This is a genomic window from Mesorhizobium sp. 2RAF45, assembly GCF_052115225.1.
In the GTDB taxonomy this organism is placed as follows: domain Bacteria; phylum Pseudomonadota; class Alphaproteobacteria; order Rhizobiales; family Rhizobiaceae; genus Mesorhizobium; species Mesorhizobium jarvisii.
In genome coordinates, this window is record NZ_JBFRGG010000009.1 from 171,622 (window position 1) to 227,158 (window position 55,537).

The window sequence follows — 55,537 nt, forward strand, 5'->3', positions numbered from 1 at the left end:
CGCGGCCACAGGCTGCCTCCGGTCCTGCTTGCTTCGGTTCCTCGCGTCGTTCCGGCGGTGGTCGACGAGATCGCCTACCAGCCGCGCCGGGGTCTTGGGCAGCACGCGCTGGCCGACGCCATCCCTTTCACGCGCGCCGACGAAGCCCGCATCCGCCGTGGCGGAATCCAGATCGCGGCGCGGCAAGTGCCCGACCTGCCGCCACGTTTTCTTGTGTCGGCCAGCCGTTTCGCGCTGGAGGCCGGCGCCGAACCGGACGCCATTGCAAAGCTTGTCATCAGAAACCTGGCCCAGCGTCAGGCAAACCGACGGCCTACTGCGCAACCGTCCCCAGCCGCACTCGTTGCATGAGGTGAGAAGTCATGGTCGACGTATTTACAGCCGCCGCCAGCCCGGTCTCGAAATTTCGGTCTCCTGCCACGGTTGCCGTGGACAATCTGCTGCGCAAGACGCTTCGCGTCAGTGACCCGCGCGATCCCGACCAGATCGCCAACGCTCTCTTGAACTTCTATCCCGAGGAAGCAGACAGGGATCGACGCGAACAAGCCGGCCTGCCTTATTCGAGCGTGCCCGACCATGTGCCGCAAGCCCGCAACACGGGCCCGTCTTCCGTCGAGATGGCACAGGCGCAGGACGATCTCGAACGCGACCTGCAGACGCTTTCGACCTCCTCGCCGCTGAAGGACATCCGCATCGAGATGATCGGCTGGGGCCGCTCGATCCGGCAGCTCGCCAATGATGGGCTGGCTGCCGCCAGGCTCGCTCTCGATTCGGTCAATCACGACCGTGCCATGTCGGCGCGCCGCCAGCTCGGCGAGTATTCGCGCCTGGCGCGCTATGTCGGCACGCTCACCGACGGCAGCGCCATCCTGTTCAGGCGGTTTGCCCAGAGCTGCGATGTGCTGGCCGGGCTCATTCTTGTCGCCATCGGCGAGGGGCTGGCGTCCAACGGCATCACCCGCAGCACCTCGATCGTGCGTTCGGCCGCCGGAGAACTGCAGGCACGCCGCAACGCCGTCATCATGGCGCTGCGCAGCCTGACCGGTTCGGTCGAAAGCACGCTTGGCCAGGAAGACTGGCCGCGCGGCATCGAGGCCTACCGAAATCTGGTGCAGCAGCTGGAGGCCGGCGGCCAGGCTGATCTGCGCGCGCTGCTGGAAGAGAACGCACTGTCGCAAGCGATGGACGACCTTGTCGACCTCTCGACCGGAGCAAGCGTCGAAGGCTTGCGCGAGCTGTCGACCGCGTCGGCGATGCTGGTCCACCGCTTCCAGCGCCTGATCCAGTTCGGCCAGAGCATCCCGGTTCCGATCGACGTGCCGATCACTTCAGGCCCGCCGGAATCGCCGCCGCTGGTGGCATTCGTCTCCAGCCTGCAGCTGTTCGTCGACGCCTTCGTCTCGAAAGGCAGCTCGCGGCTGCTCTACGTGGCGCGCCCGCCGATCATCGTCTATGGCCTCTACGGCGCCGGCGGACCGGACCAGGGTGCCATCCGCCTGATGAACCTGACCATCGCGCGCGGTTTCCTGCTCGAGCAGGTCGACTGCTTTGCCGGCTGCGGCTGCGATGACGACGACATCTCCTGCCAGGTGCTGCTGGATTACCTGCTGTTCCTGCTCGACAGAGCGATCGACCTCTATGCGGTCGGCACGGATCCAGACGGCCTCGGCGAACAGGAAAGGCGGGCTACCGCCGTTGGCCTCGCCATCGGCGCGGCGCTGGACCTGACCGACCAGTTGAAGAATCCGGGCGTGCTTCTGTGTGAATTCAGCGACAAGCTGAAAAACAAGCTCGGTGTCATCCGTGATGAGTTGCTCGACCCATTCGGCGCTCCTGGGGCTTGGGACCCGGGCCTGAAGTCGCTGATGGTGCGTGAGCTGCGTATCGCCTACCAGGCTGAGGACCAGACGGAACGCCTGGTGCGTTCGCTGACGCCGCAATGCGACTTCAACGTCTTCAATTTCCGCAACAATCAGTCGCTGATCCGCTGGATGATCCGCGCGATCCTCCAGGATATGTTCGGCCTTGGCACCAATCTGCCGAGCCCGGTCCAGATGCCCTCGCCGATCGCCAGCTCGATGGCGAGCATGGGTCAGAACCGTCCCGACTACTGGTCGGCCTGAGCTGGCAGGAGAGGAGCACGACAATGGCTGCGAAGATTCCGTTTCCCTACCACCCGGCCAACAAGTTCCACGCCGGGGTCAAGGCCCGCTTCGAGATCGAGGCCGAGACACCGCAATCGATCGATAGGCTGACCGACACGGTCGTCACCAGCGGCGACGGGACCATGACCGCCATCGGCGACGTTGCCAGCGCAATCAGGGAGTTCCCCGATGGAAAACGGTCGAAGCAGATTTTCGACCGGCTGATAGCCGCGATCGAAACCATTGCGACTGGACTGCCCGATGGCGAAGCCATCGACAAGAAGCTCGGCGAGATCACCACGGCGATCAACAGGTTGGATGAAACGGTGCAGTCGCTTGGTCTGCGCGACAAGGACAATGTCACGGCGCTCTATGCCGCCGCTGTCGACACGTCGGGCGACATTGTCGGCCGGACGATCGCTGGGCGTTGGTTCAACCAGGCAAAATTCGCGTCGTTGCAGGACATCGTGGCATTCCAGAAGGGCAAGCCGCAGGAGAATCGCCGCAACGAGTTCGTCAAGCGCCTGCGCGATGCCAACACGTTCAGTGGCGGCCTGCCGTCGGTCGTCACCGATAGCGAACTGGTTCGCTTCTTCGACCTCGCGCCAGCCGTGATGAACGCGATCGCCGCCAGCCAGGACGCAGCGTCCGGCGGCCAACAGCCGCCAAGTGCCTGAGAACCCAAGTGCCTGAGATCCCAAGTGCTTGAGAAACCAAGTGCTTGAGAAACCAAGTGCCTGAGAACTATGAGCAGCCAATTCGAGCAAGATGAGGTCTGATTATGGCTAGTGAATCCAACCAGGTCATCCAGCGGCTGTTCCAGCGCTTCTTCAGGGACGAGCTGGCGGGTTTGTCGCCGGCTGACCGCGCCGCTTTCGAGAGCGAATTCGAGGGTCGTTACGGGGAACTACTTGATCGCTCGTCCAGTGCCAAGACCACCAGTTTCGCCGACCTGGTCGGCTTCGGCGACGGACCGATCAAGCCGTTCGATTCGCTGCAGATGCCGCTGCTGCGCAACGATTTCGACGAATCGATCATACCGCCGCAGCTTCAGGCATCGGCCGAGCTCTACTACATCTACCAGATGGACCGCATGAAGCTGTTCCAGGTGGTCGATGTGCTGCGCCGGCTGTTCCAGAACGGCCAGATCCGCATCCAGCGCGGCCCCGGCGCGCGCGGGCTCTACATCCTCGAGAAATGGCGCCCCATCCGCTACAAGCGCCGCGACCGGCTGATCGCCTATCGACGCGTCTTCAACTACGGTCGCGCCCCGGTGCCCGCCGGAGCCATCGTCAACCGCAGCTTCCACTTCCAGCTGGTCGCCTTCATGAATGCGATGTCGCAGTACTTCCAGGATCTGACCATCGGTCAGGTTATTCGCGGCAGCTCCACCATCAACGACCGGCCCTTCGCAGCGCTGGCCACGGTGCAGCGCGTCGGCACCGACCTGCGCTATCACCTCGACCGTTCGAGCTATGGCAACATCCTGGCCCTGACCCGTGAAACCGGACAGTACGTACAGCAGATCTTAGAGCTGTTCGACGCACCGGACATCAAGAAATCCTTCGACGCCAACACCAAATGGGACGTTATCGAAGCCGTCGCCAACCGTCATCTGGGCGGCGCTACCGAGATGTCGGAACGCGCCAAGATGGCCGATGCGGGGCGCAGGATCCTGCAATACATCGCCGAGAACGATTTCCGCACGACGATCACGCCGGAGGAGTTCGACGCGGACGCCAAGAAGATGGGCGCGCAGGCCGACGCATGGCTGGCGGCCTACCGGCTGACACGCGAAGGGCGGCGCTTCCCCGGCCTCGACGGCGATCGGGTGCACTGGTCATATGGGCTGAACCGCAACACCGCGTCGCGAATAGCCGCCTGAACCGTTCGCCGGGACTGAAGGGTGTCTGCGATGGATCACCAACTTGCTCTTGCGGGGCGTTTCGCGGCCAAGCCGCCGAACATCGTCATCGACGCCCCGCTGGCGCTGTCGCCGATGGGGCTGCTTGTGACGGTAACGCTTTCGCAATCAGCGCGGGTGTGGCTGCCGCGCGGCTTCTACACCTTGCTCGACAACGACGAATACTATCGGCGCCGGCCCGATCAGTTGGGAGGCGGCTGGCTCGCCCCCGGCACGCGCGATGCCATCCTCAGGGAATTGACCCTGGAGCTCGAACCGTGGCGCCGGGCGTGGCAGAACGGCCGCCTGTCATCGCGGGTGCACTGGATCGGCGACGCCCAGTATGAGAGCGCGCTGCCCGAGCGCGAGGAAACAGCCCTGTTACCGCGCTTTGAAGGCTGCTGCGCCGCACTTGAAACACGTCTTGGCGATGCGGCCGGCACCGCCGCTCCGCTCGACGAATGCGCGCGCGACGTGATCGCGCTCTCCGCCGCGCTTCAGCCCGATAGCACCTACATTATCACCATCGCCGGCAATGACGGCGCCAGGCCGCCATTGTGCGACTATCTCGAGCGGCTGGCATTCCCCGCCAAACGCCATCCTGGAGCAACCCCCGGATGGTCCGGCCCGGCGCTGTGGCCCGCCGCGGCTCCAATCGCCGCGAGCGGCCGCAATGCGGCGATCGTGCAGGTGGTCGCCCCGGTCATCCTGGCGCTGCCCGACGGATGGAGCGAGACCGACTGGGCGCTAGAAGATCCGGCCGACCACGATGACGGGACGCCGGACGATCCCTGGCGCAATGCCTGCGCGCTCTGGTACGATGTCGTGCCGGCGGAGGCCGCGGCATGAAACCGCCCCGCATCCACCCGGTGCATGGGCTGCGTACCAATGCGCGCGACCTGGTGATGATCAGCGTCGCCGGACAAGTGGCATCGCCGACCGAGAGGGGCACACCATGGCGCATCGGTTACGACGGCAGGCCGCGCTCGCTGCCGGGTACCGGCGGCATCGTGCTCAACCATCGCGTCGGCGACCCCTGTGTCGGGCTGGCCGGCGACCATGTCGAACCGGCGGTGTCGATCCGCAACGAAGCGCGCGCCGCCGGCGGCAACCCTGACGCCGCCAACCAGGCGCTGCAGAGCTATTCCTGCGTCGGCAACCACGCCATCGTCACGTCAGGACGCGCGGTCGGCGCACGCGGCGTGGTGACCGGCAAGCATGGCGGCGTCGACACCGTGCTGATCGACTTTCCGCTGCCGGCGATGCGGCAGATGGCGATCGGCGACCGCATCCAGGTCTGGGCCTACGGGCTTGGCCTGCGCCTGACCGACTATCCCGACGTCGCGATCTGGAACTGCTCGCCAAGGCTGCTGGCGCGCTGGCGCCCGGTCGAGCGCAACGGCAGGATCCACGTCAAGGTGACGCACCGCATCCCTGCCCGCGTCATGGGCTCGGGCCTCGGCCGCAACAATGTGCTGCGCGGCGACTACGACATCCAGATGTCCGATCCCGGCATGGTGCGGCGCTACAAGCTCGGATCTCTGCGCTTCGGCGACATTGTCGGCATCATGGATGCCGACAACCGCTATGGCCGGTCGCGGCTTGGAGGACATGTGTCGGTTGGCGTCATCGTGCACAGCGACTCCACAGTCGCGGGTCACGGCCCGGGCGTCGTCTCGCTGCTTTCGGCGCCGGCCTCTGTTCTCCAGCTGGAGCTCAGCCCGGACGCCAACATCGCGCGCTACCTGGACATTCGCCCACCCCGACCGGCACGGCCGTCCTTTCCCTTGCCGACCGTCGAGCAGAGGGAACGAACCGTGGCAAGGCTGCGCCGGCGGGCGACGGCATCGGACGCAAGCATGGTGGCCGGATCCGGCTAGATCCGAGCCCGAGCGGAAAAACGAGTTACGAGAAAGGGATCGGCATGTCATATCTCGACGAACAACTCGACGCGCTGGTCAACGAGGCCGCGCAAACAGTCGCTCACCGCTCGCCATGCGGCTGCGCGCGCTGTCGCCGGCAGCAGGGCTTTCGCGCCGTCGAGGTCAGGCGCCGGCATTTTCCGAGTTGCGGCTGCGGCAGTTGCGGAGACGTCGCTTCCTTCGACGAGACAGCCACACGGCGCGGGCGCACCCCGAGGCCGGCACGCGGCCAGACTTCGGTGCGGGCGCGCGGGTCACAACTGCCGGGCTGGCGCGGCTGGACGCCGCCGGTCTCGCTGGCGGCAATCGACGCGGCGCGCACCGCCGCGAGCCGGGGCGGATATGTCGATGCTCTGCTGCGGCCGTTCCTGGCACCGGGGCCGCAGGTCTATCGCATCACCCGCGCCGGCATCGACCGCGACCGGCCGCTCAGCATCGGCATGACCAAGGGCAACAATTCGATCGCGCAGAGAATTGTCGAACACTACCGGCAGCCGAGCCGGGCCGACCCCAGGGTAAACACCGCGATCCGCAATCTGCAGCCGGGCCAGATCCTGGTCCAGGCAGCCCGGCTCACCCGCCAGGCCATGCATCCAAGGCGGGCCAGGAACTACGAAGGCTGGCTGCAGGACCGGGAGCGCCCGCTGCTCTACAACCCCAACAGCACGACATTCGATGAAACGGCGCTGATGCGCAACAGTTGAACCAAGGGAGATTCCCATGCACGGGCAAGCCGCAACTCATGCAAGGTCGGTATGGGCCGACCTCGACGCCATCGTTCTTCAGGAGGTCAAGGCGCTGCGCGCCGCGTCGCCGCGCCCAGCTGAAATACCCTTCGGCTCCGACGAGGAATTCATGGATCGCGCGGCGGCCTATCTCGAAGGCCGTGGCGACGAGGCTCATCTTCTGATGGAGCGCCTGCGCGGCCTGCTTGGCCTCACTGCAAGTGCTGGCGCGGATCAGGCCGAGGCGTCGCAAGAGCCCGCGCATGAAGGTGGGATCGATGATGCAGCGCAACCGGGAGCCATGCCGGCGGATGCCGCCTCGCCGGGAGCCGAACACGAGCAAGAGACATGATGCTGTTCTCGACCGCGCCATTCGAACTCGACCGGCTAGCGGACGAAGCGGACTATGCGGTGGTTGGACCGACCGACGGGCGCGCCAGGGTCACCCACACCAACCGCTTTCCGCACAGCGCGGTCTGCCACATCGAGCGCGATTTCGGCGACGGCAGGTTGACCGGCTGTACCGCCTTCCTGATTTCGCCGACGCGGCTGTTGACCGCGGCGCACTGCATCACCAGCCCGATCCGTCAGCGGCTTGGCCTGCCCAATCTTGCCGTGCGCATTCGTGTCACGCCGGGTCGGGCCTCGCGTGACGCGCGGCCCTTCGGCTGGCAATGGGCCAAGCAATGGCACGTCAACCCGCCTTACCGCCGCCGTCCGTCAGGCCTGCACGATGTTGGATTGATCGAACTCGAGCGGCCGTTTTCGCCATCGCCCGGACACTTCCAGCTCTGGTCGCCGAACCGTCAGGACCTCGAGCGGCTTCGCACCACGCGTCTGCTGCACATTTCGGGTTATCCGGCCGACAAGCCGGACGGCACGCAATGGGAGCATTCCGAGCGCCTGGACCGGATCACCGAACGGCAGCTTTTCTACAGTGTCGATACCTGTCCGGGGCACAGCGGCGCTCCAGTATCGATCCATCGCCAGCAGGCCGGCGTACCCGTGGTGATCGCGGTTCACACCGCCGGTCCACGTCCACATTCGGGTGGGGCCTGGGGATGCCGGCCCGGCGTGCCGCTTGCCCCAGCGGGCCTGTTCAACCGGGGCGTCAGGCTGACCCCCGATCTCTTGCGTTCGATCCGCGCCGGATTCAGGCGCTGAACTGGGAAAATTGACGACCCAACGATAATTTTTGGAATGCTAATATTTCGAAAAGTGCTATAGTCCAGACTATCTATGCAGCATTCATACTGGTCGCGCCGGGGTTCGGCGGCGTGGCAGTTTTGTTGGGACGCCAGGGGCTTGTGATTGTACTGAGTTTCCTGCCAACTGGGGCGTTCGGCCATGATTGCACGTGCCGAGAACTTGCAGAGACTTTCCGACTTCGCTGATGAGATTTCCGCGTCACGAAAAGAGTGCGACCCGGAAACGGATACTTCGAGCTTTGTCGTGAACGGCCATTCGCTGGTCGCCATCCGTTACGCGGACGATCGCGGTGATCCAAACAATCATGCAGATCAGCGCCGGCCAGTAGGACGCATCGTCTGCGCCGGCACGCAATACCTGATCTATGACGCCGTCTGCATGCCGGGCGCCACCGCCGATCTTCCGCTCTCGGCCGCCGAGATATTGACCCGGCGTGAGCTGCAGATAGCCCTGCTGATCAGTGACGGAAAAGTCGACAAGGAGATCGCAAGGCAGCTCGGCATCAGCGGCTACACCGTACGCGAGCATATCCGGCGGATTTTCGCGAAGCTGAATATCGGTCGCCGCTCTGCGATTGCATCCTGCGTGCTCGCGGGTCGGGCGGACTTTCGCCAAGACGCGCGATAGGGTCAGTCGAACGGCTTTTCGAGGGATCCCCGCCGTCCTCGTCGAGATCCGGCAGGATTTGCTGGCGAGCCGGGCCGGCATCGAGGAGTGGGCGAACCGGCTGGCGACGGCGCTGCCCGCGCATGAGACCGAGACGGTTTCGTGAGGACCAGCGCCTGACGCGGTGGCAGTCCATGTGAACTGAGCCGCTGAAGAGCCAGACCCATGGCCATGCGAAAGCCCACGCCTGTGGCGGAGACGCGGGCTTTTCGTCACTGCCATGCGGGCGGCTCAGGCGGCCTGCTGGCTTTGTTTCGGCCGCAAATTCTGGTTCATGCGGAACAGGTTCAGCGGGTCATAGCGCTGCTTGATCTCCAGAAGCCGCTGGTAATTGCCGCCATAGGCCGCTTCCACCCGGTCGACCTCGTCCTCAGGCATGAAGTTCACATAGGCCGTGCCGGCAGCATAGGGCTTGGCCGCCTCATAGAGGCCGCGCGCCCAGCCGATGCAGGCCCTGTCCATTGCCGGTTCGCGCCAGCGGGCATGAACATTCATGACGAAGTGCGAGCTGCGTTGCGGAAACGCCGTCGCGTTCTGCGCCACACGGCCCGCCGCACCGCCGACATGGCCGATGAATATCTCGCATTCCGGGCCAGGAAGCTCACGTATCGCTTCGGTGACGACCTCAACTGCCCTGTCGGAGAGCTCGGTGAAGTCGTGGCTCTTCCAGTAGTTACGGGCGCCGGGGGCGAGCAATGGGTCGAATGCCTGCTGCCAGCCGGCAAACGGGTTGGGGCCAACGACATCGGCAATCGGCGAGCCGATGGCGCGAAGCTTCTTCGTCGCCTTTTCACCCGCCTGGAGATCACCGCAATAGCACATGGCCAGCACCAGAACATCCTTGCCATGCCACTCCGCCGGCAGGAAGGGCAGTGGCGGCGCTTGCCGCATGACCACCCAGCAGGTCAGTTCGTCGGGCGCTGTTTCGAGCGCGTTGCGATACTCCTCCAGCACCTTCTCGGCATCGGCGAAAGGATGCACGACAAGCCCCGACAGAACCTGGGGACCCATCTGGTGGAGCTGAAACTCGAATGCCGTGACAATGCCGAAATTGCCGCCGCCGCCACGCAGTGCCCAGAACAGGTCGGGATTTTCCGTCTGGCTGGCGCGCAGCAACTTGCCGTCGGCGGTGACGACATCGGCGGAGACCAGATTGTCGATGGTCAGGCCGAATTTGCGGGTGATCCAGCCAAAGCCACCGCCCAGGGTCAAGCCCGATATGCCGGTGGTCGAATTGATGCCTGTCGGCACCGCCAGCCCGAAGGCCTGCGTTTCGCGGTCGACATCGGCGAGCGTGGCGCCGGGTCCAACCCATGCCCGCCGTGCGGCGGGATCGACCCGCACCGACTTCATCGGCGACAGATCGATCATCAGGCCGCCATCGCAGACGGCGCTGCCGGCAATGTTATGGCCGCCGCCGCGCACGGAGACGAGAAGCCTGTTTTCCCTGGCGAAATTCACGGCACGAATGACGTCGGAGGCGCCGACGCAACACACGATCAGCCCGGGCCGCCGGTCGACCGTGGCATTCCAGATGGTGCGGGCTTCGTCGTAGGCAGCGTCCCCCTGCTGAAGCAGTGTGCCGCGCAATTGTGCCGAAAGCGCTTCGATGGCTGCAGCGTCGACTGTCGTCTTGCCGCGGTCAAGCGTGGTGAGGCTCATGGTGTTCATGGTTTCCTCCCGATTTGCTTATGAGCCGATCTCCTTCAAACGCCTTCAATTCTGCTCTTATATTAGGCATCGCGCAAGTTATGAGCCAGACGGTGGGCCGCCGAATGACGCGCATCAACGGACGAAAATTCTGGCGTGCATGTCACACTGGCAGATGCTGCTTCGTCATGTGGTCGGCACCAACAGAAGGAAGCCCACCATGACTGCAAAAATCGACCTCTTCGCCGCTGCCCCTTCGCTGATGAAGAACTGGCAACGCTCTTCGATCGAGCTCTCCGCCGCCGCCAGTCTCGAGCACAGCCTCACCGAACTGGTGAAGCTGCGTGCCTCGCAGATCAATGGCTGCGCCAACTGCATCAATCTTCACGCCACCGAGGCGCGTGAGAACGGGGAAACCGAGCAGCGCATTTACCTTTTGCCGGCCTGGCGCGAGGCGCCCTGCTACAGCGACCGCGAACGCGCGGCACTTGGCTGGACCGAGGCCTTGACCCGACTCTCGGAAGGTACCAGCCATGCAAGCGCCTATGACGAGTTGAAGGTGCATTTCACGGAGGAGGAGCAGATCAAGCTCACCTTGACGATCAACATCATCAACGCCTGGAACCGTATCGCTGTCGGTTTCGGCCTCTATGCCGACCCGGCTGCCGTGAAGGCCGCCCGGGTGGCCGCGGCGTGATGGCGAGCTCAGCGCCTGTCGACGCCGCTGCGGGGCTGCGCCCCAAGCTCATGCGCGTCGCCTACCGCATGCTGGGTTCGGTGTCGGACGCCGAGGACGTCGTGCAGGAGGCCTTCATCCGCTGGATGAAGGCCGACCGCGCCGCGGTGCGCGAGCCCGAGGCATTCCTGCGCCGCACGGTGACGCGGCTGTGTCTCGACCAGCTCAAATCCGCGCGACGCAAACGCGAGACCTATGTCGGCCCCTGGCTTCCCGATCCCGTTGTGGAAGAGGACGAGGTGGAGGACGTCACCTTGCCGCTGATGCTGGTGCTGGAGCGCCTGTCTCCGCTCGAGCGTGCGGCCTTCCTGCTGCACGATGTGTTCGGGCTTGGGTTCGACGAGGTCGCGGCCGCCATCGAGCGCGACCCGGCGGCCTGCCGCCAGCTCGCGGCCCGGGCACGTGGCCATGTCCGCGAGGCGCGGCCCCGCTTCACGGTGGAAAGGCAACGCGGCCTAGCGCTTGCGAGGCCTTCTTCAAGGCCTCGCGCAGCGGCGACATGAAGGCGCTTGGCGCCATGCTCGCGACCGATGTCATCGCCCATGCCGACGGTGGCGGCAAGCGTCCGGCGGCCACCCAGCCGGCCCTGGGCTTCGATGCCGTCATGAGACAGTATGAACAGGTCGCGGCCTGGTTGCGCACGCATGGCTCGAAGCTTGTCCGCGTCGGTTTCATCAACGGGTTGCCGGGGTTCGTCACCCTGGAAGCCGATGGCGAATTCCAGACCACCGCACTCGACATCGAAGACGGCAAGATCGCGGCCATCTATGTCGTGCGCAATCCCGACAAGCTCAGACATCTCCACTAGGCGCCGCTCAGGCCAGCCCGAACTGCTCCACGGCGCGCATGATGCCACGCAACTCGGCGAGACCCTTCAGCCGGCCGATCAGCGAGTAGCCGGGATTGATCTTCTTCTTGCCGATGTCGTCGGCAAGAAGGTGGCCGTGGTCCGGCCGCATCGGGATGCGCCAGTCGGCACGGCCCTCCTTGCGGCGGCGCGCCTCCTCCTGCATCAGAGCGAGGATGACATGCGCCATGTCGGTGCCGCCCTCGAGATGCTCGGCTTCATAGAACGAGCCGTCCTCCTCGATGGTGATGTTGCGCAGATGGACGAAGTGGATGCGGTCGGCGAATTCCTTGACCATGGCGACAATGTCGTTGTCGGCGCGCGTGCCGTAGGAGCCAGTGCAGAAGGTCAGCCCATTGGCCGGGCTGTCGACGGCGTTGAGGATGGAGCGCGCATCCTGCGCGGTGGAAACGACGCGCGGCAGGCCATAGAGCGAAAAGGGCGGGTCGTCGGGATGGATGCACATGCGCACCCCCTCCTCTTCCGCGACCGGAATGATCTCGCGCAGAAACCAGGCGAGGTTGTCGCGCAACTCCTTCGGCCCGATTCCGTCATACTCCGCCAGAGCCTCGCGGAAACTGTCGCGGTCATATTTGCGCTCGGTTGCCGGCAGGCCGGCGATGAGGTTGCGCTCGATCTGATCGACCTGCTCCGACGTCAACGCCTTCAGCCGCTTCTCGGCTTCGGCGATCCGCGCCGGCGTATAGCTGGCGGCGCCGTTCTTGCGCTGCAGCACGAAAAGATCATAGGCGGCAAAATCGACGGCGTCGAAACGCAAGGCATAGCCGGTCGTCGGCAGGCGATACATCAGGTCGGTGCGCGTCCAGTCCACCACCGGCATGAAATTGTAGCAGATTGTTTCGATGCCGGCCTTGGCGAGCGTGCGGATGCTGTCGCGATAGTAGCCGGCGTAGCGCTCGCGTTCCGGCGCGCCGATCTTGAAGGAATTGTGGACCGGGATGCTTTCGACCACCGACCATGTCAGGCCTGCGGCCTCGATGATCCGTTTGCGCTCGAGCACATCGGCTTCGGGCCAGGCTCTGCCGTCGTAGATGTGGTGAAGCGCCGAAACCACGCCGGTGGCGCCAGCCTGTCTGACATGATCGAGTGTCACCGGATCATCCGGACCATACCAGCGCCAGCACTGTTCCATTGCAACTTTCCTTTTTGCGAGAGACCGGCAACCTATTGTTTGACACCGATGAGTGTCAAACTCAGAACCACGTCTTGATAGCGCATGAAGGAGCTCCCGCGATGAAGGATTTCGACGGCAAGGTGGCATTGGTAACGGGGACGACCGGCATCGCGCTCGCTACCGCAAGGCGGCTGGCGCAGGGCGGTGCGGCGATCATCGCCTGCGGCATCGATCGGGCCGCCAATACCGCCCTGCAGGAAAGCCTTGCCAAGGCCAGAGCGGACGCGCTGGTGCAAACAGTCGACGTGTCCGTTTCCGACCAGGTGCGTGACGCGGTCGCGGCCGGCGTCAAACGATTCGGCGGCATCGACGTCATCGTCAATTCCGCCGCGGTCCATCCGTACGGAACCGCGACGACGACCGATTGGGAAACCTGGAACCGGGCGATGACGGTCAATGTCGGCTCGATCTACCTGACCGCACATTTCGGCATTCCGGAAATGATCAAGCGCGGCGGCGGCGCCATCGTCAACGTCGCTTCGGTGCAGGGCTTCGCCTGCCAGCAGAATGTCGCCGCCTATGCCACGACCAAGGGCGCCATCCATACGCTGACACGCTCACTGGCGCTCGACTACGCGGCAGCAGGCATAAGGGTGAATTCGGTCAGCCCGGGCTCGATCCGCACGCCCATCCTGGAGAAGGCCGCGCGTGGCGACCACGGCAGCGACGCCGATGTCGAGGAAGCCTACAAGCGCTTCGGCGCGGCTCATCCGCTTGGCCGCATCGGCGAGCCGGAGGAAGTGGCGGAGTTGATCGCTTTCCTGTGCTCGTCCAAGGCCGGCTTCTGCACCGGCGCCGACTACAAGATCGACGGCGGCCTGACCGCCGGCATCGGAGTGAAGTAGAGCCTCGGCGATCGGCTTGGCTTCGCCGGAGCGATGTTCAGGGGATCTGTGACCGCAGCGTCCGCAGGGTGATCGAGTAGCGATGCTCGGCAAGCGGCGGAATGCTGTGTTCCCACTCCGTGCGCGAAGGTCCCGTCATGAGATAGGCCGATCTTGGCTCGACGACGATGGTCCGACGCTCCCACCGGTCACCGCTCTTTCGCCGAAGCCGGAAGCTGCAGGGCGCCAGCAGCGAGATGCCGGCGACATCCTCGAAATGCGGCTTGTCGCGATGCCAGCCGATACCGGCGCCAGGCCGGTATTCATTGATCAGCACCTGCGCGAAAGCCTCGACGGGCCGGCGCGCAAGGGCCGCGACCCTCTCGCGCACAGGCAGCAGGAAGTCGGGGATCGGCAGCGCCTCGACGACTTCGCGCCGGTCATAATCGTAGCTCATGCCAAACCCGACGACACGCCGGTTTGCCAGATGGCCATGGAAATCGAACGCCTGGAACGGCAGTCCCTCGAGATGCCGGGCAAGCTCTGTCTCTTCCTGCGGCGTGATCAATCCCGGCTGGTAGGCAAAACCTTCGGGCAGATCCTGTGCGGCACCAAAGAGATCATGCTGGAATGCCGGAGTGCGACCGGTGGCTTTCGATTTGAGTGACGACATCTCGCCTAGATGGTGAGGGCCGAGCCGCAGAGCAATATCGGGTCGCTCTTGGGTGCGCGACAGATAGTGCTGTGGCGAAAGGCAGGGAACCGGACCATTTCTGGCGGATTTATCTGGCTGAGCAGTCAGGTTGCCAACATGCCGTCGACCGCGATCCGGAGCACACAATACGATCCCGCGACCAGAATCCTCTCCGTCTGGTTCGTGCCGAGCGGCCATCGCTACGACTATGCGGACGTTGCCCCGGCAACCTATGCCGCTTTCAGGAAGGCTGCCTCGAAAGGCCGCTTCTTCAATGAATTCATCAGGGATCACTACAGCTACCGCCGCGTGGCATGACGCTGGCGGCAAGATCGTCTTTTGCGCAAACCTTTTCGTCCGACGCGCGTTGTTCTTCCTCGAAGCCGAGGAGACAGACATGCAGAGCAAGACAGCCAGCGAAGCCGCCAAGCAGCGTCGCATCCAGCGTGGCATCGATGCCAGGGACAAATCGAAAGGCAACGGCAAGGGCCAGCACGCCATGCAGGCCGGCGCCCGAAAATATCCGGAGCCACCCTTTCCCGAGCAACATCATCCCAAGCCGGGGGATGAATGGGCGATCGACCCGGCGCCGCTCTACGACGCGCCCTTCTATCTCGGATCGAAAAAACTCGAAGACAAAGTCGCTCTCATCACCGGCGGCGATTCCGGCATCGGCCGTTCGGTGGCGGTTCTGTTCGCGCGCGAGGGCGCTGACATTGCGATTGTCTATCTGGCCGAGGACAGGGATGCCAAGGCGACAAAATCCGCCGTCGAAGCGGAAGGACGGCGCTGTATCCTGGTGAAGGCAGACGTCAGCGAACGCGACCAATGCCGCAACGCGGTGGCGCAAACGGTCAAGGCATTCGGGCGCATCGACGTGCTGGTCAACAATGCGGCATTCCAGATTCATTCAAGCGAGTTCGCCGAACTGACCGAAGAGCATTTCGACACGACGCTGAAGACCAACCTCTACGGCTATTTCCATATGGCACAGGAAGCCGTGCCGCATATGAAGCCGGGCTCGGCCATCATCAACACCGGTTCGGTCACCGGCATAGACGGGTCGAAGGCGCTGGTCGACTACTCCATGACCAAGGGAGGCATCCATGCCTTCACCCGCGCCCTCTCCGGCAATCTTCTCGGCAAGGGCATCCGGGTGAACGCGGTTGCACCGGGTCCGGTATGGACCCCGCTCAACCCTTCGGACAAGGAAGCCGGTGACGTTTCGAAGTTCGGCGCGGATACACCGATGAAGCGGCCGGCGCAGCCGGAAGAACTCGCACCGGCCTATGTGTTTCTCGCCTCGCCGCATTGCTCGAGCTACATCACCGGCGAGATATTGCCCGTGGTCGGCGGCTACTGAGGTCAGTGCAATGTATTTCATCGCATTGGCGACGGACTACGACGGCACGCTGGCGCATGACGGGATCGTCTCGAAGAAGACTCTTGCCGCGCTGGAGCGATTCAAGAAAAGCGGCCGCAAGCTCATTCTTGTGACCGGGCGCGAGCTGCCTGACCTCAAGCGCGTCTTTCCCGAGATCGGCCTGTTCGACAAGGTCGTCGCCGAGAACGGAGCGCTGATCTACACGCCGGCCAGTGAGGAAGAGCGGGTCATCTCACCATCGCCGGAAGCCGAATTCGTCTCCAGACTGAAGAAGCAGGGCGTCAAGCCGCTGTCGGTCGGCCGGTCGATCGTCGCGACCTGGGAGCCGCATCAGGCCACGGTGCTCGAAACCATCAAGAAGATGGGGCTCGAACTCGAAATCATCTTCAACAAGGGCGCGGTGATGATCCTGCCGAGCGGCATCAACAAGGCCACCGGGCTGGCCGCGGCGCTGCAGGATCTCCGGCTGTCGCCACACAATGTGGTCGGTGTCGGCGACGCCGAGAACGACCATGCCTTCTTGAAGGCCTGCGGCTGCAGCGTCGCCGTCGACAATGCGATTCCCGCGGTCAAGACCACAGCGGATATGGTCACGCGTGGCGCACGCGGGAAAGGCGTGGAGGAGCTCATCGACAGGCTAATCAAACGCGATCACGACATCCTGCCCAGGCGGCATGACGGCATCGTGCTGGGCTCCGCCGGCGGCGACGATATCTATCTGTCGCCAACCGACACGGTCCTCATCGCCGGCAGCTCCGGCATTGGCAAGTCCACCCTGGCCACCGCGCTGACGGAAGGCTTCGTCGAGAGCGGGTTTCAATTCTGCATCTTCGATCCCGAAGGCGATTATGACGGCCTCGAAGGCGCCGTGCGTCTGGGCGACGGCTCAAGCGCGCCGACCAAGGCGCAAGTGCTGGACCTCATCGAGAAAGCCGACAGCAATGTCGTCATCAATGGATTGGCGCTGCGCGTCAATGAACGCCCAGATTTCTTTGCTGACCTCCTGCCTGGCCTCGGCAGTTTTCGACGTCGAACGGCCAGGCCACACTGGCTCGTCATCGACGAAGCGCACCATCTTCTGCCCAAACGACGCGATGACACGCGCACGATCCTGTCCCTGGAATTGCCGGGCACAGTGCTGATCACAGTGCATCCCGAAGCGATCTCGACCGACGCGTTGCGCCTGGTGACCGCCATCATCGCCCTTGGCCCCAAGGCGAAGGATGTCGTCAAGGCCTACTGCAGCGAGACCGGCATCGACCCGCCCAAGGACATGGCCCCGCCCAAGGGCGAGCGCGTGCTGTTCTGGCGACCGCAGAAACGCAAGAAGATCGCCGTGGTCAAGGTCATCGAGCCGCGTCAATCCCTTAAGCGGCACAGCCGCAAATATGCCGAGGGGCAACTCGACGAGGCGGGCAGTTTCTATTTCCACGGCCCCGACGATGCGATGAACCTCAGGGCCCATAATCTGATGATTTTCGCTCAGATCGCCGAGGGCATCGACGACAGGACCTGGGAGTTCCACCTGCGTGCCGGCGACTATTCCAAATGGTTCCGCAACCAGATCAGGGACAAGGATCTGGCGCGCGAAACCGCCGAGGCGGAGAACGATAAAAAGCTCTCCGCCGAGGAGAGCCGCAAGCATGTGCTGGAAGCAGTGCGCCGCCGCTACACGGCTCCCGCCACGGCACCGGAAGACTAGCGCGCAACGTGTCGCTCCGCCTGTCCATGAGCCTTTCAGGCATCGGTTGGAACTCACCCGGCGGCTTCACGTTCAGACCCTGTTCAACAGGAGATACGGCCATGCCACGAGGCGACAAATCGAAATACACCGACAAGCAGGAACGAAAAGCCGACCACATTGCGGAAGGCTATGAGAAGCGCGGCGTCTCCGAGAAGGAGGCCGAACGCCGCGCCTGGGCGACCGTCAACAAGGATGATGGCGGCGGCAAGAAAGAAGGCGGCTCCGGGCGCGGCAAGCACACCGGCCACCCGGCGGCACACAAGGGCGGCAAAAGCGGCGGCAAGGCGTCAGCCGCACGCCCAGCTGCAAGTCGGTCGGAATCGGCGAGGAAGGCTGCGGCAACGCGCAAGCGGAATGCCGAGCACCATGCCCATTGACGTCGACAAACACCCTTTGGTCTGTCCTGAAAGACCAACATGATGAGGGCACAGGCATGAAATCGCGGCTCGTCAGCGAGGCCGGTGGACAGCGAACATTTGTCGTGGTGCTCCACCCCGGCGAAGAAGCATTCGCCGCGCTGACCGCCTTCGCGATCGACCAAGGAGTCGACAGTGCTTCCCTGACAGCGATCGGCGCCTTTGAAAGAGCGATCGTGGGCTGGTTCGACCCCAATGCGAAGACCTACCGCAAAATCCCGATCGACGAACAATGCGAAGTTCCGAGCGCCATCGGCGATGTGGCGCTGGGCGATGACGGCAAGCCCAGCCTCCACGTTCATACGGTGTTGGGATTGAGCGACGGCACGACCCGGCGTGGACACCTGCTTCAGGCCATGGTGCGACCGACGCTGGAAGTGACTCTGGTGGAGGCGCCCGGCCATCTGCGCCGTAGCAGGCGTCCGGAATTGGGCGTTGCGTTGATCGATCTGGACGGTTGATTTCGAGCCCGACTGCGGAGTTCAGCCTGCCCCTGTCATGCCTTCTTGTCCAACTCCGTCGGTGCCTTGTCCGGCGGCGGCTCCCAGCCAAAGACACTGCGGCCGCCAAGCAGGTGCGACTGGTCGAATTCGCCGGCAACGATTTCCTTCAGGCTGGGGCCGGTGACATATCGTTCGACCTGCCGCGACTGATCGTCGAGCCGCTTCAACGCGCCGATTTCCTCCTCGCGGCCAAGCCTGGCTTTCTGCACAGCCGACTTCAGCACGCCGATCGTCTCATCATAGACCTTGAGCGGAACGGGGAACGGGTGCCTGTCCTTGCCGCCATGGGCGATTGAAAACCGGCCCGGATCCGAAAACCGGCACGGCGCGCCATGCACCACTTCGGCGACCAGCGCCAGCGCGCGCACCGTGCGCGCGCCCACGCCAGGAACCAGAAGAAGTTCGGAGAAATCCGCCGTGCCGCGTTCGGCGGCGGCGGCCATGTTTCCATGCAGGCGGCGCATGACGATGTCGCTTTCGCGCACATCATGGTGAGCCGGCATGATCAGATGCGGCAGCATCGGCTGTTCGGGAGCCGCCGCTGTGCCGGCATCCAGGGCAGCGAATTCGCGCAGGATGCGGTCCGGGCCGAGATCCTGGAGCAGGTCCAGCTGTCCCTGGCGCGAGGCCTCGGCACGATGGTCGGTCAGGTTGACGATCTCGCCCTGGTTGGCGCCCTCGATGGCGGCGTGCGGCTGATCGACGAAACTCTTCAAACCTTCGGACAGCCAATGGTAGCGGCGCGCCACCTTGCTGTCGCCGTTCATGCCTTGCTGCACCACCACCCAGTCGCCGTCATCGGTGACGATGAAGCCGTGCAGATAGAGGTCGAACCCATCCTGGACGGCGGCACTGTCCACCTTGGCGACAAGCCGGCTGACGCTTGCCAGGCGGGTTCCGTCGAAGCCGATGCGCTCGCCGATGGCGGCCAACTCATGCGGGGTTTTGCGCGAGTGGGCGCCACGGCCCCCGCAGACATGAATGCCGAGTTCGCCCGACAGCGGCGTCAGACCGCGCTTCAAGGCGCCGACGACGCTGGTCGTGATGCCGGACGAGTGCCAGTCCATGCCCATGACGGCACCGAAGGACTGGAACCAGAAGGGATGCGCAAGACGCCGCAGCAGCTCGTTGCGACCATAATGATGGATGATCGCCTCGCACATCACGGCGCCAAGGCGCGTCATGCGGTCGCCGAGCCACTTCGGCACGCGTCCGCCGTGAAGTGGAAGATCAGCACTGCCCGATCGTTGCGCCAATTCCGTTGCCTGTTCCGATCTCTGTCTTGTCTCGACAGATAGGTATCCGAGCCCGCGCGAAGAAGCACCTGATGCTTCGGCCTCCTCGACGCCTGGTGACATTCAAGTCCAGTTCGAAAGAACCGTCTCCATCTCGACCGTCTCGACCTGCTGCGCGAAACGTTGGTGATAGACGGTGAGCAGGGCGTCATGCGTTGCATCGGAAGAACTGCACAGCGCGTCCGTGACGAGAACGACACGGTAGCCGAAATCGATGGCGCCGAGCACTGTGGCCAGTACGCACACGTCGGTTTCACCGCCGGTGATGACCAGCGTATCGATCTCGTGTTCCATCAGAAAGGCTCGCAGACGGCCTTCAAACCAGGGCGAATAAATATGCTTGTCGATGACCGCCGCCGGCGGACAGCAAGCAGCCAATGACGGCAACAGCTCGACCATTTCCGGGCCGATATTGTCGATCGCCATCGAAGACCAGCGCTCATAGTAGCGCTTCCATGCCCCGACACCCTGCCCCGCCCTCTGCGCGGGAAGGAAGCGCGTGAAGACCGTCTGTTCTGCCCGTCTTTCAACGAGCCTCTCAATCTGAGGGAGGACACGCGTGATCCAGGGCGTCGCCCACGGCGACGGTTCCGCGAACAGCCGCTGCATATCCACGCAGACATGCATGCAGCCGCGACCCAACGGCCCATATGCCAGGCCCGGCACCGACATCACAGAATATCCGGCTGGTGGTGTCTTCTCATGGACTTCTCCCATTGCTGCCCAGGACACGGGAACGCCATAAGCCAGGACTCGTTCCTGGTGGACCGGCGGCAACCAACGCGATTGGTCGACGCGTTCAGCCTGTGGATCGCCGCTCAGCCCGACCTACGATGCATCGCCCAACCAAGGTAGCGATGCATGTCGGCACGTTCGACGATCCGGCCTCGTTACAGCCCCACTACAATTATGGATCAAGCCAGCGGCTTACCTGGGTTTGCTGCGGAATAGACCTGCCGCACCACGACACTGAAGAACGACGGTTGAGCCTACCTCACCACGCGTTTCTCGAGCTTGCGGGCCAAAGTGCGCCGATGCAGGCCGAGCCGGCGCGCGGTTTCGGAGATGTTGAAGCCGGTCTCGACGAGCGTCTCGTGGATACGCTCCCATTCGAGGTTCTTGATCGAGGTGGGACGGCTGCTCAGCGAGACCGAAACATCGCCCTCGGCCCGGCCGAAGGCGGCTTCGATGTCATCGGTGTTGGCGGGCTTGGCCAGGTAATGACATGCGCCAAGCTTGATCGCCTCGACCGCCGTGGCGATGCTGGCAAAGCCGGTCAGCACGACGATCCTCATCGACGTGTCGCGGGCGCTGAGCAGCTTGACGCATTCCAGCCCGGAGCCGCCGGCGCCAAGCTTGAGATCGACGACGGCGTAGGCCGGAACCGCCGTTTCAAGGGCGCCGACCAGCTCTTCCCTGCCGTGGCAAACCACGACGTCGTAGTCGCGCTTTTCGAAGGAGCGCTTCAGCGTCTTCGCGAAGGTGGTGTCGTCCTCGACGATAAACAGGGATCGATCAGGCCTCATGATCATCTCCATCAGTCAGCGCGGCGAGCGGCAGCGAAAGCGTAACACAGGCCCCCTGCTCCATATTGCGCGCCGAAAAGTCGCCTCCCAGCTTTCGGACCACGTTGACGACGAGGAAAAGGCCAAGGCCGCCGCCGGGTCGTCCCTTGCTCGACATATAGGGCTGGCCGAGCGCGGCCAGAATACCCTCGTCAAAGCCCGGCCCGCAGTCCTGCACCGAAATCATCAGTTTCTCGCCCTGCCGCCCGGCGGCGACCCCGACCCAATCCTGCGATGCCTCCAGAGCATTGTCGAACACATTGAAGATGACCTGCTTCAGCGCCGTGTCGGAGACGATCTGCTCGTCAGGTTCGAAATCGTTCTTGTACTCCAGATTGAGCGGCTGGCGGCTGACCCGCCACTCCTGGACCAGATCGTCGAGGAAATGGCGGATGCTGGTGCGGATCGTGCCCTCGCCCCGTGCCTGCCCCGACGACATCAGGATGCCCGAGACGATGCTTTTGCAGCGTTCGATCTGCGCCTGCATTTCGGCGACGTCCCCGGCCAATTCGCGGTTGCGGGTGACGCTGCGGATCTGGCGCCAGTCGGAGAGGATGACGGAGATGGTCGACAGCGGCGTGCCCAGTTCATGCGCGGCTCCGGAGGCGAGCAAGCCCATGCGCACGATGTGGTCCTCCTCGGCCGAGTGCTGGCGAAGATCGGCGAGATAGGCGTCGCGCTCACGAAGATTGCGGTTGATGCGCGTCATGAAGATGACGATCAGGCCGGCCGCCAGCACGAAGCAGATGAACATGCCCCTGATATGCAGGGCCAACAGGTCGCTGCCGCCGTGATGCGGAATCGCGATCGGCTGGAACTGGAAGGTGAGGAAGACGAAGCACGCGGAAGCGGCGGCCACCAGGCTCCAGGTGGACCAGGGTGTCAAAAGCGCGGCGCCAAGCGTGATCTGCAAGAGATAAAGCGACACGAACGGGTTCGAGGCACCGCCGCTGAGGTAAAGCTGCGTCGTCAGTGCCGCCATGTCGAAGATGAGCGCGACGAGCAGCTGCGCGTTGCTGATCGGCCGCTGGCCGCGCAAAGCGAGCAGGCTGAAGATGTTCAGCCCGACCAGGAAAACCACCACCCCGGCCATCTCCCCCAGCGGCAGCGGGATGTCGAACCAGTATTGCGTCACCAGGATGGTGAGCACCTGACCCGCCACCGCCAGCCAGCGCAGCTGGATAAGCAGGAGCAGGTTCTTCCTGTTCGCCGCGTCGGGATCGGGGGCCACGCCGTTCTTGCCCGCAAGCGATGCGGCCGCGAATGATTTGTCGTTGCGAAGCGTTTGCGTCGGGGCGCTCATCGTGCCGGTCCTCGCCGCCAGCGGGCGCCGATCATCGGCGCGGCCAGGGCCGCAGCGAGCATCGCAGCGAGCGTGAACCAGGTCAAAGCATAGACGAGGTGGCTGTTGCGGAAAGTCACGACCGTCAGGCCGCCGCGCGGCCAGCCGCCGGATGCTTCCGCATCGACGAAATAAGGGGCGACGTCGTTCGTAAGGCCGCGCGCGGCTGCGATGGCGACGACGTCGCGCGAATACCAGCGATTGCCGGCCGCATCGTTGCTGCGCAGGAAGCCGCCGCCCGGCTCGCTCATGCGCAACAGGCCGCCGATGACGGTCGACGAACCAAGGCCGCCGCTCTCTTGTTCGAACTCGGCCTTGCGCTCCTGGGGGATGAAGCCGCGGTTGACCAGCACGACGAAGCCACGGTCGGTCCGCATCGGCGTCAGCACCCAATAGCCGCCGCCAAGCTCCGTCACCGCCTGCACGAGCGTGTTCTTGCCGTCCAGAAACCGTCCGGCCAATCGCACATGGCTATACTCGTCGCCGGCCGCGGTCATGCCACCCCATGTCGCCGGACCCGGCGCATCGACAACCGGCGCATGGATGCGCTGGTCGACGCGGGCGATCAGGTCGAGCTTCCAGACCCGCCTTTCCAGCTGCCAAATGCCGAGCCCAAGGAACACCGCCACGCCGACGAGCCCGAGCAATGCGAGAAGAAGCCGCGACGCGGACGACCTCCCGGCATCCCTTCCTGGCGCGGCGGGCAAGCTGATGCTGGCCTGTCCGATCCTTACTTCGGCAGTGGTCCTCCCCGCGCCCAGCGCCGGGCTCATGGCATCTCGCGCATGTCGTGAAGCCCCGGCATCATGTTGGCGTTGAGGTGATACATCACCCAGAGCGAGCCGGTCAGCACGATGACGACCAGGATCAGCGTGAAGATCAGCGCCAGCATCGACCATCCGCCTTCCGAGGCGGTGTTCATGTGCAGGAAGAAAACCATGTGCACGACGATCTGCACCACCGCGAAAGCCATGATGACGATGGCCGTGGCCTGCTTGTTGTCGATGGCGCCGCTCATGACCAGCCAGAACGGAATGGCGGTCAGGATCACCGACAGGACGAAGCCGATCAGATAGCCTTTGAACGATCCGTGCGCGGCGCCGCCATGGGCGTGGCCGTGACCCTCGGCATGATCATGAGCGCTCATCGCAACATTCCCATCAGATAGACGAAGGTGAAGACGCCGATCCAGACGACGTCGAGGAAATGCCAGAACATCGAGAGGCACATCAGTCGGCGGCGGTTGGCCTCGGTGAGGCCGAACCGGGCGACCTGCGTCATCAGCGTCACCAGCCAGACGGTGCCGAAGGTGACGTGCAGCCCGTGCGTTCCGACCAGCGTGAAGAAGGACGACAGGAAGGCGCTACGCTGCGGCGTGGCGCCTTCATGGATCATGTGGGCGAATTCGTAGAGCTCGATCGACAGGAAGGCCAGGCCGAACAGGCCGGTCACGGCAAGCCACGCTTGCGTCGCCGCGACGCGGCCTTTGTCCATGGTCAGCATGGCAAAGCCATAGGTGATCGAGGACAAGAGCAGCATGGTGGTGTTGACCGCCACCAGATCAAGATCGAACAGGTCCTTCGGCGCGGGTCCCGCCGCGTAATTGCCGCCGAGCACGCCATAGGCCGCGAACAGCATGGCGAAGATCAGGCAGTCGCTCATCAGATAGAGCCAGAAGCCGAGCATGGTGCTGCTGCCTTCGGCATGCGCATGCTCTTCTTCCAGGTGGAAGACCGGTCCGGTGCCGGCCGTGGTTACACTCGAAGCCATGCTCAAACCCTAGCCCTGGGCGGCGAGGAGCGTCGTCCTCGCCTCCTCCGTCTGCGTGACCTCGGCAGCCGGAATGTGGAAATCGCGGTGATAGTTGAAGGTGTGGCCGATCGCGGTAGCGATCAGGCAGACGAAGCTCAGCGCCGCCAGCCACCAGATGTACCAGATCAGGCCGAAGCCGAGCGCGACGCTGAAGGCGGCCAGGACGACGCCGGTGCCGGTATTGCTGGGCATATGGATCGGCTTGAAGCCGGAGAGCGGCCTGGCGTAGCCGGCCTTCTTCATGTCCCACCAGGCATCGTTGTCGCGCACCACGGGCGTGAAGGCGAAGTTGTAGGCGGGCGGCGGCGAAGAGGTCGACCATTCGAGCGTGCGGCCGTCCCAGGGATCGCCGGTCGGATCGGTCAAGGCCTCGCGCTTGCGGATGGAGACGAAGATCTGGATCAGGAAGGCAGCGATGCCGGCAGCGATCAGCACCGCGCCGAAGGCGGCGATGACGAACCAGATCTGCAGCGAGGGATCGTCGAAGACACGCATGCGGCGCGTCACGCCCATCAGGCCGAGTATGTAGAGCGGCATGAAGGCGAACCAGAAGCCGACCACCCAGCACCAGAACGACACCTTGCCCCAGAACGGATCGAGCTTGAAGCCGAAGGCCTTGGGCCACCAGTAGGCGATGCCGGCGAACAGGCCGAACAGCACGCCGCCGATGATGACATTGTGGAAATGCGCGATCAGGAACAGGCTGTTGTGCAGCACGAAATCCGCCGGCGGCACGGCAAGCAGCACGCCGGTCATACCGCCGACGACGAAGGTGAGCATGAAGGCCATCGTCCACATCATCGGCAGTTCGAAGCGGATGCGGCCGCGATACATGGTGAACAGCCAGTTGAATATCTTCGCTCCCGTCGGAATCGAGATGATCATCGTGGTGATGCCGAAGAAGGAATTGACGCTGGCGCCGGAGCCCATGGTGAAGAAATGGTGCAGCCAGACCAGGTAGGATAGGATGGTGATGACCACCGTGGCGTAGACCATCGAGGTGTAGCCGAACAGGCGCTTGCCGGAGAAGGTGGAAGTGACCTCGGAAAAGACGCCGAACAGCGGCAGGATAAGAATGTAGACTTCCGGGTGACCCCATATCCAGATGAGGTTCACATACATCATCGGGTTGCCGCCGAAGTCGTTGGTGAAGAAGTTGGTGCCGACATACCGGTCGAGCGCCAGCAGCGAGAGCACGGCCGTCAGCACTGGGAAGGACGCCACGATCAGTACGTTGGTGCAGAGCGACGTCCAGGTGAAGACAGGCATGCGCATCATGGTCATGCCGGGGGCGCGCATCTTGATGATCGTGCAGATCAGGTTGATGCCCGACAGCGTGGTGCCGACGCCCGCCACCTGCAGCGCCCAGATGTAATAATCGACGCCGACGTCAGGACTGTAGCCGATGCCGGAGAGCGGCGGATAGGCGAGCCAGCCGGTGCGGGCGAATTCGCCGACGAACAGCGAGGCCATGACCAGGATGGCGCCGCCGACCGTCATCCAGAAGCTGAAATTGTTGAGGAACGGGAAGGAGACATCGCGCGCGCCGATCTGCAGCGGCACGACGAAGTTCATCAGCCCGGTGACGAAGGGCATCGCCACGAAGAAGATCATGATCACGCCGTGCGCGGTGAAGATCTGGTCGTAGTGATGCGAATTGAGGTAGCCCTCGGAGCCATTGAAGGCGATGGCCTGCTGCAGGCGCATCATGATGGCGTCGGAGAAGCCGCGCAGCAGCATGACGAGACCGAGCACCATGTACATGATGCCGATCTTCTTGTGGTCGACGCTGGTGAACCACTCGCGCCACAGGTAGCCCCACAGCTTGAAATAGGTGATGACGCCGAAAAGGGCGATGCCACCGAGCGCCACCGCGACGAAGGTGGCGACGACGATCGGCTCATGCAGCGGCAGCGAGTCTAAGGTGAGACGGCCGAAAATGAATTTGGTCAGCGTATCGGGCATCGGCTGTCTCTCACAATTCGCGCCGCAGCAGGCCGAGCGACGGCGTATCCGCCTCGGCGCGACGGCTCTCGGTCCCGGGCCTCAGCAGCCCTGCCCCGCGCAGCGGGGAAAGATTCCTGGCCGGCCAATCCTTCGGCGTGACATCGCTGGCCGCGCGCGCCGCGGCAGCCGCTTCCTCCGCCGTGCAGATGCTGGCGACATAGGACGGATCGTTGCCGAACACCGCGCCGCGCCGGGCGAGCTTGTCGTATTGCAGCGGCAGCGTGTTGCGCACTCCCGCGAGGCCGAGGCCACCTTTGGCGTCGATCGACATCATCTCGTTCATGCACATCTTGCCGCGCTCGACGCACAGATTGAGGATGGCGCCAAAAAGGCCGGGATCGACGGAGGCATAGTGGCGGACCGGCTCGTTCTCGCTCGGCTTTTCAAGGTCGAGATAGTTATCGCGGCTGAGCGTTGCCGGCGCGGTTCTGGCCTGCGCCACCCACTGGTCGAAAGCCTGGTCGGACAGGCCGTGGAACGCAAAGCGCATCCCCGAAAAGCCGGCGCCGCTGTAGTTGGACGAGAAGCCGCTGTAGGTGCCAGGCCGGTTGATGACGGCGTGCAGCTTGGTTTCCATCGCCGGCATGGCGTAGATCTGCCCGGCAAGGGCTGGAATGTAGAAGGAATTCATCACCGCCGACGAGGTGATGCGGAAGTCGATCGGCTGGTTGACCGGCGCCGCCAGCTCGTTGACGGAGGCGATGCCGTAATCCGGATAGATGAAGAGCCATTTCCAGTCGAGCGCCACGACCTCGACCCGGAGCGGCTTGTGCGCTTCAGTGACCGGCTGGCCGGGTTCGATCCGGTCGATCCGGCGGTACGGATCGAGCAGATGCGTGCCGAGCCAGGTCAGCGCGCCGAGGCAGATGATGATGAGCAGGGGCGCCGCCCAGATCACCAGTTCCAGCTTCGTCGAATGATCCCAGTCCGGCGCGTAGGTCGCCGCTGTGTTGGATTGCCGATAGGCCCAGGCGAAGAAAACCGTCAGCGCCATGACCGGGATGATGATGACCAGCATCAGCAAGGTCGAGACCACGAGCAGGTCGCGCTGCTGGGCCGCGACATCGCCGGCGGGCGCCAGAACGACCAGATCGCAGCCGCTCAACAGCCCGGCCAGGGGGAACAGAAGCAAGGCTCCAAATCGTTTCATCAAGCGCTGCCCTCGAAGGATCGCCGCAACCGTTCATGTTGCAGTGCGGTATCGATCCAAGGGCTACTGCTCGCGGCGCTGTGGTAACATTGGACAATTTGTCCAATGCCCATCAGGCATGGCTTTGGCGCAGTGTGCAGTGCACAATAGACCCCCCCCCGGGGGAATCCCCGGAATTGGGTTCCGGACAATTCATTCCACGCGGTGGCGACGGATAAGATGGCTCAGACTTCGACTGCCGAAACAAACAGCGAGTTGATCGGCTCGCATCATGGCCAGGTCAGCGCGGGCGATATCGCGGTCGGCGTGATCGTGGGCAGGACGTCGGAATTCTTCGACTTCTTCGTCTATGCGATCGCCTCCGTCATCGTGTTTCCCAAACTGGTGTTTCCGACGCACGATCCGCTCGTCGGCACGCTCTATTCCTTCTGCATCTTCGCGCTGGCCTTCGTCGCGCGCCCGTTCGGCTCCGTGCTGTTCATGGCGATCGACCGCGCCTATGGCCGCGGCGCGAAACTGACGATCGCGCTGTTCCTGCTCGGCACGTCGACCGTTGCCATCGCATTTCTGCCGGCCTATGGCGACATCGGTGCGGTCGCGGTGTGGCTTTTGGCGCTTGCCCGCATCGGCCAGGGGCTGGCACTCGGCGGAACATGGGACGGACTGCCATCGCTGCTGGCGCTGAACGCGCCGCAGAACCGGCGCGGCTTCTATGCCATGATCCCGCAACTGGGCGCGCCGATCGGCCTCATCGTGGCAAGCTCCCTCTTCGCCTTCTTCGTCGCCAATCTGTCGGCCGACGACTTCTTCTCCTGGGGCTGGCGCTATCCCTTCTTCGTCGCCTTCGCCATCAATGTCGTGGCCCTGTTCGCCCGGCTGCGCATCGTCGTCACGCCTGAATTCTCGAAATTGTACGAGAGCGGCGACCTGCAGCCGACGCGCATCAGAGACACGATCCGGGCCGAGGGCCACAACGTCGTTATCGGCGCCTTCGCGCCGCTGGCGAGTTTCGCCCTGTTCCACATGGTGACGGTGTTTCCGCTTTCCTGGGTGTTCCTGTTCACCAATGAGGGGCCGGCACGCTTCCTGATGATCGAGGCGGTGAGCGCGCTGTTCGGCATTGCGGCCATCGTCGCATCGGGGCCATTGGCCGATCGCGTCGGGCGCCGTGCGCTGCTCGGCGGTTCGGCGATCGCCATCGCGACCTTCAGCGGCTTTGCCCCACAGCTTCTGGATGGCGGCGCCGTCGGCGAGGCGCTGTTCATGGTGCTGGGCTTCATCCTGCTGGGGCTGAGCTTCGGGCAATCGTCGGGCGTCGTCGCCTCGCGCTTTTCCCGGCAGTATCGCTATACCGGCTCGGCGATCACCTCGGATCTGGCGTGGATGTTCGGTGCCGGCTTCGCGCCGCTCGCCGCCCTGCTGCTGGCCGGCAATTTCGGCCTCATCGCCGCCGGCGCCTATCTGCTGTCGGGCGCCGCCTGCACGTTGCTTGCCCTGTGGATCGACGGGCGCCGTCCGGCCGCGGACCGTCAGCCCGACTAGATGTTTGATCCCGGTTTTTGATGGTGCATCCTTATCTTCCGAATCAAAGGATGCGCTATGGGCCAAGTTCTGCATGGGAGCGCCACAACGACAGAGGCGGTCCGTCGAGCGATACAGCATAGTCAAGAGAGCCTGAGGACCCTGGCCAAGCGCTACGGGATCAACCAGAAGACGGTTGCGAAGTGAAAGAGGCGAGCTTCGGTCGCCGATCTACCGACTGGTCCGAAGGAACCGAGATCGACGGTGCTCTCGATTGAGGAGGAGGCGGTCATTGTCGCTTTCCGCCGCTACACGCTGCTGCCGCTCGACGACTGTCTATATGCGCTTCAGGCGACCATCCCGCACCTGACGCGGTCTTCATTGCATCGCTGCCTGCAACGCCATGGCATCGGTCGGCTTGCGGATGTCGAGGGCGACAAACCGGCGAAGAGGAAATTCAAGAGCTACCCGATCGGCTACTTCCACATCGACATTGCCGAGGTCAGGACCGAGCAGGGCAAGCTGCACATGTTCGTCGCTATCGACCGTACCTCGAAGTTCGCCTTCGTCGAGTTGCACGAGAAGGCCCCCACAGCCATCTCTAAAGACTTCCTGCTCCGGCTGATCGCGGCCGTTCCCTACAAGATCCACACTGTGCTTACGAAAAATGGCATCCAGTTCACCACTCCCGGTGCCGGTGGCTCGGCCGTGCCGCTGATCAAGGAGGCAATCGCTAATGGCGAGATCTTCCGCGCTCACGCCTTCGAATACGCCTGCGCCAGGAATGACATAAAGCACCGCACGACCAAGGCCAGGCATCCGTGGACCAATGGCGAGGTCGAGAGAATGAACCGGACTATCAAGGACGCCACCGTCAAGCGCTTCTATTACGAGAGCCACGACCAACTCCGCATCCATCTCGCCGACTTCGTCGCAGCCTACAACTTTGCCCGTAGGCTCAAGACCCTCAAAGGTCTCACACCCTACGAGTTCATCTGCAAGGCGTGGGTCTCACAACCGGAAAGGTTCAAACTCAATCCGCTCCAGCAAATGCCGGGACCACCCGGCTGGCCTTCGGCCATTCAGTCAGAGCGAGTCGTAAACGGCGTCGATCAACATCTTGCGGCGTGGGTCCATGTCGTCAAAACCCAGCATGCGGTTGGTGACATAGCCGAAACCGACGCCGGCACCGGGATCGGCAAAGCCGATGGCGCCGCCCCAGCCGGTGTGGCCGAACGTTTGCGGCGATGCACGGCCGGCATAGACCGGATCTTCCATCTGATAACCGGCGGCGAAGGCAGTGGGGGCGGCGAAGCTTTCATCCATGCCGCGAACACGCTGACGCGCCGCCGCTTCGATTGCCGCGCGGCCGATCAGTGGATGGCCCTCCCAGACGCCACCGGCTGCCATCATGCCGTAAATACGCGCCAATGCGTGCGCCGTCGACTGGCCATTGCCGCCCGGCACCTCGGCGGCGCGCCAGACGCGGTCGTTGGGGGCCAATGCACGGGGCGCCGGATTGTCGCCTGCGTGGGGAAATGGCGAGGCGCGGACAAATTCGACCCAGTCCGAAGCCCTCGGGCCTTCGATCATCTCGGCGACCCTGGATTCCTCGCGGTCCGGCAGACCGACATGAAAATCGGCACCGAGCGGGCCTGCTATCTCTTGCGCGATGAAGCGGCCGATGCTTCGCCCGTCGACGCGTCGCAAAACTTCGCCAGCAAGGTGGCCATAGGTAAGCGCGTGATAGATGCAGCGGCTGCCGGGCTCCCATAGGGGCGGCATGGCGGCGAGCGCGTCGACAAAGGGCGTCCACGCGAACATGCCCGCTTCGTCCATCGGCACGGCAAGACCATTCAGCCCGGCCTGGTGCGACATCACCTGGTCAAGCGTGATGCGCTCCTTGCCGCCGGCCGCGAATTCCGGCCAGTAGCGGGCAATGGGTGCGGCATAGTCCAGTCTGCCGCGCTCCACCAACATTGCGATCGCCAGCGCGACGACGCCCTTGGTGGAGGACCAGACATTGATCAGCGTGTCCTGCCGCCACGGACGGGTTCGTGCGGCATCCGCATGACCGCCCCACAGGTCAACAACGGTCTTGCCGTGGACCACGACGGATACGCCTCCGCCATGTTCCAGCCCTTGGGCGAAACACTCGGCGAATGCCGCGCGCACGGCGCCAAAGCGCGGATCGCAGATACCATCCATGTTCATGCGTGAACTCTCACCAGGCTGATATGACGGGAATGCCGCCGTTGACCATTCTGGCTCGGCGGGAACCCGCCAGTCCAGCGAATTGCCGACACTCAAGATCGTCGCCCACATGATGCGACCCGAAAATCATGGCAACCAGGGCAATCGACGGGCCGGCTCAGGCCTACTGCTTCACCGAGGTGGAGGTGCCCCAGGTATCCGACAGCACGTAGCCTTGAGGGTATGGATCCGTCGGATCGAGATAGTAGCTGTGCTCGCCGGTGATCCAGGCCCGGCCGGTGATCTCCGGAACGATCGCCTTGCGCCCGGCGATTTCCGCCAGCTCCACGATCCTGCCGGTGAAGCGCGAGCCGATGATCGATTCATGGATCAGCACGTCGCCAACGCCCATCAAGCCGCGCGCCTGCAGCACGGCCATGCGGGCCGATGTGCCCGTTCCGGTAGGGCTGCGGTCGGAGCGGCCCGGCGAGACGATGCAGGTGTTGCGCGTGACATTGCCCGGCCCCTGGAACGGCATGGCGAACTGGACGATCGACACGCCGCGCACATGATCGAATTGCGGATGGACGACATCGAGCTGCTCGCGCGCGGCCCGCCTTATCTTCTCGCCGGCCACCGCCAGTTCGCGCGCCTCGTCGGGCGCGACCGAGAAGCCAAGCGCCTTGGCATCGACGATGGCGTAGAACATGCCGCCATAGGCGATGTCGACGGTGAGCGTTCCGAGCCCTTCAACCTCGATGTTGGCATCCAGGCGGTCAACAAAGGCCGGCGCGTTGCGCAAGGTGATCGAGACGCATTTGCCGTCGCGGCATTGGGCGCGCACCTCGATGACGCCACCCGGCATGTCGAGCTTGAAGCGCGTCTCGGGCTCCTGCATCGGCACCATGCCGGTCTCCAGCAGCACCGTGGCGACGCAGATCGTGTTGGAACCGGACATCGGCGGATATTCCGTCGGCTCCATGATGATGGCGCCGGCGGCGCAATCCTCGCGCGTCGATGGAACGAGCAGGTTGACGTGGCGCGCGACGCTGCCGCGCGGCTCGCAGATCAGCATGCGCCTGATATGGTCGTGATCGCGCTCCATCGTGATCATCTTGTCCATCATCGTGCGGCCAGCCGGCGGCAGAACACCGCCGATGATGACGTCGCCGACTTCACCTTCGGCATGGCAGCCGACGACACGAATGCTGGTTTTGCTGCGCATTGCTGTTCCTGCGTTTGTCCCTGCCGGCCACGACTATTTTGCTTGGCAAGCCGTGCCGCTTCGGGACAAACTGATCAATCCGCGTGCAAGCCTCAAGGAGAATCCGAAATGACCTCTAATGTTTTTTCCGGCTGCATGCCGGCGTTGATGACCCCGTGCACGCAGGACCGCCAGCCCGACTTCGACGCGCTGGTGCGCAAGGGACGCGAGCTGATCGCGGCCGGCATGTCGGCCGTCGTCTATTGCGGCTCGATGGGAGACTGGCCGCTCCTGACCGACGAGCAGCGCATGGAAGGCGTCGAGCGCCTGGTGAAGGCCGGCGTGCCGGTGATCGTCGGCACCGGCGCGGTCAACACCGCCAAGGCCGTGGCGCACGCGGCGCACGCCCAGAAGGTCGGCGCCCGGGGCCTGATGGTGATCCCGCGTGTTTTGTCGCGCGGGCCTTCGGTGACGGCGCAGCGCCATCACTTCAAGGCAATTCTTGCCGCCGCGCCTGATCTGCCGGCGGTCATCTACAACAGCCCCTATTACGGCTTTGCCACACGTGCGGACCTGTTCTTCGCCCTTCGCGCCGAACATCCGAACCTCGTCGGCTTCAAGGAGTTCGGCGGCCCGTCGGATCTGCGCTACGCGGCGGAAAATATCACCAGCCGCGACGATGAGGTCGCGCTGATGATCGGCGTCGACACCGCCGTCTTCCACGGTTTCGTCAATTGCGGCGCGTCCGGCGCCATCACCGGCATCGGCAACGTCCTGCCGAAGGAGGTGCTGCACCTTGTGGGCTTGAGCCAGGCGGCGGCCAAGGGCGACGCCGAGGCCCGCCAGCGCGCGCTGGAACTGGACGCCGCGCTCGCCGTGCTGTCCTCCTTCGACGAAGGCCCCGACCTGGTGCTCTATTTCAAGCACATGATGGTGCTGAAGGGTAATCCCGAGTACCTGCTGCACTTCAATGAGACGGATGCCCTCACCGACAGCCAGCGCGGCTATGCCGAGGCGCAGCTCAAATTGTTCGACAGCTGGTATGCCCAGTGGTCGAGGCAACCCGGCGTGATCGCAAGGTCCGCAGCCTGACCCGGCAAGCGCGACAGGCGGCCATAATGCGGCTGCCGGTTGCACTGCAGTGCTGAGCAGCGGGTATGTGATCTAGTGCCTGACCATCCCGGCGTCGACATTCAGCGTCTGGCCGGTGATCCAGCGCGCATCGTCGGAGGCCAGGAACGAAACCACGTCGGCGATATGTTCCGGCTGCCCCTTGCCCTTCATCGCCTGCAGCATTTCGACAAAGCCGAACGCCTCGTTGTGCGGGCTCGCCTTGACGCCGTCGCTCTCGATCAGGCCAGGCGTCACCGCGTTCGCCGTGATGTTGTATTTGCCGAGTTCGGTGGCGAGCGCCCGGGTGAAGCCGATGACGCCGCCCTTGGCCGCGACATAGGCCGCCATGTTCGGCGTGCCGGCAAAGAAGGTGTTGGAGGCGATGCTGATCACCCGCCCGGCCTTGCCAGCCGCGCGCATCTGGTCCGTACCCGCGCGGGTGACGATGAAGGTCCCTGTCAGATTGACGTCGATGATCTTGCGCCAATGGTCGAGATCGACGTCGTCCCAGGCGACGAACGGCACGATGCTGGCATTGTTGACCAGGATATCGACGCCTCCGGTCAGTGCCTGGATTTCGGCGAAGAGTGCCTTGACCGAGGCCGGATCGGAAATGTCGGCGGCGATCGCCCTCGCCTTCCCGCCGATCGACACGGCGGCAGCCTTGGCGCCTTCGGCGTTGATGTCGCTGAGGATGACGGTTGCCCCGTCGGCGGCAAGCCGCGCGGCGATCGCCTTGCCAATACCCTGTGCGGCGCCGGTAACCAGGGCCGTCTTTCCCGCAAGCCGTTCAGTCATGAAAATGCTCCCTCAATCCGTATCTGTTGATGTCTGTTCAGGCGTCGGCGTCGATAACAGCCAGCGCCGCCTCGATGCCTTTGCCGATCGCGAGTTTCTGGCCAGCCGCGTTCACGGCGCCGCCAAGTGCCGTCAGCGCCGCGATCGCATAGATCGGCTGCGCCGTCGGCCCCATATGGCCGATCCGCGTCAGCTTCCCCAATGTCTCGCCGCGGCCCGACGAAAACACCACGCCGTAGCGGGCGCGCGCGGCCTGGCGAAGCGCCGTCTCGTCGACACCATCGGGGGTGCGGACGGCGGTGGTGGTCGGCGACGCGATGCTGTCGCTGGCCGCCCAGATCGATAGGCCCATCGCGGTGACGCCCGCGCGCATGGCCTTGGCGGTGAGCGCGTGGCGCGCCCATACAGCCTCAGGCCCCTCATTGAGATAGAGGTCGAGCGCGACGTCGAGCCCGTTGATCTCCGAGACCGACGGCGTGAACGGAAACGGCTTGTCCCTCGACCAGGCATTTTCCCAGTCGACAATGCTCAGCATCGATGCGCGCGGCGCCAGGGGATTGGCCTTCATCTTGGCCCAGGCCCGCTCGCTGACGCCCATCATTGTGAGGCCGGGAGGGGCACCCAGGCATTTGTTGGGGCCGGTGACATAGATATCGGCCTTGCAATCCTCGGGATGCGTCTTCATGCCGCCAAAGGACGAGACCGCGTCGACGATGAGATAGCCGCCATGTGCCGAAACCAGCGCGCCGATGGCGTCGATCGGGTTGATGGTGCCCGACGGCGTGTCGTGATGACAGACCGACACGATGGTGATCTCCGGATGCGCCTTGAGCATGTCGGCGACCGCCTGCGGATCGATAGCCTCATTGTAGGGCACTTCAATCTCGAGCAGATGCGGCGAGTACCGCTTCGCCCAGTAGCCAAAGCCCTTGCCGTAGACGCCCGAGGCAAGATTGAGCACGACATCGTCGGGCGCGATCAGCGACGCCGCCGCCGCTTCGAGGCCGAGCACCGGTTCGCCATGCAGGATGACCGGCTTGTTCGACAGCCGCATCGCCTTCTGCGCCTTGTCGACCACACCCTCGTAGAAGAGCTGGAACGCAGGATCGTAGTCGTAGAGCACCGTGCGGCCGAGGCCGCGCAGCACTTCTGGATAGGCGTTTACCGGACCCGCGGTCAGGGTGATGACCGGATCGGCATGATCGGAATAGCGCATGGTGTTGTCTCCGGATTGGCGGCGGTCAGCCGTAGAATTGCGTGCCGGTCCTGTAGGTCTTGAAGTTTTCCATGTCGTGCGAGTACATCAGCTCGGCGCCATGGTCCTCGGCGAGCTTCTTCACCTTGCGCATCGAATTGACGCCTGCCACCGGGTCGATGTGGAAGGCAGCCTGGCACAGCGTCTCCAGGCTCTTCTGGGTGTAGGCGGCGTCGATGGTGAACATGATCGGCTTGCGCTTGGGGAACTCGACCAGCAGGCTGTAGTGGCCGATCGAATGGCCGGGCGTCGAGATCAGCTTGACGCCCTTGGCGAGATCGACGTCGCCGTCGATACCCTCGAAGGTCGAGTTGGCGCGCGTCGTGCCTTCCAGCAGTTGCGCCGTCGCGCCTCGCGCTTCGGCGGCCTCCGCCGAGAAGCTCAGGTCCGAATAGCCGAGATGTTCGAAAGGCTGCGGATTGCAGGCCTGCGGCACCTCCGTGCGATGGCAGATCTTCTTGGCATGCGGAAAATACTTGTTGCCGCCGCAATGGTCGAAATGGAAATGCGAGTTGACGACGACGTCGATATCCTTCGGCTCGAGGCCGAGCAGCGCAAGCGCGCCGGGGATGGTCTGGTGCTTTTCCTGGATCGGCTTCTCGAAGGGCAGCACCTTCATGACGTGATCGTAGTCGTAGCCGGTGTCGATCAGGAACCGGCCCTCGGCATGCTCGATCAGGATCGAATAGACGGGGAAGCGCACTTCGCCGCCAGGGCCTCGGTTCCAGAACACGTGGTAGCCGTCGAGAACGAGCGAGCCGCCGTCGAGCAGGTAGACTTTGGTATCCGACATTCTTGCCTCCTGTTTGGCGCGGGTCCCTTCCGCGCATCTGATTGTGGTCAGCGCGCGCCGCGCTCGTATGGAATGCCTAGTGCCGCCGGCAGGCTGGCACGCCGGCCAAACAGCACCAGCATGATCATCACCGCCAGGAACGGCAGCATCTGGATGACGTCGGTCGGTATGTTGATGCCCGCCACCTGCATAGCCGTTGTCAGCGACAGGCAGACGCCGAACAGCAGGGCGCCGAACAGCACCCAGACCGGCCGGCCGCCCGCCAGCATGGCCAGCACGATGCCGAGAAAGCCGGCGCCATTGGTGATGAACGGAATGAACAGGCCCGCACCGACATTGGCGAGATAGGCGCCGCCGAGCCCGGCCAGCGCACCGGTCGTCAGCACCGCGATGGTCCGGGTCCTGATGACGTCGATGCCGGCGACGTCGAGTGCTGCCGGCTTGTCCCCCGCTGCCTGCAGATTGAGGCCGAGCTGCGTGCGCCGATAGAGGTAGCCCATGCCGAAAACCAGCGCGACCGCCAGATAGACGATCAGATGATGTTTGAAGAAGGCGGGTCCGATGACAGGAATATCCGACAGCAGCGGAATGATGGTGGCGTCCGCCGCCGGCAGGCGGGGATAGCTGCGCGAGAACTGGAAATGATGAAGCAGCGCCGTCAGACCTTCGAGACCGAGCGTCAACGCGATGCCGATGACGATCTGGTTCAGCCCGATGCGCACGCACAGCAGCGCCATGATCATCGCCACGGCGACACCGCCGGCGGCACCGGTAAGGAACCCCAGCCACAGCGACCCGGAATAGAAGGCGCCGACAAAGCCGAGATAGGCTCCGGCCAGCATCATGCCTTCGATGCCGATGTTGAGCACGCCGGCTTTTTCCGACATCTGCTCGCCGAGGCCGGCCAGCAGCAGCGGGATGGCGGCGGTGACGGCGCCGAACAGCAGCGCGCTGAGAAAGACTTCGCTGAAGAGCCCGGTCATGCCCTAAGCCTTTCTCGACTGGTTGTAGCGATGGTCGACATATTCGGCGAGCGCGAGCACGATCAGCACGATGGAGACCAGCACCAGCGTGAAATGGTTGGGCACGCCAAGCCGCCGCGCCGCGCTTTCGCCGCCGATCGACAGCACCGAAAGCAGGAACACGAAACCGATAGCGGCAAAGCCGTTCATGCGGGCGAGGAACACGGCTGGAATGACGGCAAGCCCGTAAGCGGGATTCCAGTCGGCGCGGACATTGCCCTGGACGCCGATGATGTCGACAGCGCCGGCAAGGCCGGCCAGCCCGGCCGAAATGGCGAAGACGGTGACGGTCAGGCCAGACACTCCGAGCCCCGCGTGGACCGCGGCGCGCGGATTGGCGCCGACGATCCGCAATTTCAGCCCGAACGCCGTGCGCGTCATCACCAGATGCACGATGATGATTGCCGCCAGGCCGAGCAGCAGGCCGCTGGTGATGGTCGTTTCGAACAGGCGCGGCAGCCTGTCTTCCACCGGCAACGTACGCGTCTGCGGCACGGTCGTGCTGGGGTCGCGAAACATGAGCTTGACCAGCACATTTGCGAGCGAGGTGCCCAGGAACGTCATCATCAGCGTGGTGATGATCTCGTTGACGCCCTGATAGGCACGCAGCAGAGCTGGGATCAGCGACCAGATCATCGCCACCGCCATGGCGATGAGGAACGAAAAGGTCAGCGCCAGCCAGGATGGCATGATCTGAACGAGTACGGGCGCGCTGGCCGCCGCCGTCACCGCGCCAAGCAGGAACTGGCCGTCGCCACCGAGATTCCACATGCCCGCGCGAAAGGCGACGATGAGGCCGGCGGCAAGAAACAGCAGCGGCGCCATCCGCGTCAGCGTCTGCTGGATACCGAGCGGGGAGAACAGTCCTTTCTCCAGCACGAAACCGTAATAGGCGAGCGGGTCGACGCGGACGGCAAGCAGGATGAAGCCGGCTATGATGAGGGCGATGAGGATCGGGCCGAGCGTCATCAGCAGCCGATGCAGGATGTCGCGGCGCGTCGCCGTCCCGCTCGTGGCATCGAGCGCGGTGGCACTGGCCGTGGGGGCGGTGTCGATGCTCATGCGGCAAGTCCGATCATCAGGCGGCCGATCCTGGTGCGGGCATCGTCGGTGTTCTCGACCGTGCCGACGAGCGCTCCGTTGGCGATGACGGCGACACGGTCGCACATAGCAAGCAACTCCTCGAGGTCGGTGGAAATGAGCAGCACGGCAAGGCCGCGGGCCGCCGTATCGCGGATGCGCTGGCGCGATGCCAAAGTATTGGCGAGATCGAGTCCATAGGTCGGCTTGTTGAAGATCACCACCTTGGCGCCCTCTGCCAGTTCGCGTGCCAGAAGCACTTTCTGGATGTTGCCGCCCGACAGCCGGGCGACCGGCGTCTTCAGGCTTGGCGTGCGCACGTCGTATTCGCGCACGAGCTGGGCGGCGCGCTCGTCGATCTCGCCACGCTGCTCGACGCCGTGGCGCCAGAACGGGGCAGCGCCGACCTGCTTGAGGAAAAAGTTGATCGAGACCGGGAAGGTGCCGACAGTGCCTTCGCCGAGCCGGTCGTCGGTCAGGTAGCGCAGACCGCGCCGGCGGCGTTCGCCGACGCTCAGCGCCTCGATGGCGACGCCCTCCAGCCGCACCGAACCGCCTGTCGCGGCGCGCTGGCCGGCCAGCGCTTCGGCAAGCTGCTTCTGACCGTTGCCGTCGATGCCGGCGATGCCGAGGATCTCGCCCGGGCGGATGTCGAAGGAGATCGACGACAGGCCGGGCGCATTGTCCGTCGGCGCGACCGCCAGATCCGCGACCTGGAGCAGCGGCGCCGCTTCGGCCTGGACTGTACGGACCGGACGCTCGACGGCTTCCGGATCGTCCTTCTGCTTGCCGAACATCAATTCCACGATCTCCGAGATGATCGCCTGCTCGCCCAGCGCGCGAAACCGCTCGGGTGGGATCTCGCCGACCTTGCGGCCGAGCTTCAGCACCGAGATGCGGTCGCCGAAGGCCGCCGCCTCCTTGAGCTTGTGGGTGATGAAGACGATGGCCAGACCCTGCTCGACAAGGCGGCGCATCAGTGCGCCCAGTTCGTCGATGCCTTTCGGCGTCAGCATGGAGGTGGACTCGTCCAGGATCAGCAGCCGGCTGTTGCGCACCATGGCGCGCAGGATTTCGACCTGCTGCTGCTCGCCGAGCGAAAGCTCCGACACCTTGGCATGCAGCTTCACCGTGATGCCGAGACTGCGGGTGATCTCGGCGACGCGCGCCTCAAGCTCCTCGGTCCTGGGGCGTTGCCACCAGGGTCCGCCAAGCAACAGGTTTTCCGCCACCGTCAGCGTCGGCACCAGCATCATGTGCTGGAAGACAGTGCCGATGCCCAGCGCCAGCGCATGGCGCGGCGAGGTGATCGGCGTTGGCTTGCCGTCGACCAATATGCGCCCTTCGTCCGGCTGCTGCAGGCCAGACAGCATGCCGATCAAGGTGGATTTTCCCGCGCCGTTCTCGCCGAGCAGCACATGCACCTCGCCGGGACGGATCGACAGGTCGACGCTGTCATTGGCGACAATGCCGGGAAACCGCTTGGTCACGCCCTCAAGCGCGACGATGTCGCGGCCGGCAACGGACGATGAAAAAGAACCGCTCATGAAAGCCTGCACCAAGAAAATGGTAATCGGCCGGAGAGGCGAACGGATCACCCCTCCGGCAGCTAACCCGTGATCGCCTTACTGGGCGACGCTGGTCATCAGCGCCCTTACGGCGGCCGCGTCATAGACCGGATCGACCTTGATCTTGCCGGAAATGACGTCTTCGCGCAGCGTCTGGATTTCCGCCCAGACATTGTCCGGAATGGCGGCGGTTTTCAGCAGCTTCACCGAGTCGTCCTTGAGGCCGATCGTATAGTGCTTGGTGCCGAACGTGTCGGCCTTGATGTCGGCGATCATCGCCGCATAGACCGGCTCGATGTTCCACACCACCGACGACAGCAGGAAGCCCTTGTCGATCGGCGATTTGTCACCGATGACGTCGATGAAATAGACCTTGCCGCCATCTGCTGCCTTGGTCGTCTCGACCGCCTGCAGCATGCCGAAGCTCGAACCGTTGCCCTGGCCGAAGATGATGTCGGCGCCCGACGCGATCACGCTTTCGGTGACCCGCTTGCCGCCGGCCGCATCGCTGTAGGCGGCCGGTCCGATCACCGCATAGGTGATCTTGACGTCCGGGTTTTCCGCCTTCACGCCTTGCGCGAACGCCGCCGACTGCGAATTCCATGATGGCGGTTCGCCCGAGACGACGATGCCGACCGACTTGGAGCGCGACATCTTGGCGGCGAGACGGCCGGCGAGATAGGCGCCCTGGTGGCCACTCAGCGTGTAGTCGGCGACGAGGCCCTTCTCCAGGCCGTTCGGCGTGTCGACGATCGCCACCGGAACCTTCAACTCCTTGGCGATTTCAGGCGCCGAGGTGTTGTAGCCGCTGGCGTGGGCGATCAGCAGGCTGGCACCGTCTGACGCAAGTTCCCGCAGGGTCGGACGAACGTCGCCATAGCCGAGGCCCTGGGCCACGACCACTTCGATGCCGGCGGCCTTGCCAGCCGCCTTGGCGGCGTCGATGCCTTGCTGGTTCCAGCCGTAATCAGTGCCTTCTTCGGGTGTCAGGATGGCGATCGACTTGACTTCGCCAGCAATCGCGCCACCCATCAAGATACCTATCAGTATAACTGCACTTACGCTGCTTTTAAGAATCTTTAACATGTTACCCTCTCTGTTGATTTGCCAATCAATATTCTTATTGTTATTGCGCAGAAGCGAGGTAGACTGCCTGATAAAGTTTACCCTTGGAGTTCAGGCAAAGTGAAGATTCGTTATGTTCTCCCTGTCGCGCTGGCGTTCACATCCTTCGCCAACGCGGTCGAGTTGCACCATGTCATCGTCCGCAAGGGCACCGACGGGCTCGACATGGTGCCGTTGACGATTTCGAATGCGAGCAAGGAAGGGCTGTCCTGCAATGCCGACTTCGCCCACTGGTATTCGGCAGGGATCGCGACGGTCGAGCCGGGCAAGAGCGCCCGCGTCGAGCTCTGGTTCGACGCCAAGACCGGCACGTTCACGATCCTCAACGACAAGCGCGAGAACCTGCCGGTCGAGCGGCTGTGGTGCGGCCTGTCGGGCCGCGCATATGCCACACGGGTGCAGATCACGCTTGACCGCAACGACGCGGCCAAGGGAGCGCGCGCCGTGTCCTGCGGCGTGGAGCGGGACACGCTGGCGTGCCGGTAGGCGCTCATCGATCCGTTGGCCCGCGACATAGCGCGGCCTACTCCTTGGCCAGGAATTTGTCGGTGAAGACGTCGTCCGCCGACAGGGCCGCCTTGAGCACGCCCTGATCGGTGAGCGTCTTCAACGTTTCCTCCCACTGCGTCTTCGTCATCCAGCCGAGGCCGTGTTCCTTGGTGTCCGGGCTGGTGAAGGTCGACGCGATGTCGGCGTTGATCTGCGCCAGAAGCACGTCTTTCTTGTCGGCGTAGCCGGGTGCGGCCTTGGCGGTGATCTCGGCTGCCTCTTCGGGGTGTGCCACGACATAGTCGAAGGCCTCCCTGTACGCCTTGACGAAGCGGGCGACGATTTCGGGCTTGTCCTTGATCATCTTCTGCGAGGTGAACAGGCCTGAGCCATAGGCCTTCCAGCCATGGTCCGAACCCATCATGATGCTGAGCGAACCGGGACCGCCGGCCTTGGCCTCAAGTTCGGGAACCTCGGCGTCGACATAGCCGACCACCGTCTGGACCCGTCCCAGAAGCAGGTAGCTTTCATAGGGCGGCGAGACGCTGTTCAGCGTCATGTCCTTCTCGGTCAGGCCATTGGCCGCCAGGAAGCCCTTGAAGAAGATGTAGGTCGAACCGGCCGGATGAATGCCGATGGTGAGACCCTTCAGATCCGCCGGCTTGGTGAGCTTCATCGTCTTCGCCAGCGAGATGATCGCCAGGGGCGAGTGCTGGTTGACGGCCGCCAGCGCCACGACGGGAACATTCTGCGACCGCGCGACGGCGAGCGTGGGAAGATCGCCGAAACCGAAATCCGCGTTCTCATTGCCCACCAGCCGCATGGCGTCCGGCGAGCCCGACCCCTTGCGGATCTCGGCGACGTCGATGTCGTTCTTGGCGAAGAAGCCTTTCTCCTTGCCGACGAAGAACATGGCGTGGTTGCCGCGCACCACCCAGTCGAGCTGGACGTTGACCTTGTCGGCCGCCAGGGCCACGCTGGAGAAGCCGAGTGTCCCGACACACGCCGCAAGCGCGGCTGCCTTGATGAGTGAGCGTCTGAGCATTTTTGTTCCCTTTTTCGTTTGTTGAGAGCGGACCTAGGACTGGCTGAATTTCGGCGCCCATGGCACCACGATGCGTTCGAGAATTTCGGCCGCGTAGTAGAAGGCGATGCCCAGCACCGAAACGAGGAGCAGGGCAGCGAAGACCAGCGCGGTATCGAGCTGGGTCGAGGCGAACTGGATGACGTAGCCGAGCCCGTCCGAGGCGCCGGCGAATTCGCCGACGATGGCGCCGATGACGCTGAGCGTCGCGGCGATCTTGGTGCCGGCCATCAGGTTGGGCAGCGAATGCGGAACGCGGATCCTGAACAGGATCTGCGTGCGGCTGGCGCCGACCGAATTCATCAGCGACAGCAGCGAACGATCGACCGACTGCATTCCCGCCAGCATCGACAAGGTCACCGGGAAGAAGGCGATGACCAGGATCAGGCCGATCTTGGGCGCGAGCCCATAGCCGAACCAGAGGATGAAGATCGGTGCCAGCGCCACCTTGGGCACATTCTGGAACAGCACCACCAGCGGATAGAGCGCTCGCCCCAGCCAGTCGAAGCGTACGATGACCAAGGCGATGGCAATGCCGACCACGACAGAGACAAGGAATCCGAACAGGATCTCGCCCGCCGTCACCAGCGTCGCCTGCATCAGCGTTCCCCATTGCGCGACCAGCGATTGCGCAATCTCGGACGGAGCGGGAATGATGAAGGCGGATATCGCGAAAATCCGCACCACGGCTTCCCACACCACGATCGTCGCCAGCAGAAGGATGACCGCGGGAAGCCAGCTGCCGGTCGCTGCGCCCCAGCTGGAGGCAAGCCGCGACTCGGGCCTCGACTCGGAGAAATTGGTGACGGGTTGATCGCTCATGATGCGTCTCCCGGTTGATGGCTGGCGCGCAGCATGGTGCGCAGTTGAACCACGAGCCTGACGAACTCCGGATCCTCGGTGACCGTCAGGTCGCGCGGATAGGGCAGACCAATGTCGAGGCTTTCGGTGATCCGCCCAGGCTTGATCCCCAGCACGTGGACATGGCGCGACAGGTGAATGGCCTCATCTATCGAATGGGTGACGAGCACGATGGTCTTGCCGGTGCGCTGCCAGATCTCCAGCAGCGACTGGCCCATCGCATCGCGGGTAATGGCGTCGAGCGCGCCGAACGGCTCGTCCATCAGCAGCACCGCCGGATCGAGCGCCAGGGCCCGCGCGATGGCGACGCGCTGGCGCATGCCGCCGGACAATTCATGGGGGCGCTTGTGGGCACTGTCGCCCAACCCCACCAGTTCCAGCATCTCCTGGCCGCGCCCGCGCAACTCAGCGCGCGAGAGCGACTTATCGGCGATACTGAGCAGCATCGATGCGTTGTCGACGGCGTTCTTCCAGGGAAGCAAATTGGCGTCCTGGAAGACGAGGCCGATCATGCGCTTGCGCGCCGCTTCGACCGGCGAAAGCCCAGCGATCGAAACGCTGCCGCTCGTCGGATTGACAAGCCCGGCCAGGACCTTGAGCAAGGTGCTCTTGCCGCAGCCGGACGGACCAATAAGGGACACAAACGACCCCTTCGGCACCGAAAGATCGATATTCTGCAGAACCAGCTGCTTGGCCATGACCACCGACACACCCTTGGCGGAGATCAGGTCGTCATGGCGGATATGGGCCGGCCGGCCGCCGGCCGCTCGAATGGTTTCAACGCGCATGGCTTGCCACCTCATGCACTGCCGTCAGCCTCGACCGCACCGTCCAGTCCCCGACGGCGTGCCTGTCTTTGTGAGCTCGATAAACCATTGGCTACTCCCGGCCTTCCAGGATGCGTCGCACCGCGACGAGTTTGCGCGCCCTTTCGCCTTGCAGCGCCTTGGTCTGCTCGGGCGTATAGGAGAACATGCCCTCGCCCGACTTGATGCCGAACTTCGACGCGTTGGTCTTTTCCAGCACCATGGGCGCGACATCGCCGCGATTGGAGAGATCGGCGTTGAGGAAGGACGAGACGGACTTGTAGATATCCAGCCCCGCCATATCGAGCAGAGCCATCGGCCCGATCACGGCGATCTTGTAGCCGATGCCCCAGGACACGCAGGTGTCGAGATCTTCCGGATCGATGACGCCTCGCTCGACGAGGTCGACCGCCTCGCGCAGCAGCGCATAGAGCACGCGGTTTTCGACGAAGCCTGGAACATCCTTCTTCACCACCACCGGCAGCAAACCTATCGAGCGGATGAGGTCGCGGATCGTCGCCACGGTTTGCGGCGCGGTCTTCTCGCCGGCGATCACCTCGATCATCGGGATGATGTGCGGCGGGTTCGACCAGTGCATGCCGACCATCCGCTCGGGATGCGAGATATGCGCCTGCAGCTTGGTGATCGGGATACCCGACGTGTCGGACGCGACGATCGTATCCGGGCCGATCAGGCCGTCGACGGTGCGATAGACATCGGCCTTGACCGAAATGTTTTCAGGAACGTTCTCGATGACGAGGTCGGCGCCGGATATCGCATCGCCGATATCGTCGGTGAAGCGAACCGTCCCGACGCCGGCCGACGGTGGCGCGATGCCCAAGGCGTCCAGAACGGTCTCGGCCACGCTCAGCATGGATCGCGCGCGCTCGATCGCTGCCGGGGCAACATCGTAGGCGACCACCTGCAGGCCGCCTCTGGCGAGCCGGGCGGCCATGCCCGGCCCCATCGTACCCAGGCCGATGATGGCGATATTTCGGATCATTGCACTGCCCTGCTTTCTTTTGAGCTCGCGATGAGGTCGGCGGCCTTTTCGGCAATCATGATCACTGCGGCGTTGATGTTTCCGCAGACCAGGTCGGGCATGACGGAAGCGTCCACCACTCTAAGCCCGTCGACGCCGCGAACCCGCAATTGCGGGTCGACGACCGAGGCCGCATCGGCCCCCATCCGGCAGGTCCCGGCCGGGTGATGCACGGTGATGGAGGTCTTGCGGATATGCTCGTCGATCTCGTCGTCGCTCTGGCACTTCGGACCGGGAAAGAACTCCGCCTCGATGAAGGGCTGCATGGAGGGCTGCGCGGCCAGATCCCTTGCCACCCGGAAACCGGCCCGCAGCGACTCCCAATCCTTCGGCGAGGCGAGGAAGTTCTGGTGGATCAGGGGCGCCGCGGAAGGATCGGCCGAGGCCAGTTTCACGGCTCCGCGGCTTTCGGGCTGCGTCGCCACGATGCGCGTTGCGAAGCCGTCCGCAAACGGCGCCTTGAACGGCTTGAAGTATGGCCATGCCGCAAGCGGCGCCGCCGTGAAGAGCAATTGCACATCCGGCAATGGTCGCGCCGGGCCGCTCTTGAGGAAGGCGACGACACCGCCGGGCACGTCGCCCGAAAAACCGCGTCCCGTGAGGTAGGTCTTGACGAAATCGAAGCCGATGCGATCGGCACGCATGTTGCGCAGGAAAGGGCCGCCCGGAGCCCGGCGCCGGTACATGAGGATGACCGAGACGTGATCCTGCAGGTTCTTGCCGACCGCCGGCAGATTGACCCGCGTCTGGATACCGTGCGCGGCAAGCTCATCCTGCGCCCCGATACCCGACAGCATCATCAGTTGCGGCGTGTTGATCACGCCGCCGGCAAGCAGCACTTCCTTGCGGGCGAGAACCGTACGTTCGCCACCCCGATGGTTGATGATGACGCCGGTTGCGCGCGCACCCTCCAGTACGATCCTGGTTGCGTTCGCTTCCGTCAGAACGGTCAGATTGGGCCGCTTCAGCACCGGCCGCAGATAGGCTGACGCGGTCGAGGCGCGCCGACCTTTCGAAATCGTCATCTGGAGGCGGCCGAACCCTTCCTGCCGCTCGCCATTGTAGTCCTTCGTCTGCGCATAGCCTGCCTGCACGCTGGCTTGCGCGAAGGCGTCGATCAGCGTGTCCTTGTAGCGGCAGAACTGGGTGCTGACCGGGCCGGCGCCGCCGCGATACTGGTCCTCGCCCCCTTCCCAGCTTTCCTGCTTGCGGAAATACGGCAGCACCTTGTCGTACGACCAGTCGCTGAGACCTGTCGCCGCCCAACGATCGTAGTCCCCGCGATTGCCGCGCACATAGGCCATGGCGTTGGTCGACGATGATCCGCCAATGACCTTTCCGCGCGCACACTCGACCCTGCGCCCGCCTACATTGTCTTCCGGCTCGCAGAAATACATCCAGTCATGGCGGCGCTCGGTCAGGATCTTGCCCCATCCAAGCGGAATGTGGATCATCGGATCGCGGTCCCAGCCGCCGGCCTCCAGCAGCAGCACCGAACATCTCGGATCGGCGCTCAGCCGGTTGGCGAGCACGCAACCGGCCGATCCGGCTCCAACGATGATGTAATCGTAACTTTCCGCGTGCGGCATGGTTTCATTGCTTTCGTCCGACGCCCCGGCGCCAGAGAACTAGTGCGATTGAGGCTGGAAAGTCCTGGCCGACACCAGGCTTCCCAGCTGATGTTCAAAGCCTGATGGACATCAGGCGAGGCCTGCTTGCCTGAGGCGCTGCGACCAGTGGTTCCATCCTCGATCGATCTGGGCGCCGACGAGTTTTCCTGCCGTCTTGATCTCGCCCGGCGACAGGTATTTGACATTGCCGATCTTCAAGCCGGCGGTGAGCGCTGCTGCTTCCTGCTCGAGATAGAAGGCCCGGAAGACGACCTCCCGCACGGAGTTGCCTACATTGACGACGCCATGCCGCGCCATGAGAACCACGGTCTGGCTGCCGAGACTCTCGGCGATATCAGCGCAAACGTCTGGGCTGCCGCCGAAGAGATCCGTTTCGTCGCCGTGCTTGTCGCGAATCTCGTAGACCGGGACCGACTCGCCGATAAAAGCTCCCATGTGGGTGACCGGCCGAAGCGGCGTGTCGACGAAGCAGTACGGCAGGACAGCCGGAGAATGGGTGTGGAGTACACACTGAACGTCGGGCCGCGTTTTGTAGATCTCGCTGTGGATGTACCGCTCGAGATAGGACGGCCGGTTGTCCGAGGTCTCGCCATCCAGATTGAAGCGTTGGATGTCGTCGACGGTGATCAAGCTCGGGGCCAGTTTCTGCGCCAGGAAGAAACTAGCGGGATCCTCGGGGTCACGGGCACTGATATGCCCGAACGTATCCATGATGCCTTCGTTCAAAAGGATCTTGGTCGCTGTGACCAGCTCTTCGAAGACCTTCCGACGCACTGGGCTGTTGTCTGTCATTTCCAAATTCTCCCATTGCGGCGATGGCGACCATTCTTGTTGTTGTTATCGGTCGCCAGGGCCGCGGATTTCACTTGTTTTCGTAGATGCCGACGATCCGGTTCTGCTCGATGATGTTGCCGGCGTATTTCTGCAGGAACTCCTCCCTGGTGGGCGTGCCGTCGACCTTCGTGTCCAGGGCATAGACCCAGAAATAGTAGTGATGCTCTCCATGGCCAGCGGGCGGCTGGGGTCCGTAATATTGCTTGCCGCCGGCGCCGTTGGGTCCCACGCGGAACTTTTCCTGTGCTCCAGAAAGATCCGTCGTCGACGGATCGATGCCGTAGACGACCCAATGCGTGAAGCCATTGGGCAGGGGCGCGTCGGGATCGTGGCAGATGACCGCAAGCTCTTTCGTCCCTGCCGGGACGCCGCTGACCCTAAGCTTGGGCAATACGTTGCCCTTGTCGCCGGCATGCTCGTCGCGCATTTTACCGAGCGGCTGGAAATCCGCTGACGTAATCTTGAGGTCCTTGATGTTCAGGGGCATGGAATTCGTCCTTCCGTAATTTCGATCGAGCTAGGCGCCGGCCTTGAGGTCGGCGACAGATTTGCCGCCGACGCGCTGGTGCACGCGCGGACCCGATGCGACGGCGACGCAGATCAGAAGTTCGTCCGGGCGCGGGGCATCCGGCACGCAAAAGGTGACGGCATCGTAGTGGGAACGGATGTAGAGCTCGTCCTTGTGGGCAAGCGGGATATCGATGGTCGTGCCGGCGACAGCGACCTTGCTGACCGAGGAGATCCAGGCCTTGCCGCCCCCCACCTGCTGGCGCAGCGGATCTCCGAACACCGTGGTGATGCAGGCGACGACATGTTCCTGTTCGCCTGATGTACCCGCGATACCGCCCTTGCCATAGCTTTCGACCGGCCTGTTGCCGAGCAGCGCCACCGCCCTCTCGCCGAGCGCATGACCGATCGCTGCACTCGGATTGGTCAGATCGGACAGTTCGGCGACGAACTTTCCGGCGAAGGGATTGCGTATGACAACGCCAGTCGCGACTTTGACGAGGGTTTCGCCAGGCGTGCCGCCGTCATGCCGGCTTTCCTGGACCGAGGAATACCATCCCCTGACATCATAATCTCTTTCGACTTCACTGGAATAGTTCATCTTTATCTCCTGAAAGGCGCGCGCTGTTTCCGCACGCACCGATTAATTCTTTGACCGGCTCGCCCGACGCTACTGCGGCCACGAGTAGACACGGCGCAGCGGGTCGTAGCGGGCGGCTTCCAGCGCCGCCGGCGTGAACATGTTTCCCTTCGAGAGCGAGCGGTTCGCCGCATAGTCGCCAGACAGGGCCTGGCAGCGATCGGTGATCGGGCGAATGCGCGTCTCCCAAGCGACCAGCGCATCCTCGACCGAAGCGCCCTCCTCCAGGTCCTGCGACAGGCTGAAGGCGTTGACCATCGCGCAACCGGCGCCCTGGGCAAGAGCCGGGCACATGGCATGCGCGGCATCCCCGACAAGGGCGACCTTGCCTCTTGTCCAGCTATCCAGCTTGGTCGTTTCGTACTTGTCGTACCTGGCGGTTTTCAGCTTGGCCGCCTCGACCAGGCATGGCTCCAGGAAAGGAAACATCTCGACCCAGACTTCGAGATCGATCGGAACGCTTGATCCACGAGGATCGGCGGCCGGAGCCATCAAGCCGAGGTAGAGCTCATTCTCATTGCAGGGCGAATAGAGAATCCGCTGAACACGCGGCCAGAAGTTCCACATGTCGATGGTATTGTCCCACTCGCCATGACCGAGCTCTTTCTTCATGCGCGGGACAATCAGCCGGATGAGGCCATCTTTCGAAACCCAGCGATCCTGTTTGAAGCCGATGGAATCCCTGACCTTGGAACCAACGCCATCGGCGCCAACGATCAGGTCGGCTTCGAGAACCTCGCCGGTCTGGAGGGTCAGGCGCCCTTCCGGGTCGGCGGCGACCGCCTCGGAATTGACGCGGATGTCGACGCCCAAGACGCGGGCCCGGTTGACCAGGGCATCGTGCAGGTGGCTGCGGGTCATGATGCGCCAGGGGAGACCGTTGAACGTCTCCTTGGAAACCGACTTGTTGTGCATCCAGGTCTCGTAGGTCGGAGGCGTGTGCGAGCCCTGGAGAACATCGTCCAAGGCGCCCAGCCCTTCGAGCACGCGAAGGCCATTGTGCCAGAGATAGATGCCCGCGCCGAATGCCCGCAGTTCCGAGCTCTTTTCGTGCAGCCTGACATCCCAACCCTTCTGCTTGAGAGCGATGGCGGCCGTCAGCCCGGCAAAGCCGCCGCCGGCTACCTCGGCACGACGCGTTTTACCCGGAGTTTTGTTTAGATTGGCCATTTTCTATCCTGATGCTGCGTGCAAGAAGACGGCGCTTGGCCGTCAGGCGTCTATGAAGTTGGTGATGGCTTTCAACGTGATCTCGGGAGACACCTCGTTGACGTAGTGGTCGGCGCCCGGAACGACGACGACAGGCAGATCGGGCCGCAGTCGGCTTGTCTTCGCCAGCGCCGCCGCCGAAACCAGCTTGCTCGCCTCACCCCGAACGATGAGGACGGGCTTCGTCACGTCTCGGTAGGCGGGCACCAGATCCGATCGCAGGCCCTTGGCGGTCTGCGCCATGGCCGTGGGCGATGCCAATGGACGCAATCCGCCGTCGACCGGCTGATAGCCGCTTTCAGCCCTGATCCTGATGGCGTCGGCGGGAATGTTCGGATAGCGGCCGGCTAGGTATGCTTCGACGGCCTTCACATCCTCGAAAAGCTGGCTCCCCGCGTTCACGCGCGCTTCCAAGGCGTCCAAGGCGTCGGTCTCGATGTAGGGCGTAAAGTCGATCGCAACGACCGACCGCACCAGATCCGGGTATTTCGTCGCGGCCGTGACGGAGTTTCGAGCACCAAGCGAATGTCCGACGAGGATGGCACGGCCGCGATCGAGCGTGCGTATCAGGCCGGCGATGTCGTCCGCGTAGTCATTCGCCTCGTAGCCGGTTTCCGGCTTGTCGCTGAGGCCATGCCCCCTCTGATCAACCGCAATCGTCGTAAACCGGTCCGAAAGCCGGATCATCAACGGTTCGAAGACGGCGGAGTTGGAGGTGATGCCGTGGAAGAACAGCATCAAGGGACCGCTGCCCTTCTCGCGCACGTTCAAGGTGACGCGGCCAATGTCGACGCGTCGCGAGATGAAGTGGTCGGAAGCTATGTCTGCCGCCATGTCCATGATCCCTGGATCCTCGCCTCGCTGCGCGTCTCCTGCAAAAGGATCATACAGACCGGGGTCACGTCAAGCCGATTGTCTGACAATCTTCATATTTGACAATCTGGCTATCCTGCTGTCAAATTTACGCGGCGTGGCGTATGCTGCTTCAGTTTTGCGACTCAAAGGCCATGAGACGTTACCGATGCCCCCAGATTTGAATTTGCGAATTTCGCCACGGACCGTGCAACGGGAAACCGTCGACAAGTTACGGCTGGCCATCTTCTCCGGTTTGTTCCAGCCGGGAAGCCGCCTCATCGAAAGTCAACTGTGCACACAACTCGGCATCAGCCGCCCCTCGCTGAGGGAGGCTTTGCGCAGTCTTGAGGCGGAACGCCTGATCGAGATCGTGCCCAACCGCGGGCCGTCGATACCGGCGCTTTCGTGGGAGGTGGCAACCGCCATCTACGAGGTTCGAGAGTTGCTGGAAGTCGAGGCAGCAGGACGATGCGCGTTAAGGATTTCCCCGGAACAGTTGCGTGAACTCGAGAAATCGCTTTCCGCTTTCGAAGAGGCGGCATCCAGCAATGACAGCCTGGCGCAGGTCATGACCGCCGCGGATTTCTATTCGATCATACTGGCGAATTGCGGCAACCCGATCCTGGAGGAAGTCCATCGCGGTCTGGTGGCCAGGATCAGCTTCTTTCGAGGACGATCGATGTCCCTGGAGGGCAGAGCACAAAGCAGCCTGGCGGAGATGAGGGAGATATTCGAATCCATCGCCGCCGGCGACGAGAAGGCCGCCCGCAAAGCCTCCAAACAGCATGTCTTGAGGGCGAAAGCGGCAGCGAAGATATCCATGGACAACGGGATTTGAGGTCTTCGATGGACTGTCGTTCCGCCTGAAGACTCGAAATCCTTCATGACGTTTCGGATCGGCCGAACGCGGATTCGTGCGCGGGCCTTCTCCGTGTCGGTGTCAGACATGACGGCTATCGCAACCGGCAAATGGCAGATGGAGTGAGGATGACCAGGGCCAATGTTGAGCACGCACCGAATTGCGATATCGTCATCGTCGGCGGCGGGTCGGCCGGGTCGTTGCTCGCCGCGCGGCTGAGCGAAGATCCGGGCAGCCGCGTTCTGCTGATCGAGGCAGGCGAGGAGGCGACAGATCCCGATATCTGGAACCCCGCCGCCTGGCCGGCACTTCAGGGCCGCAGCTACGATTGGGACTATCGCACGGAGCCGCAAGCCGGCACCGCGGGCCGGGTGCATCATTGGGCGCGCGGGCGGTTGATCGGCGGATCGAGCTGCCTGCACGCGATGGGCTACATGCGCGGTCATCCTTCCGACTTCCAGGCCTGGGTCGACGCGACCGGGGATCGCCGATGGAGTTGGGATAAACTTCTGCCCGTTTTCCAGGCTATCGAAGACCATCCGCTTGGTGGCGACGGCATTCACGGCAAGGGTGGGCCGTTGCCGATCCATTTGCCGGCGGACGAAGTCAGTCCACTTGCTCGCGCCTTCATCGAGGCAGGCGCATCGTTGGGTCTGCCTCGCCTTGAAGGCCACAACAGCGGAGAGATGATCGGCGTCACTCCGAACTCCATGAACATTCGCGACGGGCGCCGGGTTACGGCGGCGGACGCCTGGCTCACAAAGGCGGTTCGAGGCCGCGAGAACCTGACCATCCTCACGGGCTCCCGAGTGCAGCGGCTCAAGCTGGAGGGCAATCAGGTCCGCAGCCTCGAGGTCGTGGGGCGACAGGGTTCGGCCGAAGTGTTTGCGGACAAGATTGTGCTTTGTGCCGGAGCGCTGGAAAGCCCGGCCTTGCTGATGCGTTCGGGCATCGGTCCGCGCGATGTGCTCGATGCGGCGGGCGTCGGCTGCCTGATCGATATGCCTGACATCGGTCGAAACCTTCAGGATCACCTGCTTGGCGCCGGCAACCTTTACGCGACCCGCCAGCCGGTGCCGCCATCGCGCCTCCAACATTCGGAATCGATGGCCTATATGCGGGCTGACAGCTTCACCGCTGGCGGGCAGCCTGAAATTGTCGTTGGCTGCGGTGTCGCGCCGATCGTGTCGGAACGCTTTAAGGCACCCGCCGCCGGCACCGCCTACTCGCTGCTGTTCGGCATCACCCATCCGACGAGCCGCGGCAGCGTGCGCATCAGCGGGCCTGAGCTCGGCGACCGGTTGATCATCGACCCGGGATACCTGCAAACTGATCGGGACCGCGAACGGTTTCGCAGAGCACTTGAGGCAGCACGGACCATCGGGCACAGAGAGGAACTCGCCGGCTGGCGAGAGCGCGAACTCCTGCCAGGAACGCTGAACAGTGCGGCCGAGATGGACGACTTCATCGCGCGATCGGTCATCACGCACCACCATCCCTGCGGCACCTGCAGAATGGGCAGGGACCCGGACGCCGTCGTCGATGCAAATCTGCGGCTCAAGGCGCTCGACAATCTTTTTGTCGTGGACGCGTCGATCATGCCCAACCTCACCGCGGGACCGATTCATGCCGCGGTCCTCGCGATCGCCGAAACTTTCGCCCGACGGCGCTAAGCCACCGAGGCCGTCGGCTCGGCTGGCAGAACCGTCGGCCGGCGCGCCGCCTTGGCATATTTCTGGGCGATCATGGCGCAGACCATGAGCTGTATCTGGTGGAAGAGCATCAGCGGCAGAACGATCGCGCCGACACCCTGGCCGGCAAAGATCACATTGGCCATCGGCACGCCGCTCGCCAGGCTCTTCTTCGAACCGCAGAAGGTGATCGTGATCTGATCGGCCCTGTCGAAGCCCAGAAGCCGGCTGCCATAGGTCGTCAGCACAAGCACCAGGCCGAGCAGCACCATGTCGGCGACAACGACCACGGCAATGTCGCGCAGCGAGAACATGTGCCAAAGCCCCTCGGCGACCGCCGTGCTGAAGGCCAGATAGACGACCATCAGGATCGAACCGCGATCGACAGGCATCAGCAGTGTCTTGCGGGAGCGTATCCAGTTGCCGATCCGCGGTTCCAGCAGCTGTCCGAGCGCAAAAGGCAGGAGCAGCTGCACCAGGATCTGGCTCACCGCATCCCACGAAAATCCGCCATGGCCACCTATGGAGAAGAGCAGGCCGACGAGCAAGGGTGTCAGAAACATGCCGAAGATGTTGGAGGCGGAAGCCGAACAGATGGCCGCGGGGACGTTTCCGCCGGCGATCGAGGTGAAGGCGATCGATGACTGCACCGTCGACGGCAAGACACAGAGAAACAGAATGCCAAGGTAAAGCGGCTTGGGCAGGATCGAAGCCGGCAGGTAGCCAAGCGCCAGACCCAGCAGCGGGAACAGGCCAAAGGTCGTCAGAAGGATCACCAGGTGCAGGCGCCAATGCATCAGGCCGGCGACAACGACATCGCGCGAGAGCCTCGCACCATGCAGGAAAAACAGCAGCGCCACGGCAAGATTGGTCGCGATCGCGAACCATCCCGCGAACGTCCCGGTCGCCGGTGCGACCGACGCGAGCGCGACGGTGCACAACAGGAGGATCAGAAAGGTGTCCGGCAGAAAGCGGCGCATGACATGTTCGCTCCAGAGTGGCGACGCCGTCTTTTTACGCATTGCAAAACAAGATACAATGAATAACAGTTATCGTGATTTGGGATACAAATGCTCGATCTGGTCCAACTTCGCAGCTTCGTCACCGTCCAGCAGATGGGAAGCTTTACCTTCGCGGCGGAGAGGCTGGGGCTCGGGCAATCCACCGTCAGCCAGCACATCGGCAAGCTCGAGGCCGCGCTTGGCAGGCAGTTGCTGGCCCGCGATACGCACAAGGTGGTGCTGACGCCAGACGGCGAAGCCCTGCTCGGCCATGCCCGGACCCTGTTGTCGATAGAGGGACAGGTGCAGGCGCTTTTCACCGCGCAGAGGCTGCGGGGCACTTTGAGGCTCGGCGTATCCGAGGACCTGGTGACGAGGCGGCTGCCGCTGGTGCTGGAGGATTTCGTCCGGTCCCACCCATCCGTTGATCTTGAACTGACCGTCGCGTTGAGCGGCGTGCTCTACCAGATGCAGGACAATGGCGAGCTCGATCTCGTTCTGGCAAAGCGCCGGCTGGGCGACAGCCGTGGCCGGCTCGTCTATCGCGAGCCGCTTGTCTGGCTCGCCCGCGATCCGGAACACGTCCTGTCGCTCGCGGCCTTGCCTTTGATTGCCTTCCCCGC

Annotated in this window: 55 protein-coding genes and 2 pseudogenes (2 of these 57 running past the window's edge); 25 read left to right on the plus strand and 32 right to left on the minus strand. The window is 63.6% G+C overall.

All coding sequences use genetic code 11. The features are described 5' to 3' along the window. The 10 genes from AB4Z43_RS22620 to AB4Z43_RS22665 all read left to right on the plus strand — a co-directional run. Positions 1–351, plus strand: partial view of a hypothetical protein gene (locus AB4Z43_RS22620; RefSeq protein WP_441938985.1) — the 3' portion only. 942 nt of this gene lie to the left of the window's left edge; the window shows 351 of its 1,293 coding nt (coding positions 943–1,293); its start codon lies beyond the left edge, outside the window; the stop codon is at positions 349–351. Positions 352–362: 11 nt separating this feature from the next. Continuing rightward, positions 363–2,123: a hypothetical protein gene (locus AB4Z43_RS22625; protein WP_441938986.1), complete on the plus strand. Its 1,761-nt coding sequence runs from the start codon at positions 363–365 to the stop codon at positions 2,121–2,123. A 23-nt stretch (positions 2,124–2,146) separates the two neighbouring features. Next, complete coding sequence (locus AB4Z43_RS22630; protein ID WP_441938987.1) at positions 2,147–2,821, plus strand: hypothetical protein; 675 nt, start codon at positions 2,147–2,149, stop codon at positions 2,819–2,821. A 104-nt stretch (positions 2,822–2,925) separates the two neighbouring features. Then, positions 2,926–4,029, plus strand: coding sequence for a hypothetical protein (locus AB4Z43_RS22635; protein ID WP_441938988.1), 1,104 nt, complete (start codon positions 2,926–2,928; stop codon positions 4,027–4,029). A gap of 30 nt (positions 4,030–4,059) precedes the next feature. Beyond that, positions 4,060–4,896: a hypothetical protein gene (locus AB4Z43_RS22640; RefSeq protein ID WP_441938989.1), complete on the plus strand. Its 837-nt coding sequence runs from the start codon at positions 4,060–4,062 to the stop codon at positions 4,894–4,896. Next, on the plus strand, positions 4,893–5,927 hold the full coding sequence (locus AB4Z43_RS22645; RefSeq protein ID WP_019860048.1) for a DUF4438 domain-containing protein: 1,035 nt from the start codon (positions 4,893–4,895) through the stop codon (positions 5,925–5,927). Before AB4Z43_RS22640 ends, AB4Z43_RS22645 begins: the two co-directional genes overlap by 4 nt. Positions 5,928–5,971: 44 nt before the next feature. Beyond that, positions 5,972–6,673 (plus strand): hypothetical protein, encoded by a 702-nt coding sequence (locus AB4Z43_RS22650; RefSeq protein WP_441938990.1) that lies wholly within the window; start codon positions 5,972–5,974, stop codon positions 6,671–6,673. Positions 6,674–6,689: 16 nt separating this feature from the next. After that, complete coding sequence (locus AB4Z43_RS22655; RefSeq protein WP_441938991.1) at positions 6,690–7,046, plus strand: hypothetical protein; 357 nt, start codon at positions 6,690–6,692, stop codon at positions 7,044–7,046. Next, the gene (locus tag AB4Z43_RS22660; protein ID WP_441938992.1) at positions 7,043–7,858 is read left to right on the plus strand and encodes a trypsin-like serine peptidase; all 816 of its coding nucleotides are present in this window, start codon (positions 7,043–7,045) and stop codon (positions 7,856–7,858) included. The genes AB4Z43_RS22655 and AB4Z43_RS22660 overlap by 4 nt, the downstream gene beginning before the upstream one ends. A gap of 183 nt (positions 7,859–8,041) precedes the next feature. Then, complete coding sequence (locus tag AB4Z43_RS22665) at positions 8,042–8,530, plus strand: response regulator transcription factor (RefSeq protein WP_064986423.1); 489 nt, start codon at positions 8,042–8,044, stop codon at positions 8,528–8,530. A 270-nt stretch (positions 8,531–8,800) separates the two neighbouring features. Here the strand turns inward: AB4Z43_RS22665 and AB4Z43_RS22670 are convergent, their stop codons facing one another. Then, positions 8,801–10,240 carry an FAD-binding oxidoreductase gene (locus AB4Z43_RS22670; protein WP_019860053.1) on the minus strand — a complete coding sequence of 480 codons (1,440 nt, stop codon included), beginning with the start codon at positions 10,238–10,240 and terminating at the stop codon, positions 8,801–8,803. Positions 10,241–10,439: 199 nt separating this feature from the next. Here AB4Z43_RS22670 and AB4Z43_RS22675 point away from each other — a divergent pair, with 199 nt between their 5' ends. Together AB4Z43_RS22675 and AB4Z43_RS22680 are read left to right on the plus strand one after the other, a co-directional pair. Beyond that, positions 10,440–10,916, plus strand: a complete 477-nt coding sequence (locus AB4Z43_RS22675; RefSeq protein WP_069093325.1) for a carboxymuconolactone decarboxylase family protein — start codon at positions 10,440–10,442, stop codon at positions 10,914–10,916. After that, positions 10,916–11,763: pseudogene (locus AB4Z43_RS22680) on the plus strand (sigma-70 family RNA polymerase sigma factor). The gene AB4Z43_RS22675 and the pseudogene AB4Z43_RS22680 overlap by 1 nt, the downstream one beginning before the upstream one ends. 7 nt (positions 11,764–11,770) lie before the next feature. Here the strand turns inward: AB4Z43_RS22680 and uxuA are convergent. Further along, on the minus strand, positions 11,771–12,955 hold the full coding sequence (uxuA, locus tag AB4Z43_RS22685; RefSeq protein ID WP_441938993.1) for a mannonate dehydratase: 1,185 nt from the start codon (positions 12,953–12,955) through the stop codon (positions 11,771–11,773). Between the two features lie 101 nt (positions 12,956–13,056). Between uxuA and AB4Z43_RS22690 the strand changes: the two genes are divergently transcribed. Further along, on the plus strand, positions 13,057–13,842 hold the full coding sequence (locus AB4Z43_RS22690) for an SDR family NAD(P)-dependent oxidoreductase (protein ID WP_038644862.1): 786 nt from the start codon (positions 13,057–13,059) through the stop codon (positions 13,840–13,842). Positions 13,843–13,879: 37 nt separating this feature from the next. Here the strand turns inward: AB4Z43_RS22690 and AB4Z43_RS22695 are convergent, their stop codons facing one another. Continuing rightward, positions 13,880–14,494 carry an alpha-ketoglutarate-dependent dioxygenase AlkB gene (locus AB4Z43_RS22695; protein ID WP_202360571.1) on the minus strand — a complete coding sequence of 205 codons (615 nt, stop codon included), beginning with the start codon at positions 14,492–14,494 and terminating at the stop codon, positions 13,880–13,882. 138 nt (positions 14,495–14,632) lie between these two features. Here AB4Z43_RS22695 and AB4Z43_RS22700 point away from each other — a divergent pair, with 138 nt between their 5' ends. From AB4Z43_RS22700 to AB4Z43_RS22720, 5 genes are all read left to right on the plus strand, one after another. Next, on the plus strand, positions 14,633–14,833 hold the full coding sequence (locus tag AB4Z43_RS22700; RefSeq protein WP_027047184.1) for a KTSC domain-containing protein: 201 nt from the start codon (positions 14,633–14,635) through the stop codon (positions 14,831–14,833). Positions 14,834–14,912: 79 nt separating this feature from the next. Further along, a complete protein-coding gene (locus AB4Z43_RS22705; protein WP_027047185.1) occupies positions 14,913–15,878 on the plus strand; it encodes an SDR family oxidoreductase in 966 nt (321 codons plus the stop codon). 10 nt (positions 15,879–15,888) lie between these two features. After that, positions 15,889–17,601 (plus strand): HAD-IIB family hydrolase, encoded by a 1,713-nt coding sequence (locus AB4Z43_RS22710; protein WP_441938994.1) that lies wholly within the window; start codon positions 15,889–15,891, stop codon positions 17,599–17,601. A gap of 101 nt (positions 17,602–17,702) precedes the next feature. After that, positions 17,703–18,020, plus strand: a complete 318-nt coding sequence (locus tag AB4Z43_RS22715; protein WP_019860061.1) for a hypothetical protein — start codon at positions 17,703–17,705, stop codon at positions 18,018–18,020. Positions 18,021–18,076: 56 nt separating this feature from the next. Further along, positions 18,077–18,520 carry a PPC domain-containing DNA-binding protein gene (locus AB4Z43_RS22720; RefSeq protein ID WP_441938995.1) on the plus strand — a complete coding sequence of 148 codons (444 nt, stop codon included), beginning with the start codon at positions 18,077–18,079 and terminating at the stop codon, positions 18,518–18,520. Between the two features lie 35 nt (positions 18,521–18,555). Here AB4Z43_RS22720 and AB4Z43_RS22725 read toward each other — a convergent pair whose 3' ends face one another. The 9 genes from AB4Z43_RS22725 to cyoA all read right to left on the minus strand — a co-directional run bounded on the left by AB4Z43_RS22725 (position 18,556) and on the right by cyoA (position 27,733). Then, a complete protein-coding gene (locus AB4Z43_RS22725) occupies positions 18,556–19,818 on the minus strand; it encodes a DUF763 domain-containing protein (RefSeq protein WP_441938996.1) in 1,263 nt (420 codons plus the stop codon). Positions 19,819–19,920: 102 nt separating this feature from the next. Continuing rightward, positions 19,921–20,529 carry a cysteine hydrolase family protein gene (locus tag AB4Z43_RS22730; protein ID WP_441938997.1) on the minus strand — a complete coding sequence of 203 codons (609 nt, stop codon included), beginning with the start codon at positions 20,527–20,529 and terminating at the stop codon, positions 19,921–19,923. A gap of 317 nt (positions 20,530–20,846) precedes the next feature. After that, positions 20,847–21,383: a response regulator transcription factor gene (locus AB4Z43_RS22735; protein WP_441938998.1), complete on the minus strand. Its 537-nt coding sequence runs from the start codon at positions 21,381–21,383 to the stop codon at positions 20,847–20,849. Next, positions 21,373–22,725 carry an ATP-binding protein gene (locus tag AB4Z43_RS22740; RefSeq protein ID WP_441938999.1) on the minus strand — a complete coding sequence of 451 codons (1,353 nt, stop codon included), beginning with the start codon at positions 22,723–22,725 and terminating at the stop codon, positions 21,373–21,375. The genes AB4Z43_RS22735 and AB4Z43_RS22740 overlap by 11 nt, the downstream gene beginning before the upstream one ends. After that, positions 22,722–23,537: an SURF1 family protein gene (locus AB4Z43_RS22745; protein WP_441939000.1), complete on the minus strand. Its 816-nt coding sequence runs from the start codon at positions 23,535–23,537 to the stop codon at positions 22,722–22,724. The genes AB4Z43_RS22740 and AB4Z43_RS22745 overlap by 4 nt, the downstream gene beginning before the upstream one ends. Then, positions 23,534–23,911 (minus strand): cytochrome o ubiquinol oxidase subunit IV, encoded by a 378-nt coding sequence (cyoD, locus tag AB4Z43_RS22750; RefSeq protein WP_038644851.1) that lies wholly within the window; start codon positions 23,909–23,911, stop codon positions 23,534–23,536. The genes AB4Z43_RS22745 and cyoD overlap by 4 nt, the downstream gene beginning before the upstream one ends. Continuing rightward, positions 23,908–24,534: a cytochrome o ubiquinol oxidase subunit III gene (cyoC, locus tag AB4Z43_RS22755; protein WP_038644849.1), complete on the minus strand. Its 627-nt coding sequence runs from the start codon at positions 24,532–24,534 to the stop codon at positions 23,908–23,910. The genes cyoD and cyoC overlap by 4 nt, the downstream gene beginning before the upstream one ends. Before the next feature lie 9 nt (positions 24,535–24,543). After that, complete coding sequence (gene cyoB, locus AB4Z43_RS22760; protein ID WP_019860071.1) at positions 24,544–26,541, minus strand: cytochrome o ubiquinol oxidase subunit I; 1,998 nt, start codon at positions 26,539–26,541, stop codon at positions 24,544–24,546. A gap of 10 nt (positions 26,542–26,551) precedes the next feature. Beyond that, positions 26,552–27,733: a ubiquinol oxidase subunit II gene (gene cyoA, locus AB4Z43_RS22765; protein WP_441939001.1), complete on the minus strand. Its 1,182-nt coding sequence runs from the start codon at positions 27,731–27,733 to the stop codon at positions 26,552–26,554. Between the two features lie 219 nt (positions 27,734–27,952). Here cyoA and AB4Z43_RS22770 point away from each other — a divergent pair, with 219 nt between their 5' ends. Together AB4Z43_RS22770 and AB4Z43_RS22775 are read left to right on the plus strand one after the other, a co-directional pair. After that, a complete protein-coding gene (locus tag AB4Z43_RS22770; protein WP_038644843.1) occupies positions 27,953–29,275 on the plus strand; it encodes an MFS transporter in 1,323 nt (440 codons plus the stop codon). Positions 29,276–29,332: 57 nt separating this feature from the next. Continuing rightward, positions 29,333–30,316, plus strand: a pseudogene (locus tag AB4Z43_RS22775) (IS481 family transposase); the annotation flags it as partial. Between the two features lie 24 nt (positions 30,317–30,340). Here the strand turns inward: AB4Z43_RS22775 and AB4Z43_RS22780 are convergent. Both AB4Z43_RS22780 and AB4Z43_RS22785 read right to left on the minus strand, forming a co-directional pair. Next, entirely contained in the window at positions 30,341–31,468 is a 1,128-nt protein-coding gene (locus AB4Z43_RS22780) for a serine hydrolase domain-containing protein (protein WP_441939002.1), read from the minus strand. Positions 31,469–31,631: 163 nt separating this feature from the next. After that, positions 31,632–32,672 (minus strand): proline racemase family protein, encoded by a 1,041-nt coding sequence (locus AB4Z43_RS22785; RefSeq protein WP_069091396.1) that lies wholly within the window; start codon positions 32,670–32,672, stop codon positions 31,632–31,634. A gap of 108 nt (positions 32,673–32,780) precedes the next feature. Here AB4Z43_RS22785 and AB4Z43_RS22790 point away from each other — a divergent pair, with 108 nt between their 5' ends. After that, positions 32,781–33,743: a dihydrodipicolinate synthase family protein gene (locus AB4Z43_RS22790; RefSeq protein WP_038644837.1), complete on the plus strand. Its 963-nt coding sequence runs from the start codon at positions 32,781–32,783 to the stop codon at positions 33,741–33,743. A 72-nt stretch (positions 33,744–33,815) separates the two neighbouring features. On the opposite strand, the gene pldH is transcribed toward AB4Z43_RS22790, so the two are convergent. The 7 genes from pldH to AB4Z43_RS22825 all read right to left on the minus strand — a co-directional run bounded on the left by pldH (position 33,816) and on the right by AB4Z43_RS22825 (position 41,312). After that, positions 33,816–34,562, minus strand: a complete 747-nt coding sequence (gene pldH / locus AB4Z43_RS22795; protein ID WP_064986367.1) for a pyridoxal 4-dehydrogenase, SDR-type — start codon at positions 34,560–34,562, stop codon at positions 33,816–33,818. Between the two features lie 37 nt (positions 34,563–34,599). Further along, on the minus strand, positions 34,600–35,778 hold the full coding sequence (gene ppaT, locus AB4Z43_RS22800; protein ID WP_441939003.1) for a pyridoxamine--pyruvate transaminase: 1,179 nt from the start codon (positions 35,776–35,778) through the stop codon (positions 34,600–34,602). Positions 35,779–35,803: 25 nt separating this feature from the next. Further along, complete coding sequence (gene pldA / locus AB4Z43_RS22805; RefSeq protein ID WP_441939004.1) at positions 35,804–36,610, minus strand: 4-pyridoxolactonase; 807 nt, start codon at positions 36,608–36,610, stop codon at positions 35,804–35,806. 47 nt (positions 36,611–36,657) lie between these two features. Next, positions 36,658–37,593, minus strand: coding sequence for a putative B6 ABC transporter permease subunit 1 (locus AB4Z43_RS22810; protein ID WP_441939005.1), 936 nt, complete (start codon positions 37,591–37,593; stop codon positions 36,658–36,660). Between the two features lie 3 nt (positions 37,594–37,596). After that, positions 37,597–38,694: a putative B6 ABC transporter permease subunit 2 gene (locus AB4Z43_RS22815; RefSeq protein WP_441939006.1), complete on the minus strand. Its 1,098-nt coding sequence runs from the start codon at positions 38,692–38,694 to the stop codon at positions 37,597–37,599. After that, positions 38,691–40,259 carry a putative B6 ABC transporter ATP-binding protein gene (locus tag AB4Z43_RS22820; protein WP_020628974.1) on the minus strand — a complete coding sequence of 523 codons (1,569 nt, stop codon included), beginning with the start codon at positions 40,257–40,259 and terminating at the stop codon, positions 38,691–38,693. The genes AB4Z43_RS22815 and AB4Z43_RS22820 overlap by 4 nt, the downstream gene beginning before the upstream one ends. A 78-nt stretch (positions 40,260–40,337) precedes the next feature. Next, positions 40,338–41,312, minus strand: coding sequence for a putative B6 ABC transporter substrate-binding protein (locus AB4Z43_RS22825; RefSeq protein ID WP_244748266.1), 975 nt, complete (start codon positions 41,310–41,312; stop codon positions 40,338–40,340). A 153-nt stretch (positions 41,313–41,465) separates the two neighbouring features. Between AB4Z43_RS22825 and AB4Z43_RS22830 the strand changes: the two genes are divergently transcribed. After that, complete coding sequence (locus tag AB4Z43_RS22830; protein WP_027047190.1) at positions 41,466–41,891, plus strand: hypothetical protein; 426 nt, start codon at positions 41,466–41,468, stop codon at positions 41,889–41,891. Between the two features lie 37 nt (positions 41,892–41,928). Here the strand turns inward: AB4Z43_RS22830 and AB4Z43_RS22835 are convergent, their stop codons facing one another. The 10 genes from AB4Z43_RS22835 to AB4Z43_RS22880 all read right to left on the minus strand — a co-directional run bounded on the left by AB4Z43_RS22835 (position 41,929) and on the right by AB4Z43_RS22880 (position 51,348). Continuing rightward, positions 41,929–42,939, minus strand: coding sequence for an ABC transporter substrate-binding protein (locus tag AB4Z43_RS22835; RefSeq protein WP_027047191.1), 1,011 nt, complete (start codon positions 42,937–42,939; stop codon positions 41,929–41,931). Between the two features lie 33 nt (positions 42,940–42,972). Then, complete coding sequence (locus tag AB4Z43_RS22840) at positions 42,973–43,800, minus strand: ABC transporter permease (protein ID WP_441939007.1); 828 nt, start codon at positions 43,798–43,800, stop codon at positions 42,973–42,975. Further along, the gene (locus AB4Z43_RS22845; RefSeq protein WP_019860092.1) at positions 43,797–44,627 is read right to left on the minus strand and encodes an ABC transporter ATP-binding protein; all 831 of its coding nucleotides are present in this window, start codon (positions 44,625–44,627) and stop codon (positions 43,797–43,799) included. Before AB4Z43_RS22845 ends, AB4Z43_RS22840 begins: the two co-directional genes overlap by 4 nt. A gap of 91 nt (positions 44,628–44,718) precedes the next feature. Then, positions 44,719–45,648 carry a 5-formyl-3-hydroxy-2-methylpyridine 4-carboxylate 5-dehydrogenase gene (fhmpcd1, locus tag AB4Z43_RS22850; RefSeq protein ID WP_019860093.1) on the minus strand — a complete coding sequence of 310 codons (930 nt, stop codon included), beginning with the start codon at positions 45,646–45,648 and terminating at the stop codon, positions 44,719–44,721. Then, positions 45,645–47,276, minus strand: coding sequence for a GMC family oxidoreductase (locus AB4Z43_RS22855; protein ID WP_202360584.1), 1,632 nt, complete (start codon positions 47,274–47,276; stop codon positions 45,645–45,647). The genes fhmpcd1 and AB4Z43_RS22855 overlap by 4 nt, the downstream gene beginning before the upstream one ends. Before the next feature lie 111 nt (positions 47,277–47,387). Then, positions 47,388–48,110, minus strand: coding sequence for a class II aldolase/adducin family protein (locus tag AB4Z43_RS22860; RefSeq protein WP_027047192.1), 723 nt, complete (start codon positions 48,108–48,110; stop codon positions 47,388–47,390). A gap of 70 nt (positions 48,111–48,180) precedes the next feature. Beyond that, positions 48,181–48,639, minus strand: coding sequence for a YbhB/YbcL family Raf kinase inhibitor-like protein (locus tag AB4Z43_RS22865; RefSeq protein WP_019860098.1), 459 nt, complete (start codon positions 48,637–48,639; stop codon positions 48,181–48,183). Positions 48,640–48,669: 30 nt separating this feature from the next. Continuing rightward, the gene (locus tag AB4Z43_RS22870; RefSeq protein ID WP_019860099.1) at positions 48,670–49,260 is read right to left on the minus strand and encodes an amino acid synthesis family protein; all 591 of its coding nucleotides are present in this window, start codon (positions 49,258–49,260) and stop codon (positions 48,670–48,672) included. A gap of 69 nt (positions 49,261–49,329) precedes the next feature. After that, on the minus strand, positions 49,330–50,469 hold the full coding sequence (locus AB4Z43_RS22875; RefSeq protein WP_441939008.1) for an FAD-dependent oxidoreductase: 1,140 nt from the start codon (positions 50,467–50,469) through the stop codon (positions 49,330–49,332). A gap of 42 nt (positions 50,470–50,511) precedes the next feature. Continuing rightward, positions 50,512–51,348 carry a 2-(acetamidomethylene)succinate hydrolase gene (locus AB4Z43_RS22880; protein WP_441939009.1) on the minus strand — a complete coding sequence of 279 codons (837 nt, stop codon included), beginning with the start codon at positions 51,346–51,348 and terminating at the stop codon, positions 50,512–50,514. Positions 51,349–51,529: 181 nt separating this feature from the next. Here AB4Z43_RS22880 and AB4Z43_RS22885 point away from each other — a divergent pair, with 181 nt between their 5' ends. Continuing rightward, on the plus strand, positions 51,530–52,201 hold the full coding sequence (locus AB4Z43_RS22885; protein WP_010914325.1) for a GntR family transcriptional regulator: 672 nt from the start codon (positions 51,530–51,532) through the stop codon (positions 52,199–52,201). Between the two features lie 131 nt (positions 52,202–52,332). After that, on the plus strand, positions 52,333–53,895 hold the full coding sequence (locus tag AB4Z43_RS22890) for a GMC family oxidoreductase (RefSeq protein ID WP_441939010.1): 1,563 nt from the start codon (positions 52,333–52,335) through the stop codon (positions 53,893–53,895). Here the strand turns inward: AB4Z43_RS22890 and AB4Z43_RS22895 are convergent. Then, positions 53,892–54,935: a bile acid:sodium symporter family protein gene (locus tag AB4Z43_RS22895; RefSeq protein ID WP_441939011.1), complete on the minus strand. Its 1,044-nt coding sequence runs from the start codon at positions 54,933–54,935 to the stop codon at positions 53,892–53,894. The genes AB4Z43_RS22890 and AB4Z43_RS22895 overlap by 4 nt on opposite strands. Positions 54,936–54,983: 48 nt before the next feature. Here AB4Z43_RS22895 and AB4Z43_RS22900 point away from each other — a divergent pair, with 48 nt between their 5' ends. After that, positions 54,984–55,537, plus strand: the 5' portion of a protein-coding gene (locus AB4Z43_RS22900; RefSeq protein ID WP_441939012.1) for a LysR substrate-binding domain-containing protein. It continues 295 nt past the right edge of the window; only the first 554 of its 849 coding nucleotides appear in the window; the start codon lies at positions 54,984–54,986; the stop codon falls past the right edge of the window.

Bases quoted from the DNA above. Each gene is read 5' to 3' on its own strand.
- AB4Z43_RS22625 (WP_441938986.1), top strand. From the start codon at position 363: ATGGTCGACGTATTTACAGCCGCCGCCAGCCCGGTCTCGAAATTTCGG.
- AB4Z43_RS22630 (WP_441938987.1), top strand. From the start codon at position 2,147: ATGGCTGCGAAGATTCCGTTTCCCTACCACCCGGCCAACAAGTTCCAC.
- AB4Z43_RS22635 (WP_441938988.1), top strand. From the start codon at position 2,926: ATGGCTAGTGAATCCAACCAGGTCATCCAGCGGCTGTTCCAGCGCTTC.
- AB4Z43_RS22640 (WP_441938989.1), top strand. From the start codon at position 4,060: ATGGATCACCAACTTGCTCTTGCGGGGCGTTTCGCGGCCAAGCCGCCG.
- AB4Z43_RS22645 (WP_019860048.1), top strand. From the start codon at position 4,893: ATGAAACCGCCCCGCATCCACCCGGTGCATGGGCTGCGTACCAATGCG.
- AB4Z43_RS22650 (WP_441938990.1), top strand. From the start codon at position 5,972: ATGTCATATCTCGACGAACAACTCGACGCGCTGGTCAACGAGGCCGCG.
- AB4Z43_RS22655 (WP_441938991.1), top strand. From the start codon at position 6,690: ATGCACGGGCAAGCCGCAACTCATGCAAGGTCGGTATGGGCCGACCTC.
- AB4Z43_RS22660 (WP_441938992.1), top strand. From the start codon at position 7,043: ATGATGCTGTTCTCGACCGCGCCATTCGAACTCGACCGGCTAGCGGAC.
- AB4Z43_RS22665 (WP_064986423.1), top strand. From the start codon at position 8,042: ATGATTGCACGTGCCGAGAACTTGCAGAGACTTTCCGACTTCGCTGAT.
- AB4Z43_RS22670 (WP_019860053.1), bottom strand. From the start codon at position 10,240: ATGAACACCATGAGCCTCACCACGCTTGACCGCGGCAAGACGACAGTC.
- AB4Z43_RS22675 (WP_069093325.1), top strand. From the start codon at position 10,440: ATGACTGCAAAAATCGACCTCTTCGCCGCTGCCCCTTCGCTGATGAAG.
- uxuA (WP_441938993.1), bottom strand. From the start codon at position 12,955: ATGGAACAGTGCTGGCGCTGGTATGGTCCGGATGATCCGGTGACACTC.
- AB4Z43_RS22690 (WP_038644862.1), top strand. From the start codon at position 13,057: ATGAAGGATTTCGACGGCAAGGTGGCATTGGTAACGGGGACGACCGGC.
- AB4Z43_RS22695 (WP_202360571.1), bottom strand. From the start codon at position 14,494: ATGTCGTCACTCAAATCGAAAGCCACCGGTCGCACTCCGGCATTCCAG.
- AB4Z43_RS22700 (WP_027047184.1), top strand. From the start codon at position 14,633: ATGCCGTCGACCGCGATCCGGAGCACACAATACGATCCCGCGACCAGA.
- AB4Z43_RS22705 (WP_027047185.1), top strand. From the start codon at position 14,913: ATGCAGAGCAAGACAGCCAGCGAAGCCGCCAAGCAGCGTCGCATCCAG.
- AB4Z43_RS22710 (WP_441938994.1), top strand. From the start codon at position 15,889: ATGTATTTCATCGCATTGGCGACGGACTACGACGGCACGCTGGCGCAT.
- AB4Z43_RS22715 (WP_019860061.1), top strand. From the start codon at position 17,703: ATGCCACGAGGCGACAAATCGAAATACACCGACAAGCAGGAACGAAAA.
- AB4Z43_RS22720 (WP_441938995.1), top strand. From the start codon at position 18,077: ATGAAATCGCGGCTCGTCAGCGAGGCCGGTGGACAGCGAACATTTGTC.
- AB4Z43_RS22730 (WP_441938997.1), bottom strand. From the start codon at position 20,529: ATGTCGGTGCCGGGCCTGGCATATGGGCCGTTGGGTCGCGGCTGCATG.
- AB4Z43_RS22735 (WP_441938998.1), bottom strand. From the start codon at position 21,383: ATGAGGCCTGATCGATCCCTGTTTATCGTCGAGGACGACACCACCTTC.
- AB4Z43_RS22740 (WP_441938999.1), bottom strand. From the start codon at position 22,725: ATGAGCGCCCCGACGCAAACGCTTCGCAACGACAAATCATTCGCGGCC.
- AB4Z43_RS22745 (WP_441939000.1), bottom strand. From the start codon at position 23,537: ATGAGCCCGGCGCTGGGCGCGGGGAGGACCACTGCCGAAGTAAGGATC.
- cyoD (WP_038644851.1), bottom strand. From the start codon at position 23,911: ATGAGCGCTCATGATCATGCCGAGGGTCACGGCCACGCCCATGGCGGC.
- cyoC (WP_038644849.1), bottom strand. From the start codon at position 24,534: ATGGCTTCGAGTGTAACCACGGCCGGCACCGGACCGGTCTTCCACCTG.
- cyoB (WP_019860071.1), bottom strand. From the start codon at position 26,541: ATGCCCGATACGCTGACCAAATTCATTTTCGGCCGTCTCACCTTAGAC.
- cyoA (WP_441939001.1), bottom strand. From the start codon at position 27,733: ATGAAACGATTTGGAGCCTTGCTTCTGTTCCCCCTGGCCGGGCTGTTG.
- AB4Z43_RS22770 (WP_038644843.1), top strand. From the start codon at position 27,953: ATGGCTCAGACTTCGACTGCCGAAACAAACAGCGAGTTGATCGGCTCG.
- AB4Z43_RS22780 (WP_441939002.1), bottom strand. From the start codon at position 31,468: ATGAACATGGATGGTATCTGCGATCCGCGCTTTGGCGCCGTGCGCGCG.
- AB4Z43_RS22785 (WP_069091396.1), bottom strand. From the start codon at position 32,672: ATGCGCAGCAAAACCAGCATTCGTGTCGTCGGCTGCCATGCCGAAGGT.
- AB4Z43_RS22790 (WP_038644837.1), top strand. From the start codon at position 32,781: ATGACCTCTAATGTTTTTTCCGGCTGCATGCCGGCGTTGATGACCCCG.
- pldH (WP_064986367.1), bottom strand. From the start codon at position 34,562: ATGACTGAACGGCTTGCGGGAAAGACGGCCCTGGTTACCGGCGCCGCA.
- ppaT (WP_441939003.1), bottom strand. From the start codon at position 35,778: ATGCGCTATTCCGATCATGCCGATCCGGTCATCACCCTGACCGCGGGT.
- pldA (WP_441939004.1), bottom strand. From the start codon at position 36,610: ATGTCGGATACCAAAGTCTACCTGCTCGACGGCGGCTCGCTCGTTCTC.
- AB4Z43_RS22810 (WP_441939005.1), bottom strand. From the start codon at position 37,593: ATGACCGGGCTCTTCAGCGAAGTCTTTCTCAGCGCGCTGCTGTTCGGC.
- AB4Z43_RS22815 (WP_441939006.1), bottom strand. From the start codon at position 38,694: ATGAGCATCGACACCGCCCCCACGGCCAGTGCCACCGCGCTCGATGCC.
- AB4Z43_RS22820 (WP_020628974.1), bottom strand. From the start codon at position 40,259: ATGAGCGGTTCTTTTTCATCGTCCGTTGCCGGCCGCGACATCGTCGCG.
- AB4Z43_RS22825 (WP_244748266.1), bottom strand. From the start codon at position 41,312: ATGGGTGGCGCGATTGCTGGCGAAGTCAAGTCGATCGCCATCCTGACA.
- AB4Z43_RS22835 (WP_027047191.1), bottom strand. From the start codon at position 42,939: ATGCTCAGACGCTCACTCATCAAGGCAGCCGCGCTTGCGGCGTGTGTC.
- AB4Z43_RS22840 (WP_441939007.1), bottom strand. From the start codon at position 43,800: ATGAGCGATCAACCCGTCACCAATTTCTCCGAGTCGAGGCCCGAGTCG.
- AB4Z43_RS22845 (WP_019860092.1), bottom strand. From the start codon at position 44,627: ATGCGCGTTGAAACCATTCGAGCGGCCGGCGGCCGGCCGGCCCATATC.
- fhmpcd1 (WP_019860093.1), bottom strand. From the start codon at position 45,648: ATGATCCGAAATATCGCCATCATCGGCCTGGGTACGATGGGGCCGGGC.
- AB4Z43_RS22855 (WP_202360584.1), bottom strand. From the start codon at position 47,276: ATGCCGCACGCGGAAAGTTACGATTACATCATCGTTGGAGCCGGATCG.
- AB4Z43_RS22860 (WP_027047192.1), bottom strand. From the start codon at position 48,110: ATGACAGACAACAGCCCAGTGCGTCGGAAGGTCTTCGAAGAGCTGGTC.
- AB4Z43_RS22865 (WP_019860098.1), bottom strand. From the start codon at position 48,639: ATGCCCCTGAACATCAAGGACCTCAAGATTACGTCAGCGGATTTCCAG.
- AB4Z43_RS22870 (WP_019860099.1), bottom strand. From the start codon at position 49,260: ATGAACTATTCCAGTGAAGTCGAAAGAGATTATGATGTCAGGGGATGG.
- AB4Z43_RS22875 (WP_441939008.1), bottom strand. From the start codon at position 50,469: ATGGCCAATCTAAACAAAACTCCGGGTAAAACGCGTCGTGCCGAGGTA.
- AB4Z43_RS22880 (WP_441939009.1), bottom strand. From the start codon at position 51,348: ATGGACATGGCGGCAGACATAGCTTCCGACCACTTCATCTCGCGACGC.
- AB4Z43_RS22885 (WP_010914325.1), top strand. From the start codon at position 51,530: ATGCCCCCAGATTTGAATTTGCGAATTTCGCCACGGACCGTGCAACGG.
- AB4Z43_RS22890 (WP_441939010.1), top strand. From the start codon at position 52,333: ATGGCAGATGGAGTGAGGATGACCAGGGCCAATGTTGAGCACGCACCG.
- AB4Z43_RS22895 (WP_441939011.1), bottom strand. From the start codon at position 54,935: ATGCGTAAAAAGACGGCGTCGCCACTCTGGAGCGAACATGTCATGCGC.